This is a genomic window from Anoxybacillus sp. ST4, assembly GCF_019448545.1.
Classification (GTDB): Bacteria; Bacillota; Bacilli; order Bacillales; family Anoxybacillaceae; genus Anoxybacillus; species Anoxybacillus pushchinoensis.
The window spans coordinates 1-57671 of sequence record NZ_JAHZOE010000010.1; the positions used below are offsets into that span (position 1 = coordinate 1).

A 57671-nucleotide genomic window follows, 5' to 3' on the forward strand; every position below is an offset into this window, starting at 1 on the left:
AGAGAAAACGCACATACCTACAGGATGAGAGTAAGTAAAAGCGCTTACATATAACGATTTTATAAAACCATATATAACCAAAAAAATCGGTCGAGAAAAAAATCTCCCACAAAGTCTTGACTCAAACTTTGAATCAAAACATCTGGTAAATCGATGAGTTCTTTGATAAACTGAGAGTACATGCGAATTTCCCTCCATGGTTTGGTTTGGTCACCTTTACCATACAGGAAAATTCGCATTTTTTGTACCCTCTATTTCCTCTATGCACACCTACCTTAAATGATCAAGTACAACTTGTGGTGAAGAGCCATATTGTGTTTATTTTTACAATATTAGGAATATAACCATATCTCTTCGCTGAACTCCGTTTCTTATTTGTGCATCATTTTTTTGAATATACTGTTAAAAAATGTTGTAAAACGCTTTCATTTTTGTGTATAATACTGCTAAACCGGTTTACTTACTAAATCGATTTAGTAAAGGAGAATGAATACGTTGCAGAAAGTGACGATGGCTGATGTAGCGAAGCTAGCAAACGTGTCGAAAAGTACAGTATCGCAATATTTAAACAAGAGGTATGAGTACATGAGCGAGGAAACGAGAAGACGTATCGCGGAGGCAATTGAGCAACTACAATACCGCCCAAACGTCATTGCTCGAAGCTTAAAACAAAAATCAACAGCAACGATTGGTGTAATCGTCTTTAACATTTTGCATATGTTAACGACACAAGTGTTGCGGGCGATTGAGGATATGTGTCAACAACATGATTTTCATGTCATCGTTTGTAATACAGATGACGATCCTGAAAAGGAAAAAAAATATATTGATATGCTATGGGCGAAGCAAGTGGATGGATTTATTATTTTTCCAACAGGAAAAAATGTCGATTTATATAAAAGAATGATTGAAGCAAGATTACCAGTTGTATTCGTTGACCGAACGGTTGAAGGAATCGATGTAGATGCTGTTTTATTAGATAACGAACGTGCTGTCCAATTAGGGGTGCATTATTTAATTGAGCAAGGATATAAACATATTGGACTCGTAGCACCACCATTTGCGCCACACGTCATTCCGCGCACAGAACGGATAAATACATTTCAGTATGCGTTGCGTGAAGCAAATCTTCCAATCAAAGAAGAATGGATCATCACCGAGCAAGTAAAGCACATTTCGGGGCGACTAGATGCGCTTTTGCAACGGAACAAACTGCCTGAAGCGATATTCGCCATTAACGATTTAACATTAATGGAGGTGTTGACGTTTGTCAAAAGGCGTCAACTAACTATTCCACATGACATAGCACTTATCAGTATTGACGACGTTCCGTTTGCGTCCATTTATACTCCTTCACTAACAACAATTGCCCAACCAGCTTTTGAGATGGGGGAAAAAGCTACGGAACGGCTGTTTATGCAAATGGGCGGCGAGATTTCTCCCCAAATGTTTCGGCTTGCTCCAAAGTTAATAGAAAGGGATTCAGCAAAGAAAAGAGGAGATAAAGGTGAATAGTAGCCAAGTCGTCATCGGAATAGATATTGGCACGACAAGTACAAAAGCGGTTATTTTCGAAGAGGATGGACGCATTCGAGCGATGCATGCGGTAGAATATCCGATGTTCCACCCACAACCAGGATGGGCGGAACAAGACCCATATATTCTTTTTTCTGCCGTCGTACAAAGCATACAAGGAGCTATATACAAAGGGAATGTTTCAGCGGAACAAGTGAAAGTGATTGGAATAAGTGCAGCGATGCATTCATTAATTTTAGTCGACGAGCGTCATCGTCCGTTGACAAATTGCATTATTTGGACAGATAATCGCAGCAGTAAGCAGGCAGAGCAATTGCAAAAAACAAAAAGCGGAATAGAGATATATAAAAAAACAGGCACACCGATTCATCCGATGTCGCCGCTTATGAAATTGATGTGGTTCAAAGAACATGAGCCACATGTATTCGAACGAGCCCATAAGTTTATTTCGATTAAAGAATATGTATTACATCAGTGGTTTCATCAGTATGTTGTCGATTATTCAATTGCCTCGGCAACCGGCCTATTTTCTTTACAGACGTTTGATTGGGACGAAGAAATTTTGCGACTGCTTCATATTGACCGCCAGCAACTATCTCAGCTTGTTCCGACGACATATACGTTACAAGGAATGGACAAAAAGTGGGCAGAACAGCTCAGTATTTCTACACATACCCCTGTCGTCATTGGAGCGAGTGATGGGGTGCTCGCAAATGTCGGGGTCGGCGCAGTTTTGCCGCATGAGGCTGCGATAACAATTGGCACAAGTGGAGCGGTACGAACAATTTCACCACTTCCAAAAACCGATGAACATGGGCGAACGTTTTGTTATGTGTTGACAGAAAATGAGTGGGTCATCGGAGGCCCGACAAACAATGGCGGCATTTTATTACGCTGGTTACGTGACGAATTTGGGGCACAAGAAAAAGAGGTGGCTAAACGACTAGGAATCGATCCATACGATTTACTGACACAATACGCTGCACGTGTTCCAGCAGGATCAGAGGGATTGTTATTTTTGCCGTTTTTATCTGGAGAGCGCGCACCGTATTGGGATGCACATGCGCGCGGCACATTTTTTGGGATTAGCTTGCAACATAGGCGCGAGCATTTTATTCGAGCCGTCATGGAAGGTGTTTGTATGAGCGTCTTTTCTGTTGCGCTCGCTGTTCGCGATGTGATCGGACCGTTATCAGAAATTCGAGTGTCTGGTGGATTTGCGAAGTCACCGTTTTGGCGCCAAATGTTGTGCGATATGATGGGGAAAGAATTGCTTGTCCCGGAGACGCATGAGGCCTCCGCGCTAGGGGCTGCAGCATTGGCTCTTTATGCGACGGGAGACATTGTTTCACTACAAGAAGTAAAGTCGTGGCTACGTATTTCATCACGTCACGAGCCAAATGGACAGCATACAGCGATTTATGCGGAACTATTTGATTTGTATATAAGATTGTATAGGCAACTAAAAGATGAATTTCAAATCATTTCTTCGTTTCAAAGTAAATATGTATAACGGAGGGGGTGATTCACTTCATTACTAAATCGGTTTAGTAAATGTAAGCGTTTGTTAAAATAAAAACAAGGGGGAGTGGGGAAGATGGCATCATCTTCGTTAATCGTTATTGTGATTGCTGGAATTAGCTTGTTGTTATTTCTTATTATTCGTTCGAAATTGCATGCGTTCGTTTCGTTATTGCTTGTTAGTTTACTTGTTGGAATTGCGGCAGGTATGCCACTAAAAAGTGTAATTGAGTCCATTCAAAACGGAATGGGAGGAACGCTTGGATTTGTAGCGGTTGTCGTTGGGTTAGGTGCAATGTTTGGTCAGATGCTTGAAGCATCAGGGGGAGCTGAACGTTTAGCACAGACGTTGATGAAGAAATTTGGGGAAAGTAAAGCGCAGTGGGCGCTTGGAATTACAGGATTTTTAGTCGCTATTCCTGTATTTTTTGACGTGGGATTTATTATTCTTGTACCGATTGTTTACGGTCTAGCGAAAAAGACAGGACGTTCTCTTTTATATTATGGTATTCCCCTTCTTGCCGGTCTGGCGGTAACGCATAGCTTTATTCCTCCGACGCCAGGCCCAATTGCAGTTGCCAATTTAATTGGTGCGGATTTAGGTTGGGTCATTTTATTTGGTTTTATTGCGGGTATTCCGGCGATGATTGTCGCTGGTCCGTTATTCGGAAAGTATATTTCAAAGAAAATTCACGCCTCTATTCCGACTTATATGGAATGGAAAGAACATGATAATGAACAAGATTTGCCGAGTTTCGGATTAATCGCAACGATCATTCTCATTCCTTTGTTGCTCATTTTAATGAATACGGTTTCAGGAGTTGTTTTGCCAGAGAAAAATATGCTTCGATCGCTGTTCACCTTTTTAGGTCATCCATTTGTCGCTTTAACGATTGCTACTTTACTCGCTTTTTACTTCTTAGGACGAAAGCGGGGACTTTCTAAACAACAAGTACAGGATATTGCAACGAAGGCACTAGAACCGGCAGGAATTATTATTCTTGTCACAGGTGCTGGCGGAGTATTTAAACAAATTTTAGTGGACTCAGGTGTTGGCAAGGTGCTTGCAGATATGATGTCGACATCATCGTTGCCGCCGATTGTTCTTGCATTTATTATTGCGGCGCTCGTTCGCGTTTCACAAGGTTCAGCTACAGTTGCGATGGTGACATCTGCAGGGTTAATGGCTCCATTTATAGAGACATTGCAGCTGACAGGTCCAATATTGGGGCTAATTACTATTGCGATTGCGGCAGGAGCGACGATTCTTTCACATGTAAACGACTCAGGATTTTGGCTCGTGAATCGCTACTTTGGTTTAGAAGTGAAAGATACGTTGAAATCATGGACAGTAATGGAAACAATGATTGCGCTGGTCGGTTTTTCTGTTGTATTTGTAATTAGTTGGTTTATCTAACTGTACAAGAGATCGTCTGTTATTCAGCAAATATCGGCAGGGGTGAGACGAATAAAGCAGTACAGCCGATGCTTGAAGAGCTGTAAGAAGTATCGGGAGTTACTGAAGAAAAACTTACCTCTGGACTCGGCGAATGCTCTTAGGGAAATGGCTAAACATGTGAAAATAACATATTGCAGCAATAAAGGGGCGCCAAAAAGTCAGTTATTTTGACTTTCTGGACGCCCTGTTTGTTGTTAAAACTGTTTCGCTGCTTCTTTTGCTCGTTCGATCGCTTGTTGCTTAATGCTTTCTGCTTCGTTTGGAAAAGCGTTCATACCTTCGACCGCAATCGTTTGAACGTCTGTTATGCCGATAAAAGCGAGAACAGCTCTTAAATAGCGGTCACCAAACTCCATTTCTTTCGCCGGACCTTCAGAATATATACCTCCTCGCGCTTGAATGTGGAGCGCTTTTTTCCCTTCTAGTAGTCCAACAGACCCTTCTTCTGTATATTTAAACGTTTTTCCGGCGATACAAAACGTATCAATATATGCCTTCAATTTTGGAGGGAAGCTAAAGTTCCACAGCGGTGTGACGAATACATATTTGTTAGCTTCAATAAATTGGTCGCATAGTTCGTTGATACGTGCGATTTTTGCTTGCTCATCTCTGTTTAATTGGTCAAATGCTTGTCCTTGTTGAAGTTTGCCCCAACCGTTAAACACATCTCCATCAATATAAGGGATGTCCATGTCATATACGTTCAATTCAACGATTTCATCTTCGGGATGATGTTGTTTGTAGGCATTGACAAACGCGCGACCGACTGACAAGCTAAACGATTCATGTTCTTGTTTTGGATTTGCGGTAATATACAATACTTTTGCCATAACGGTTCCTCCTTGATACAAGTTGATACTTACTTATATTTTGCTTTGGTATAAAAATCTATAACTATAATATAGTTTGTTACTTACTTTTGTAAAGTAAAAAGATTGCTGATTAGATGACAAACATCAAAAAAAAGAGTAAAATACGGATGTGGGTATAAAAAAAGAAAAGGACGGATGATTCATGACAGGGCATGTATTTCATCACTCGAAAGCAGAGAAGTTGTTAAATCCGAAAAGGAGAGAGCTGATTGCCCCGGAAAAAGTAATTTCATTGTTGAACGTGGGCGAGCATGATATTGTCGCTGATTTAGGGGCGGGGAACGGATACTTTGCTGTGCCGATCGCCAAACGAGCAAAAACGGTGTACGCTGTTGATATGCAACAACAAATGCTCGATTTACTCCAACAACATGCTGAACGAGAAGGAGTAAAAAACATTTCTTACATCCTAAGCGATGTGGCAAAAACAACGATTTCACCGCAATCTGTCGATAAGGGACTGATGGCGTTTGTTTTGCATGAAGTGGACGATCGAGAAGCTGTTTTTGCAGAAATTGCTCGCATCATAAAGCCGAACGGTGCGTTTCTATTCATTGAGTGGGAGGCAGTAGAAAGTGAAATGGGTCCGCCGCTTCACGAACGCATTCCATCGCATCAGCTCATGGACGAGGCGAAAGCACATTTCACACATGTGGAGCTCGTTCATTTCCATCCGAGCGTGTATGGTGTGATTGTTAAACATGGTCATTAATGATGGCCATGTTGTTTGTTTTTAAGGAAGGTGAGTAAGATGGTGGTACGTTTAGGAATAAAGGAAAATACCGTTTCATTTTTATTATTAGTCGTCATTAACGTGTTTGTTGGGGCGATGGTCGGTTTAGAACGAACGATTTTGCCGATGATTGGTGAAAAGCAGTTTGGGCTTACATCGATGGGAGCGGCTATCTCGTTTATCGTTAGCTTCGGCTTGTCCAAAGCGGTTGTAAACTATTTTGCTGGTCAGCTTGCTGATCGGTTTGGTAGAAAAAACATATTGCTAGCAGGATGGGTAATCGGGCTATTCGTTCCAATATGTATGCTTACTGCACACGAATGGTCGGTTGTTGTGTTTGCGAACGTGCTGCTTGGAATTAACCAAGGATTGACGTGGTCGATGACTGTCAATATGAAAATTGACATCGCCAAGCCAACGGAACGAGGTACAGCGGTTGGTTTAAATGAGTTTGCTGGTTATTTTGGTGTCGCGATGATGGCGGCGTTATCGGGTTATCTCGCTTCGACATTTTCACTTGATCTTGAATTGTTTTACATTGGTATTGTGGTTGCACTTACTGGAATAGGCTTATCCATCGTCGTTAAAGATACGAAACATCATGTTCAACTGCATATGGAACGAAGAAAAAAGGAGCGAACAGAAACGTTATCCGCAAAAGATGTATTTCAGCAGACGACATGGAAAAATAAAACGCTATCTAGTTTTAGTTTGGCAGGACTTGTAACAAATTTGAAAGATGGTGTGGCATGGGGATTATTCCCTTTATATTTCACTTCCCTCGGGCTATCCGTCTCACAAACAGGGATGATCGTTGCGATTTACCCTGCTTCATGGGGGATATGTCAGCTTTTCACAGGTGCCATTAGCGATCGAGTCGACAGAAAAAGGATGATTGCATACGGCATGTGGCTACAGGCGTTGGCCATGTGGTTGATGCTTATCGTGGACGATGTCGTGTTATGGATGGTTGGCGCGATATTGTTAGGGCTCGGAACAGCGATGGTATATCCGACGTTGCAAGCGGCAATTATATACATCCAAATTGGCATTTTAACCTCTGATTCACACAGCACACCCCATGCGGCGTAACACCTCATCCGGGTGTTGTAGAACGTACTGTTCAAAGCGAGTAATGGATTGGGCAATGTCATTTTGATCCTTGTGAAAAACGTTGGCAATCACTTCATCTTTCAACCACTTCCACAGCCGTTCAATCGGATTTAACTGTGGAGAATACGGTGGCAAAAAGATGAAATGAAAAGCATCGCCTTCCTCGCCATCAAGAAAGGCTTGCACCATCTTGGCATAATGAATACGCGCGTTGTCCAACACAAGCACGATGAATCGATTCGCATATTTCTCTTTCAACAGATGTAAAAAGTCTAGAAACGTCTCGGCATTGGCAGACGAAGCACGATGAAACACGACGTCCCCTTGTTGCACGTCGACTGCGCCAAAAATGGAAACGTGAGCGTGGTGACCGTAGCTCGGGACTTGTTTTTGGTTGCCTACTTCTGCCCATGTCGTACGTAGCGCTTGATAGGCACGAACATGTGTCTCATCCACATAAAACAGCATGGCATTCTCGGTAATTAGTTTTTTTTTATAAATTCAAGTTCTCTTTGAAAAGCAGCTTGACGCTTAGCGTCTCCTTTGACGAGCTTATACGTCGGGCGTGTCCATGACAAGCGAAGACGATGCAATAACTTTCGGATGCCTTCCCGTGACATCGAAACGCCATAAGTTTGTTGGATGTAAGATTGCAATATACGTGTGTTCCATGACGAAGAAATGCCCCAGCCGACATCCACAGGGGTGGTAGTTAATACCAGTTGTCTGATCTCCTGTTGTTGTTCTTCCGTCAGAAATGGCACGCGACCAGGTGGCAAGCGACGATCGAGTAAATGATCGAGCCCACCTTCATTAAAACGTGCCACATAAAGTGCAACCGATTGACGGCATAGATTAACCATTTTTGCGACATCTTTTCCAAGAAACCCTTCCATGACGAGACGAACGGCAGTCACCCGAACACGAAGGGAAGCATCTTTGATTTTCCGTTCTTGTTTCCGAAGTGTTCGAGGTGTCCAACCGTGATCATTTGTAATTTTAAGACGTTTCATGTCCTTTCCGCTCCTTTTATACGTGGGTATTTAGGAGCAGTATAACCATGGAAAAAGGTGTTCATACAGAAGTCATCATCTTAAAGTGCATGTATATAGCGATGTGACAGCGATATACTGGCGCGCTTCTGCAATGGGGGTATATCGATTTTGGCGCGATAGCGGCTATGCGATCGGGGCGGTGATAGCAGGGATCATTGCTGACTGGCTCGGATTCCGTTGGGCAATTGGGTTGACAGCGATATTGCCGGTACTTGCTGGATGGCGGGTATATACAAAAACGAAAAACTAGGGAACACGTCCCTAGTTTTTCTCATATATATCCCCATTTTGTTTCACCATATTACGTTGATTTAACTCACGCAATGTGCTGCGTACTTTAAATAGCGGCAACGCTGTTTTTTCAGCTAATTGTTCCGCAGTTGCAGGGACATCCAGTGCTTGTAAAATTGCTTGCATAGTAGCTGTTACCGTTTGATTATCGTTGACGCAAGCCATCATCTGTCACTTCCTTATAAGCTTTTTTTGCAGAAATACCAATCGATGCACTCTAACGTTTCATCTTTCATACGCTCTTCTGCCGCTTCTTGTGTTTTCGCTGGTGGAACGATCACTTTATCCCCAGGATTCCAGTTCGCAGGTGTTGCGACACCATGCGCATCTGTTGTCTGTAATGCTTTCACAACACGTAAAATTTCATCCATATTTCTTCCTGTGCTCAATGGATAATAAATGATGGCACGAACAATTTGTTTGTCATCGATAATAAATACAGCACGTGATGTTTCTGTACTATTTCCTTCAGGCATAAGCATACCGTATTTCATAGCTACTTCTTTATTTAAATCAGCGATAATTGGGAATTCGATTTTTACTCCAAATTTTTCTTCAATGTTGCGCACCCATGCGATATGTGAATGAACGCTATCAATGCTTAAGCCAAGCAATTCAACATTCAATTTTTTCAACTCTGGATAAATGTTTTGAAACGCCATAAATTCTGTTGTACAAACTGGCGTGAAATCCGCTGGATGCGAGAAGAGAATAACCCAAGATCCTTTATAGTCGTCTAATGAAATGTTTCCATGTGTAGTCACTGCCTCAAATTTTGGTGCCGGATCACCAATGCGTGGTAAGTAGTTTTGTACTTGTTCCATATTAGTAAATCCTCCTTTTTTATATTAATTTTAATTACATAATAATTATCATTTATACTTCCAATATGGACAATAGGGGAATACCCCCGATTGTAATTGAGATGATCATCAACTTTTCTCTATGTTCAACATACATTAATAAAAGAGCAAATGTGAAGGGGGCTGAGGGGTGAACATTTTAGTCATTTGGCGGTTGTTGACGGTTGGTGGGGTGAATGCCGGATGGCGCAATCGGGCGTTATATTTTAAAAAGCGTGGCATTACGACCGATTTTTTATATACGAAAGATTTGGGCGGCATGCATATGATGGAAGATGTCGCAAACGTGTATGTAGCGAAAAAGAAGCGAGATGTTCATGACATTTTACGAAAAGGGTATGATGCGATCATTGTTGTTGATACGAGCCAAGCGTACGAGTGGTTGAACGACGTTGGCTATGCAGGTCCGATTATTGTCGAGGCGCGCACGCCGGAGTTGTTGAAGTTAAAGCGGAACTTGCAAGGGGTTGAGACGATTTCCCCGCGTCAGTTTATCGTTCCGTCTTATTATCAAAAACGACTTCTTTCCGTCCTCGTTAACGATCAAGCGCCGATTACCGTCATTTATAACGGATTAGATGCGTCTTTTTTCCAGCCATCTGTATGCGATGATGTACCGAACAAAAAAATTATTGCTTATGTCGGACGGTTAGATGGAAGGAAAAATTGGCGGGCGTTTTTGCGCATCGTCTCGCTATTACAAAAAGAGCGGGATGATATCGAATGTTGGATGATCGGTGGGGCGCATAGTGTCGATAAACAAACGTTTGAAACGGAATGGAAAGAAAAAAAGCTCGACCCGTTCGTCAAATGGTTTCCCGTCGTTCCGTACCAACAAATGCCTCACATATACGCCCGCATTCGTCAATCAGGGGGATGCTTACTAGCGACAACGAAAGTCGAATCGTTCGGCAATACGTTTATTGAAGCGATGGCGTGTGGCGTGCCGGTCGTTGCCCCGCGCGTATCTGCCATGCCGGAAGTGATCGCTCACGGAAAAACAGGATACTTATTTCGCGAACATCATACGCGCGGTGCCGTTCGAGCGATTGAAGCGATCATCGACGATCAGGAGCGATATGAAGAGATGAGCGAAGCTGGCAGGGCGCGCGTGCTAGCGCAATTTACGATTGAACGTTGTGCCGAAACGTATGTCGATTTACTACAACATATTGTAGGTGAACAAACATGAACTATGAAATGACGTTCGCAAGCCATAAACATAACTCCCATCTCATCACGTTTCATGATGGGAAACGGTATGTCGTCAAATTTTATGACACGAAAAAGCCGAAAGCGCTCATTAACGAATGGCTCGCATACCAAATTGCGAAATATATGAACCTTCCGATTCCGCACGCCCGACTCGTTTCTTTACCTGACACGCTCGTACCGATTCCAGATGACACAACGATTGTGAAAACGAAAACGCAGTTTGCTAGCGCGTATATTGACGGGAAAAACGCCCATAAAACGACGCTTTATCGCATCGCCAACGCCGATCAGCTTGCGGGGGTGATCGTTTTTGATTATTGGTTGTACAATTGCGACCGAACGAGAAAAAACGTCATCATCGAACAAAATGGTGAGCATCAGACGTTATGGATCATTGATCACGCTGACATATGCGGTTCATTTGCGTGGACGGTTGAACAGTTAAAACAGCTGCCGCGAACGCTTATCGAAAGCGCTACGCATCGCATGATGGCGTCGTTTATGACCGTTCAACAATTGGAGGAAGCGATTGCCGTTATGCAAACGATGCCGACACTTTTACTTGAAGAAATGACGAAACATATGCCTGACGATTGGCCGATGACGGAAGAAGAACGAAAGCAACTCGTTCATACGCTCGTGTATCGACGTGATCATGTCGTTCCGCATCTCATCCGCAAATGTTGTAAACAGCTTTGGCCTGAGCTAGCATAGCTTAGGCTTTTTCCATGTGCGAGCGAAAGAAAAATAGATAAATAGGGAAAGGCCGTATCCTTTGTCCGAGATCATGTATATGTTATTAGCAGAGAGAAAATTTGTTAGAAAGGTGTGAGGATATGATGGTGAAAATTGTTTTAGATGCAGGGCATGGAGGGCGTGATCCGGGGGCGGTCGGAAACGGACTTCGTGAAAAAGATGTAACGTTAACGATTGTGACGAAAATAGGGGAGATGTTGAAAGAGTATGAACATGTCGATGTGCACTATACGCGGACAGACGACCAGTTTATTGAACTATCGGAACGGGCAGCGATGGCGAATCGGATCGGTGCGGACTTCTTTTTATCCGTTCATGTGAACGCAGGCGGTGGAACAGGATTTGAATCATATATATTCAATGGAAATGTGAGCAAAGAAACCGTTTCATATCAAAACATCATTCATGATGAAGTGATGAAAGCGATTGGAGATGTACGCGATCGCGGAAAAAAACGTGCGAGCTATGCGGTGCTTCGTCAAACGAATATGCCAGCTTTATTGACGGAAAACTTATTTATCGACAACGCAGGCGATGCCGCGAAGCTGAAATCAGACGAATTTCTGTCGCAAATTGCCCGCGGTCATGTGGAAGGAATGGCGAAAGCGTTCGGATTGCAAAAGAAACCGCCTGCTCCACCGAAAGACGATGGAAAGTTATACCGCGTGCAAGTCGGAGCATTTCGCGATAAAAAAAATGCAGAACGTCTCGTCGAAGAGTTAAGAAAAAAAGGATACGATGCGATCATTGTTTAACCTCTGCGATTGGCAGGGGATTTTTTATGCATATTTTTCATTTGTTGTTAAAAAATAATAGCGAATGGGGGGGCGTTATGAGACTGTTCACATGTGGCATCATCATCGTTTGTTTACATGCCTTGCCGTATTTTTTACTTGGGGAAGATGCGCACATGCGCGTGCACGATAATTTAGACTCTAATATTGCTTGGTATCGCGTGCTCGTACAAAGTGGCGAGCTGTTCGGTTCCGTTCATGCGACGATTCCGCAAGTCATTAACGGATTGCCACGCAACGCGTACGGAACAGAATTTAGCGGCATCGTCTGGCTTCATGCGCTTTTTCCTTCCGTTTATGCTTACGGGCTTAGCCAGCTGTTGACGCGCGTATTTGCGTTTATCGGCATGTATATGTTGTTGAAAACGCACGTATTAAAGGAGCGAGAAGCGACGGCAGAATGGATTCGCGTTGGTGTGGCTCTTACGTTTGCCTTGACGCCGTTTTGGCCATCAGGGATGCTTAGCACGCTCGGCATGCCGCTTGCGTTATGGGCGCTACTTAACATTCGAGCCGGCGATCGTTCGTGGAAAAATTATGTCGTACTCACGCTTCTTCCTCTCTATTCTAGCTTCGTGCTCGGTTTTTTCTTTTTTTTAAGCGCGATGTTTTTGTTTTGGATCGTTGATGCGTGGCGTCGCCGTCCGAACGTACCCCTTTTGTTGGCGCTCATATATATGACCGTTCTTTATTTAGCGATTGAATATCGGCTCGTTCATTCATTTTTATTTGCGACAGAGCCGACGAGCCGCGATGAATATGTGCATGCTCGCTTACCGTTATGGCGATCGCTTCGCCTGACGCTCAAAAACTATATGTTCGGTCATACGCATGTCATGACGATTCATACGCTCATTATTTTACCGATCACGTTGATCGCTTTATATATCGTATGGCGAAAAACATGGTGGCAACAAGAGCGGCTGTTTTGGCAGCTTCATATTGTAAACGTTGCGCTTTCCGCGTGGTATGCGTTTTGGTTTTACAAAGGATGGTTGCCTGCGACAGAAGCGTTTCCGTTTTTAGATCGGTTTAATTTTGCGCGCTATCATTTTTTGCGACCGATGGTCATTTATGTGCTGTTTGCGCTATCGCTTCGCATTATATGGCGCGCGTGGGATCGAGGAATCGTCTCGTTTGCGATTGCCTCTCAACTCGTTGTGGCGATGTTGTTTCATGAACAAATTGTATATCGCGACAAGCCGACATTTCGCGCGTTTTATGCCGAAAAGCAGTTTGAACAAGTGAAGCGATACATCGGCAAGCCGCTTCATACGTATCGCGTCGTCAGCATCGGCATGCATCCGGCGATTGCGCAATATAACGGCTTTTATACGCTCGATACGTACAACAATTTTTATCCGCTGTCGTATAAGCATCAGTTTCGGAAAATTATTGCGAGTGAGCTTGCGAAAAATAAAAAACTAAAACAATATTTCGATGAATGGGGCGGTCGCTGTTACATATTTGTCGATGAGCTAGGAAAGCACTACATGTTTACGAAGCAATCGAACAAGCGCATACGCCATCTCAAGCTTCATACTGACGTATTGTACGACATGGGCGGACGATACGTGTTTTCCGCCTTGCCGATTGACAACGCAAAGGAAAACAACTTAAAGCTATTGCGCACGTTTGAACACGATGAATCCGCATGGAACATTTACTTATACGAAGTGGAAAGGGAGAAAACGACATGACCGTTTTAGCGATCGTTGTACCTTGTTATAACGAGCAAGATATATTGCCAGAAACGATTAAACAACTGCTTTCGTTAAGGCAACAGCTCGTAGATGAACAACTTATTTCGAAAGAAAGCAAAATTGTATTTGTCGATGACGGAAGCCGCGATCAAACGTGGACGATCATTTATAAAGCATGTTTGCGACATGAAGAAGTGAAAGGGGTGAAGCTCGCCGGCAATGCAGGGCATCAAAACGCCCTTTTAGCAGGCATGTTTGCCGTCAAAGGCGCGGCGCATTGCATCGTAACGATGGATGCCGACTTGCAAGATGATATATATGTCGTGCGCGAGTTTGTACGAAAATTTCATGACGGATACGATATCGTTTATGGAGTGAGAAGAAAGCGCGACGTTGATTCGTACATGAAGCGGTGGACGGCCGAAACATTTTACCGCATGATGAATCGCATCGGGGTGAAGCTTATATACAATCATGCAGACTATCGTCTCATGAGCCGGCGCGCGGTAGAAGCGTTGCAGCAATTTCGCGAAGTAAACATGTTTTTGCGCGGAGTTGTCCCGCTCCTTGGTTTTCCTTCTACAACCGTATATTATGACCGAAAAGAGCGAAAAGCAGGCGTGACGAAATATCCGCTTATGAAAATGATACGCTTTGCCTTCGATGGACTCACGTCATTCAGCATGATGCCCATTCGGTTCGTTTCCCTTCTCGGTTTTTGTTCATTTTTCATTAGCGTCTTGTTTGCGCTATACGTGCTTTTTTTAAAAATAACAGGACATACAGAAACGGGCTGGACGTCGCTCATCATGTCCATTTGGCTCGTCGGTGGGTTGCAGTTGATTGCGATCGGCTTAGTTGGCGAATACATCGGAAAAGTATATAAAGAAACGAAACAACGACCGCGCTACATCGTAGATATCGATTTGTTCAATTGGCCGGTCGTTGCCAAGCGCGATGAGGAACAAGTCATAAGCTAAGGCTCCGAACTAGACGGAGCCTTTTTGCATCATTGCTCGTTGAAACGACTGGAATAGGGCGAACGAAACGAACGTCAGCAATATACCTGTCACATACGGCAAACTCGGTTTTAACGTAAATAGCCAACCTGCGATCGCCGGCCCGCCGATGCGCCCGAGCGAATCGAACGATGATAATACGCCTGTCGCGCTTCCTTGTCCGCCCGTTGTATATTTCGTAAGCAAGGACGATACACATGGGCGAATGACGCCGTTACCGATGCCGAAAATCGTTAAGTAAAGCGCCGCTGTCCAAAAATGATTGATGAACAAAATAAGAAAAAAGCCGAGCGCTGATAAAAATAAGCCGCCGCGAATGACCGTTCTTTCACCGAACGATGCGATCAGTTTTCCGAGCAGTCCTCCTTGAACGATCGCACCAGCAAGTCCCATCATCATGAAAATGTAGCCGAGCTCTTTTGACGTAAGACCTGCGCGTTTTGCGGCAAAATAAGCGAACGTCGCTTCAAGTCCAGCGAGGGAAAATGTGACGATCAGCTGCAACATATATAAGCGCGCCAAAGGTCCTTGAAGGGCAGCGGAAAGAGACGGACGTTTCGCTTGTCCGATCGAACGTTTTTCTTTCGGAAGCGACTCATGTAAGAAAAAGAAGACGAACACGGCAGTCATAAGCGCTAAACAGCCAGCGATCCAAAACGGGACAGTTAAGCTTGTAGCGGAAAAGATGCCGCCGATCGCTGGTCCGAAAATAAATCCGAGTCCGACAGCCGCTCCGATGATACCCATTCCTTTCCCACGGTTTTCTTCTGTCGTTACATCGGCGACGTACGCCATCGCTGTCGGCATCGTCGCGGCAGATAAAAAGCCCCCAATGATGCGAGCCGCAAACAACATCCACAACGTTGTCGCCACGGCGAATAAGAAAAACGACAGCGCCAAGCCGGAAATACCGATAAGTATCATCGGTTTTCGCCCGTATCGGTCAGATAAGTTTCCCCACATGGGCGCGAATAAAAATTGCATAAAAGAATACACAGCCATCAGCCAACCGAGCTCTGTTGGGGTTGCGCCGATGTTTTCAGCGAAAAACGGAAGAACGGGAATAATAATGCCAAACCCGACCATGACGAAAAACATTACAACAAATAAAATCGGCAAGTAACGCCGTTCGTTCATCATCACCATCTCCACTATGTAGTTTGCATTTTTATCATAATGGAAACGATGCAATTTTTCAAAGATGTCGCTGCGTTGACAACAGAAAAAATTTTAGCGAAACTGAACGTGTATGAACGATATGGGAGAGTTGAGAAAAATGACATATATCAATCAGCACGTGTTAAACAATTTATTTTACATTTTAGTGAGCATTTTTTTCTTTTACTTTTTATACGATTACGTTCGATTTTTCCAACGCAAAAAAGTGTATCAACGTTTGTTGTTTGTTGTGTGCTTAAGCGTGCCGCTTATTTTATGCATGAAATATCCGATTTACATCGCCCCTGATTGCGTGCACGATTTGCGGCAAGTTCCGTTTTTAATTGGCACGTTTTACGGTGGATGGACGGTCAGTTTTCCCCTCTTGCTTATTTTGCTGCTCGCGCGCTGGGCGATGTACGGCTATCAATTCATTACCGTCGCTGTTTATGTCATGATGTTCGTTTTCGGCAGTTTGTTTTCTCCTATTTTCCAACGGTTGTCGAGAAAACAACGATTATTCGCTTCGGCGGTGATGACGTTTATATTAGCGATTGTTGCTACGATTTTGGCGATCGTCATTTCTGATTTTCAAGTGACAGAGTCGTACGTCATTCACTTTATCCTTGTTCCTCCCTTTGCCGTATCGTTCGTTGTGCTCATCGTTGAAACGTTGCGTGAAGCGTTGCTCATTCGTTCGAAAGCGATCAAGCTGGAGAAAATGGAAGTCGTTAGCCAGCTTGCCGCAAGCATTTCCCATGAAATTCGCAATCCCCTTACCGTTGTGAAAGGATTTATGCAGCTCATGGGAGGAAAAGACATATCGGAGGAAAAGAAAGAGCAATATATGAATATCGCCCTTGAAGAATTAGACCGCGCGTGTGCCATTATTGACGATTATTTAACGTTTGCGAAGCCGTTTCCAGAAAAAATGGAGCCGCTTGACGTGCATCATGAGTTAACGAAAGTCATTGACATGTTGCGTCCGTTAGCGAACATGTCGGGGGTAGACATCGTGTCAACGCTCATGCCTGCGAAAGTAAGTGGCAACGCCCAATATTTTCGACAATGCTTTTTAAATATAATAAAAAATGGAATTGAAGCGATAGAAGGCGACGGGGCGGTGTACGTCGTTGTATATGTCGCTCAAAAAACGGTCACGATCGTCGTCCGCGATGAGGGAGTCGGCATGACGAAAGAGCAGCTGGCGCGATATGGCGAACCGTATTTCAGCACGAAACAAAAAGGGACAGGGCTCGGGGCGATGGTGTCGATTCGCATCATTGAAATGATGGACGGCACGTGGACGATAGAAAGCGAAAAGGGGCGCGGGACGACGATGAAAGTCACATTCCCTTTGTTGTTGAAAAAATAAAAATATTTCGAAATAGCGAAAAAGTATTGTCTTTAACAATTTTGGGCGTTAAAGTATAAAATGAACATAACAAGTAAGGAGAGTTTACAACAATGAGTTTGTTTAGGAAAAAGTCGATTGACTTGCTTATGAGCGAGTCAGGAAAAAGCGGCGCTGCACTAAAAAAAGAATTAGGTGCACTCGATTTAACGATGCTTGGCATCGGAGCGATTATCGGAACGGGCATTTTCGTCTTGACGGGCGTGGCGGCGGCAGAGCATGCGGGACCAGCGCTTGTTCTTTCGTTTATTTTATCCGGATTAGCGTGTGTGTTTGCGGCGCTTTGTTATGCGGAATTTGCCTCGAGCGTGCCCGTATCGGGAAGCGCGTATACGTACAGCTATGCGACGTTTGGCGAGATGATGGCATGGCTGCTCGGCTGGGATTTAATTTTAGAATACGGTGTGGCTGCATCGGCGGTAGCGGCCGGATGGTCGGGCTATTTCCAAGGGTTGCTTGCCGGTTTTGGCATTGAGCTTCCGCATGCCCTCACAAGCGCATACGATCCATCCAAAGGGACGTTTATTGATGTGCCAGCCATCGTTATTGTTTTACTTATTACGTTTTTATTGACGCAAGGTGTGAGAAAATCAGCGCGCTTTAATGCGGTGATGGTTGTTATTAAAGTGGCAGTCATTTTATTGTTTATCGCCGTTGGTGTATGGTATGTGAAGCCAGAAAACTGGACGCCTTTTATGCCGTTTGGCTTTTCGGGCGTTGCGGCAGGAGCTGCGACGGTGTTTTTCGCATATTTAGGATTTGATGCCGTATCGACAGCGGCAGAGGAAGTGCGCAATCCGCAGCGCAACATGCCGATCGGTATTATCGCTTCGCTTGTTGTTTGTACGTTTTTGTATATTGCGGTGTCGCTCATTTTAACGGGAATTGTACCGTACGATCAATTAGGTGTGAAAAATCCAGTTGCTTTCGCGTTAAATTACATTAACCAAGATTGGGTTGCTGGATTTATTTCGCTTGGGGCGATTACAGGAATTACGACGGTGCTTCTCGTTATGCTTTATGCGCAAACGCGCCTCTTTTATGCGATTAGTCGCGATGGCTTGCTTCCATCGTTATTTGCGAAAGTGAGCGAGCGCAAGCAAGTGCCGCTTGTGAACTCATGGGTAACAGGCATTGCTGTTTCCATTTTTGCCGGTGTCATTCCGTTAAATAAATTGGCGCATTTAACGAATATCGGAACGTTGTTTGCGTTTACGACTGTTGCGATCGGCATTTTAGTGTTGCGCAAAACGGAACCGAATTTAAAACGAAGCTTTATGGTGCCGTTTGTGCCTGTCATTCCGCTTCTTGCGGTGGCGTTTTGCACGTATTTAGCGCTTCAGCTTCCTGCGACGACATGGCTTAGCTTTGGCGGCTGGCTCGCGGTCGGCCTCGTCATTTACTTCTTATATGGCCGCAAGCATAGCAAACTAAACGAAGGGCACGCGGGACAAAAACAAGTAAGTTGACGGGTTGACAAAGTGAGCTTATGTTTTTATAATAAAATTACAGTTCAATCATAGTTTTCCTTCACAAAGGGGAGTAGCGTTCAGGCGTTCGCCTGAAAACAAAGTCGTCAGTTCATGGACATCGTCCATCGGCTTTGTTGGCACAACGTGTGTCTAGCGAGACCTTTGCCGTACGGCAAAGGTCTTTTTTGCGTTCTTATGATTTTTGCCGGCGGACGAGGGAAAACTACATATTACAGGAGGGATTATTGATGGATGTATCATTGTTGTTAGAGTATGGTTGGGTGCTTCTCGTTTTAATTGGATTGGAGGGAATTTTAGCGGCCGATAACGCTGTCGTCATGGCTGTGATGGTCAAACATTTGCCAGAAAAACAACAAAAACGGGCGCTCTTCTACGGGCTTGCTGGAGCGTTTATTTTTCGCTTCGCTGCACTTTTCGTCATTTCGTATTTAGTGAATATTTGGCAAATTCAAGCGCTCGGTGCGTTGTATTTAATGTTTATTGCTTTGCATCATTTTATAAACAAAAATCGAGACGGTTCGCATAAAGAAGGGAAAAAGCAATCTGGCTTTTGGATGACCGTATTGAAAGTAGAGCTTGCCGATTTAGCGTTTGCGATCGATTCGATTTTAGCTGCGGTCGCTTTGGCGATGACGTTGCCAAATACGAATTTACCACCGATCGGAGGAATGGACGGCGGAAAGTTTTTAGTTATCTTTGCCGGTGGATTGATCGGTGTCATTATTATGCGTTTTGCGGCGAATGCGTTCGTCAAGCTTTTGCGAAAACGTCCAAGCCTAGAGTCAGCTGCATTTTTAATCGTCGGCTGGGTTGGGGTGAAATTGGCGGTATATACGCTTGCTCATCCGAGCTTAGCTGTTGTTTCTGAACATTTCGCGCATTCAGCGTTATGGAAAGCGATTTTCTGGATTGTCCTTTTAGCGATTGCCGCAGGCGGTTGGTTTTTCTCAGGAAAAGAGACGAAACAACAAGAAGAAGCGATTCAAACGTTGAAAAAAGCGCAAAACGAATAAGGGGAGGCACGTTCCTCCTCTTTTTGTTATAATAAAGAAAGAGAGGAGTGTTGATGTATGTTAAGTGAAAAATTGTTAAACGGACTGAACGATCAAATGAATTTTGAATTTTATTCTGCGCATGCGTACATGGCGATGGCGGCGTATTGCTCGGCGGAAGGGTTGGACGGCTTTGCGAACTTCTTTTTAGTGCAAGCGGAAGAAGAGCGCTTCCATGCGATGAAGTTTTACAACTTTATTAACGCGCTTGGCGAACGAGCGGTGATGACAGGATTCCCATCGCCAAACAACGAATTTACGTCCGTTCGCGACTGCTTCGAAAAAGCGCTCGCTCATGAAAAAGAAGTGACGCGCCGCATTTATAAACTATCTGACTTAGCGCTAGACGAGCGCGAACATGCGACGATGAACTTTTTAAAATGGTTTATCGACGAACAAGTGGAAGAAGAGTCGCTGTTTGATACGCTTATTCAAAAACTAAAACGCATCGAAGGCGACAGCAATTCGTTGTTTATGCTTGACAACGAACTTGCCCAGCGAACATTCACACCAGAAGCATAAAGGGAATGCGAAGGCATTCTCTTTTTTATTCCCCCTAACCAAATGTCACATATGAGGCGATAAATGGATATAGGGGGGATTGTGATGAAGAAATGGTTAGTCGATGATGAACCGTTGTTCGTTTTGCCGACGGTGGCGGTGAAGCTCGGATTGAATGAAAGCATTTTTTTGCAACAGCTTCATTATTGGCTCGGGAAAAGTACGCATACGCATGATGGGCATGTGTGGGTATATAACACGTACGAAGGGTGGCAAAAGCAGTTTCCATTTTGGTCGGAAAGCACGATTCGGCGCACGATCGTCCGGCTTGAGAAAAAAGGGATTGTCGTGTCAAGGTATCGCTCAAAGCTTGATAAAACGAAATGGTATCGCATTGACTACGATGCGCTAGCGAACGTCATGAATGGCGAAGAAGAACGGCAACATGACGAAACGAGTGGGCAACATGACGTGTCGCACATGTCCACTTGCCAAGACGGACATAGCACGATGAACAGACAAACAAATATAACAACAGATCATACATTACAAAACATTATACAATTTTATGAACAAAACGGTTTTGGGACGATAAGTGGCTATATTGGAGAAAAAATCGCATTATGGGTCAATGAAACGTCAGAGGAGTGGGTGCTTGCAGCGCTGAACGTCGCTTTACAGAACGGAGTGAAAACGTGGACATATACAGAAGGCGTTTTACGAAACTGGAAGAAAAACGGATACGTGCGCTCGAAACGGCAGAAGTGGGCGGTGCGGACGGAAAGTGTGCCGGAGTGGCTGCATATCGATTATTCCCGATATGAGCGAAAAGCGTGCAGTGAAGCGGAGTTGCAGCAAAAGCGTGACGAATTAGAAAAGCGTTTAAAAAAGAGGAGAAGGGCATGAACGTCCATACCCTTACCCTGTTTGTTTCACCGGCTCGTTTGCTTCTTTTGTCGCTTCTACCGCTTCTAAAAGCAGCTCGACAAGGTGAACGGCGCGCACGTTCGTTAGTCCTTCTCGTTCAATGCCGAGCTTCATTTGCAGCAAACAGCCGGGATTGGCGGTTACAATTGTCGTCGCTTTCGTTTGTTTCACTTGTGCCATTTTGTAATCAAGCACTTGCATCGACATGTCTGGTTCGATGATGTTGTAAATGCCTGCTGAACCGCAGCACCGATCGGCATCTTTCATTTCGCGAAACTCGACGCCGGAAATCGATTGAAGCAGCAGGCGCGGCTCGTTTGCTGTTTTCATGACGTTGCGTAAATGGCATGAATCTTGATACGTCACGATTTGCTCAGGCAAGCGCCAACGTTGGTGATGAAAGCCGAGTTCGACTAAAATGACGGAGATGTCTTTCACTTTGGCAACGAAAGATTTGGCGCGCTCTGCCCAAACGGGATCGTCTTTTAACAAATGGTCGTATTCGACTAAAAACGCCCCGCACCCGCCAGCGTTTGTGATAATATAGTCGACGTCGAGCGCTTCAAACGCTTCAATGTTTCGTTTCGCGAGCGTTTTTGCGTCCGCTTTTTCGCCGCTATGCCCGTGAAGTGCACCACAGCACGTTTGGGCCTCAGGAATGACGATATCGCAGCCGACAAGCTGCAATAGTTTCATCGTCGCATCGTTGATATCCATAAACATCGTATCCATTAAACAGCCGCTAAAAAAGGCGACCCGTTTTTTTCGTTTCGTTTCCGCTTCGATGTGCGTTGGCCGTTCGTTCATTTGTTTCCATGTCGGCACGTTCGGCAACACTTTTTCCATCAAGGCTAAATGACTCGGCAACACGCGCAACAAGCCGAGTTTGCGAACGAGCGTCTGCAATCCGGAGCGTTGATACATGCCGATGAAGGCGGTCACCATCCGCATTCGCTTTGGATGGGGGAATAGCTGCTTAAACACGACGTGGCGAACGAGGCGAACAAACCACGGATATCGTTTATGTTGCGCAATAATGTCGCGCGCTTCTTCAAGCAAATGACCGTAGCGCACCCCAGAAGGACAAACAGGCTCGCACGCTCGGCAGCCAAGGCAAAGTTGGAGCGAACGTTCGACATCTTCATCGGGCTCGATAAGCCCGTCGACGACCGCTTTCATGAGCGCGATGCGCCCGCGCGGCGAGTGCGACTCTTGAAAGCCCGACTCAATATACGTCGGACATGTCGGCAAACAAAAGCCGCAGCGCATACAGTTCAATAGCTCGTCTTCATTCATGCGCGTTTGAAATTGTTGTTGGATGAGCTGTTCGTTTTTCATCGCGTTACCACCACCCGTTTGCGCGTGCTTTTTGCGAACACTTTCCCCGGATTCATAATGTTGTTCGGATCGAGCGCTCGTTTAATCGCCTGCATAGCAGCGATTCCTTCTTTACCAAGCTTCCATTCTAAATACGGCGCTTTCATGACACCGACGCCATGCTCGCCGGTAATCGTGCCGCCAAGCTCAATCGCTTTCGCAAAGATGTCTTCGAACGCTTGCTCGACGCGATGTAGTTCGTCTTTGTCGCGCACATCGGTCGGACATGTCGGATGAAGGTTGCCGTCGCCTGCGTGACCGAACGTACAAATCGTAACGTTATATTTTTTTGCAATATCGTTAATCGCTTTTACCATATTTGCAATTTGTGAGCGCGGAACGGTCGCATCTTCTAAAATCGTCGTCGGTTTTAAGCGGGCGAGTGCTGATAAGGCGGAACGTCTCGCTGTGCGCAAATTGTTTGCTTCTTCTTCCGTTTGTGCCACTTGAACAGAAATGGCGCGTTGTTCGCGGCAAATGCGCGCCATCGCTCCCATATCCCGCTCAACGACTTCTTTCGGACCGTCTTGTTCGATGAGCAGCACCGCTTTAACATCGGTCGGCAAGCCGATGTTGACGAACGACTCGACGACTTGCAACGTCGGCTGGTCTAAAAATTCAAGCGTCGTCGGGATGATTTTGTTGGCGATAATAGCTGAAACGGAGCGCGCCGCCGCCTCTAAATCTTCATATAGCGCAAGCATCGTTTTTTTCGTCTCCGGCATCGGAATGAGTTTTAACGTCGCTTCGGTAATGATTCCAAGCGTTCCTTCTGAGCCGACGAATAGGCGCGTTAAATCGTAGCCAGCGACATCTTTGGCGAGCTTGCCGCCCGTGCGAATAATGTCGCCGTTGGCGAGCACGACTTCAAGCGCCATGACGTAATCGCGTGTGACACCGTATTTTAATCCGCGCAAGCCGCCAGAATTTTCGTTAATGTTTCCACCAATCGTTGAAATTTTCATCGAGCTTGGATCAGGTGGATAAAATAATCCTTTCGCTTCGACCGCTTGAATGAGATCGAGCGTAATGACTCCCGGTTGAACGGTCACCGTCAAATTTTCTTCGTCAATTTCTAATATGCGATTCATATGTTTAAAAATGATGACGATGCCGCCTTCTGTCGGACATGTGCCAGTACAAAGATTTGTCCCCGAGCCGCGCGGCACGATCGGAATGCGGTGCTCATTGCAAATCTTTACAATTTCGCTCACTTCTTTTGTGTTGCGCGGGGCGATAACTGCGTCAGGAAGCGATTGGAAGTTTGGGGTTGCATCGTATGAATAAACGAGCCGTCCGGCTTTCGAATCGTCGTAGTTTTGTGCGCCGACAATTTGAATGAACTGTCGTTTCACTTGTTCAGTAATCATATCATCCACCTTCTTTCCTTTGTTTGTACTGTAAGCATATAAAAAAGCGGGAAAACCCGCTATGTATAAACATATAAAAATGAAACGCTTACACACTATTTTTTTGTTGTTTCATCTAAAAAACGAATAGCTAAATATAAGGTGATGATATGTTCGAGATGGCGCACGTTCAGTTTCGTATAATCTTGTATTTTTTTTAGCCGGTAATGAAGTGTATTAATGTGAATGTGAAGCGCCTCTGCCGTTCGTTTGAGCGATAAGTCGTTAGCGAACAACGTCCGCAGCGTATGCAACAATTCTTCATCGTGTATGAGAGGTTCAATCGTTCGTTTAATCAGCTCTTGTTTTGTCGCAGGCGAAAGATCTTCGAAACACATCTCTAGCCGTAAATCTTCATCAAATACGAGGTCGTTCGGTCGTTTGGCGACGCGAAGAGCGCGCTCCGCTTGTTGATAAGAACGATGCATATGTTGAGCATCGGTCATTTTGCCACAGCCGAAGCGAAACGTCATATTGTATTTTTGAGCGAGCATTCGCTGCAAGCGAGCGATTTGTGCAACGGTATGTTCTTTTTCTGTATTCGTTTGCAAAATAAGAAAGCGATCATCACCCCAACGAACGATCACGTCGTTTCGGCTTTCCCAACTTTCCTGAATGTATTTCCATAATTCAATCGTCATCGTCGCATGTTTTCCGGTGCGTTCTGCGATAATGACGCGCCGCGAGCAAGCGAGGTCGATATGAAACAGTTGGGCTCGTTCGTGCAAGGATGGCGACCATTCGCGCGCTTGCAGCCAATCGAAGACGAACGTTTCAAGCGCGCGCGCTTCAAGTTGTAACTGTTCCGTATAGTAGTTTTCTTGAATGAGAAGCTCGGTCATTTTTTTTAATAGCTCGCCGTATGGTGATACGTTCGCTGGGTCTCCTGTAATGCCGATGACACCGATGACGTCACCGTGAAAAAAAACAGGTAAGTTGATGCCAGCTTTTACTCCTTTGAGCTTCCCTTCGTCTTCTTTCGTAATGATTCGTTTTTGTTTTTCTTGGCAAACGAGAAACGCGCCTTCATGAAATTGCCCGATGCGCGTCGGGTCGGTGCTGGCGATAATGATGCCATGCGTGTCGACGATAATGAGATCTTCATGAATGAGGCGGCGGACGTCCGACACAATTTTTTTCGCAAGGTGAGGGGAAAGCATGCGTCCACTTCCTTTCTGAGTGAATATAAACGAAGAAACCGTCCTTTTGATGATGCGAAAGGACGGTTATCTACTTGTTACATTTGAAAGCGTGCGACCGCCTGACGAAGTTGCTCCGCTGTGCTTGCGAGCTCTTGCGACGAGGCGAGCAATTCCTGCATCGTTGCATTTTGTTCTTCTGTCGTTGCGGCGACTTGTTCAATATTATGGGCGGATTGAGATGAAATATCAATAATTTGGTCAGCGAATGCCGTCATCGTTTTCACTTTTTCTTCTACGGAACGAATCGTATCGTGCACCGCATCGCTTTCAGCTTGGACGCGCGCCATATGAGTCGAAATCGAGCGGAAAATGTTTCCGACTTGTTCGACGAGCGAATGTCCAGCTTGGAACGATTCGCTGCTTTCATTCATCACTTTCACCGCATGGGCTGTTTGCGTTTGCGACTGTTCGGCAAGCGCGCGAATATTACCTGCAGCATGGGCCGTTTGTTCCGCGAGTTTGCGCACTTCTTCCGCAACGACGCCGAATCCTTTTCCGTGTTCTCCGGCGCGCGCCGCTTCAATGGCGGCGTTTAACGCAAGCAAATTCGTTTGATCGGAAATGTTTGTAATAAAGCCGACGATTTGATGAATTTCTTTCGATTTATCGTTTAGCGATTCAATAACTGTCGCAAGCCGTTCAATTTGTTCGCGAATGACTTTCATTTGTGCAACCGTTTGCTCTACTAAAGATGTTCCTTCGTTGACGCGCGTCGCCGCTTCTGTCGTTACTTTCGTTGTATTGGTTACTTTTTCTATTACGCTCGTTAATGCATTGGATACATCGTGCACCGCGTCGTTTGTTTTTTGTGAGACGTCAACTTGTTGTTCAGCACCTGAAGCGACTTGCAACATCGCTTGTGTAATTTGCTCGTTCGCTTCCGTCGTCGTTTCTGCATTCAATCGCAACGTTTGCGACATATCGTTTACATACTTCGCTGCCGCTTGAATTTGGGCGATAGATTGCGCTAGTCCGTCCATTAATTCATTCATCGCATGAGCGATTTGTCCGACTTCATCGTTGTTCGTATCCGTTAAACGCTCAACGCGCAAATTGCCGCGCGCAAGCTCATGGCAAATGTGCACGACTCGTTTTAACCGACTGCTTATTTTACGGCTAACGACGGTAAGGGAAACGATCGATAAGGCGATGGCGACAACGACCGTTATAACCATCATCAACACGTTTTTCGCGATCGCATCGTTCATTTGCGCGACGAGGTCATGCCGTTCGCGAATAATGAGCTGCTTTAATACGTCGAGCTTTTCAATGCTCATATCGCGAATCGTCGCCGCTTTATTTTGAAAGCTTATAATTTGAAAAATGTCTATTATTTCCCCGCGGTCGCGGTAGGATAGGACGGTCGGTTGAATCGTTTTATGAAGCAGTTCGTTCAGCTGGTTTTCGATAGAAATCGTCGATCGGTAAATCGTTTTCGCTTCTTCCGTTTGCATATACGGCTCAAGCTGTTTCATTTTATCGTTAAATTGCTTCGTTAAATCTTCATAGTTCCATAATGTTTCAGGGCGAGGATTTGTCATGTAGTCGGTAATGACAATGTATTTTTGTTTAAATAAAGCGTTCAGATCGGTAATTAAAATAGCTTGGTCGCTTTTTTGCTCCACTTGTTTTACGACGTTCGTTAAGTTATGAACAAGCAAGGCGACAAAAATGAAAACGCTAACAAATAAAACGGTCGTAAAGCTAAAAACGATCCCGTACTTTCTTCCGATCGTCGTTTTGTTTTTCGGTTTTTTCTGAAAACTGAACTTTTTTCCGGCTGTTGTCGCGTTTTTCTGCTCATCCGTTTTCGGTTTTTTCTGAAAACGGCTCGTCCATCGACCTTTCATGAAGAAGCCTCCTTTACTTTTTGTATCATTATAGCACGACAGTTCGTGGGAAGGGGAGAACATTTTTGGACAAAATGCCACGAATTTTGTCACAAATTTTTTGTTGCAATCGGTTTCAAGTTCAGTTAAAATTCAAATCAACAAGGAATCCGAAACGTTTTGGAGGAAATGAAAGTGACGACAATTAAAGATATCGCAAAGGCGGCTGGCGTGTCTGTGACGACTGTTTCACGCGCATTAAACGGCTACTCTGATGTAAGCGAAAAGACGCGCAAAAAAATTATGGACATTGCCAAGCAGCTCAATTACAGTCCAAATACGCTTGCGCGAAGCCTTGTCATGAACAAATCGAAAACGATTGGGTTGCTCGTTTCAGGCATGACGCGATCCGCGCTCAAAGACAATTTCACGTTTGAAGTGATGACGGGCGTCAACGACTACATTGCGAAAACGGACTATGACGTCATTTTGTTTAATACAAATTCGACGAAGCAAAGGGAAAAAACGTACTCGCAATTGTGCCGCGAACGGCGCGTTGACGGCGTCATTTTGCAAGGAATTAAAACGGACGATCCGTATTTAACGGAAGTTGTCGAAAGCGACATTCCGTGCGTCTTAATCGACATTCCGATTCAGTCTGATCGCGTCGGGTATGTGACGACCGATAACGTATACGGGGCGAAAAAAGCGGTGCAACATTTGCTTGAGCTCGGTCATCGGCGCATTGCGATGATGAATGGACACGATTACGCTTTCGTCAGCAAACAACGTCTACAAGGGTTTTATGAGGCGATGGAAGAAGCGAACGTGCCGATTGAAAAAGAGTGGATTGTTAACGGCGACTTTTCCGAAGAGATGGCAGAAGCGAGAGCGTATGAATTGTTTGAGAAACATAACAACATTACCGCCATCTTTTGCGCAAGCGACTTAATGGCGCTCGGTGTCATGAAAGCGCTCAAACAGCTCGGTTTGCGCGTGCCTGAAGACGTATCGGTCATCGGATACGACGACATTTTATTAGCATCATACGTGTCTCCTGCGCTAACGACGATTGCGCAAAATAAATTTCAAATGGGATACGAAGCAGCTAGCATGCTCATTGATATGTTGGAAGGAAATGAAGCGAAAGTCGTGACGTTGCGAACGCAACTTGTCGTGCGCGAGTCAACAGCACCGGTGAAAAAAGGGTGACCTTTTTTCATACCTGAAATCCGAAACGTTTTGGAAAACGATATTCACACAAGGAAAGGAAGTTTACGATGCTGCAATACAACTTAGGAACAGGGGAGTATAAAAATTGGATCGTCTCCGAGGTCGCATTCAATCCGCATGCGCTCGGAAAATGCGAAGCGATTATGGCGCTTGGCAACGGATATATGGGGCTTCGTTCAGCGACGGAAGAATCGTACGTCGGGCAAGTGCGCAACTTGTTCGTTGCTGGAACGTTTAACAAGTTTGACGAATATGAAGTGACGGAACTGCCGAACGGACCAGATGTTGTTGAGTTAGACATTTGGTTAAACGGCGAAAAGTTTTCGCTCGAAAAAGGGAAAATCATTCATTACCGCCGCGATTTAAATATAAAAGATGCGGAACTTGTGCGCCACGTCGTATGGGAAAGCGCGCAAGGGGAGAAGTTTGAGCTGACGTTTCGTCGATTTGTATCGCTAAAAAACTTGCATTTGATCGGCATGAAAGTCGAGATCAAGCCGCTCAATGGCGATGCGCACATTCACATCACATCCGGCATTAACGGGCAAATGACAAATAGCGGTGCGCAACATTTTCATGAAGGTGAAAAGCGCATTTTCGATAAAACATATTTGCAGCTCATTCAAACGACAACGGAATCAAAAATTGATTTTGTCGTCAACGCTGTACATCGCTATATGATCGACGGAAAAGAAGTAGAAAAAGAGCCGCGCATGGCGATTGATCGCCGCAAAGTGTTCATTCAAGTGGCGTTTGATGTGAAACGAGGGGAGACGTTGACGTTTGAAAAGCTTGCTAACGTGTACACGAGCCGCGATCGAGCGTACGACCATGACGCATACAGTTTAGATGTCATGCGTGAAGATGCGCTAAACAACTTAAAAGAAGAAGCGAAGAAAGGGTATGATGCGCTCTTTTACGAAAACGTTTCGGAATGGAAAAAACGTTGGGAGCAAATGAACATTACGATCGAAAGCGAAAATGAATTTGACCAGCTCGCCATCCGCTTTGCGCATTATCATTTAATCATTATGACGCCGGCACACGATGCACGTTTTGGTGTCGCGGCGAAAGGATTGACAGGGGAAGGATATAAAGGTCATTCGTTTTGGGATACGGAAATTTTCATTTTGCCGTTTTTCACGTACACGTTTCCGCATATTGCCCGCAGATTGCTTGAATATCGTTACAACACGATTGAAGGCGCCCGCCGAAAAGCGAAGGAAAACGGGTACGAAGGAGCGATGTATCCGTGGGAGTCGGCGTTTACAGGCGATGAAGAGACGCCGGTATGGGGAGCGGTAGATATCGTTACAGGAAAAGCGACGAAAATTTGGTGCGGCTTTATTGAACAACATATTACGAGCGACATCGCATTTGCGGTATGGCAATATTACAAAATAACGGGCGATGAAGATTTTATGGAGCGCTACGGCTATGAAATGTTGTTTGATACGGCGACGTTTTGGGCGAGCCGGCTAGAGTGGAACGAAGAAAAGCAACAATATCATATTAACGACGTCATCGGCCCAGACGAATATAAAGAGCACGTCAACAACAACGCTTTTACGAACTATATGGCGCATTGGAATATCGAAACGGCCATTCGCTATTATGAAAGATTAAAAGAGACGAACCCGGCGCTGCTTGATGCGCTAGCGGAAAAAATAAACGTTCATGAAGCGTATAAAAAATGGAAAGATAAAGTCGATCTCATTTACTTGCCGCAGCCGCGCGAAGAAGATCTCGTCATTCCGCAAGACGATACGTATTTATCGAAACAAATCATCGACTTAACGAAATATAAAAAGCAAACGCGCGTCGGTACGATTTTTGAAGACTACAATCTTGAACAAGTGAACAACATTCAAGTATCTAAACAAGCGGACATTATGGTGTTGTTTTACTTGCTAGAAAATAAGTTTCCGAACGAAGTGAAGCGAGCGAACTGGAATTACTATGAGCCAAAAACGTTGCACGATTCTTCGCTCAGCTTATCGACGCATTGCATTTTAGCGAGCGATATGGACGATCGTGAATTGGCTTATGCATTGTTTGAACAAGCGGCGCGCATCGACTTAGGACCAAATATGAAATCATCGGATCACGGCATGCATACCGCGTCGATCGGCGGCATATGGCAGTCCGTCGTATGCGGATTCGGCGGCGTGCGCATGCTTGACGGAAAACTGCGCATTCATCCAAAACTACCGAAACAATGGAAAAAGTTATCGTTCCCGATATATTGGCGCGGCGATCGGTTAGAAGTAACGGTGACGCATGAGGAGCTTGTCGTGAAAAAAGTGACGAACGTTCACGATGTTGTGACGTTTGACGTGTTCGGGACACGATACGAAGTGAAAGACGAAGTAACGATTCCACTTGTATGAAAGGGTTTGACGAAATGAATAAAGAGTTGAAAGCAATCATTTTTGATTTAGACGGCGTCATTACCGATACGGCAGAGCATCATTTTATCGCGTGGAAGCAGCTCGCAGAAGAGTTAGGCATTGCGATTGACCGCACGTTTAACGAGCAATTAAAAGGGGTGAGCCGCATGGAGTCGCTCGAGCGCATTTTAGCGCTCGGCGGCCAAGCGGATCGCTACACGACCGAAGAAAAAGAAGCGCTTGCCTATAAAAAAAATGAACATTATAAACAGCTCATTGCGCGCATGACGCCAGACGATATACTTCCTGGAATTCTCGATTTGTTGCGTGAACTAAAGCGCAATCATATAAAAATCGGCTTAGCATCAGCAAGTAAAAACGCGTTTACCGTCATCGAACGATTACAAATTGGTGAGTATTTCGATACGATCGTCGATGCGGCGAACGTAAAACATAGCAAGCCGCACCCGGAAATTTTCTTGACGGCGGCCGAGCAGCTAAGTGTGCATCCGTCTATGTGCGTCGGAGTAGAAGATGCGCAAGCAGGGGTGGCGGCGATGAAAGCAGCACATATGTTTGCGATCGGCGTTGGCGATCGTGAAGCACTAAAAGAAGCAGATTATATCGTCGAAACGACAAAAGATTTAACATATGACGCCATCGTACGTGCATTTTATCGGGAATAAGGGAGCGCGTCTCCCTTCCATATATGAATCTAAATAAGAAAGGGGTCTTATGAATGAACAAAACATGGTTAACTGTCGGTATATCGACAATGCTTTTTGGAAGCGTTTTAGCGGGATGTGGCAACGACGAGAAAACAGCGAACAATGAAAACAAAGGAGAAACGAAAGAAGAACAAGTTGAAGTGACGCTCGCCGGCTGGGGCGGCAATCCGATGGAACAAAAATTGTTAAAGCAAACGTTAGATGAGTTTGAGAAAACATATCCGAATATTAAAGTAAAACATGAAGTGATTTCCGACCAATATATGGATGTCATTAAAACGCGGCTTATTGGTGGTGAAGGTCCAGACGTATTTTATTTAGATGCGTTTGAAGCGCCGGCGATGATTGAAACAGGCGTATTAGAGCCGCTCGATGACTATGTGACGGATGATTTTGATATCGATGACTTTGAAAAGCCGCTTCTTGATGCGTTCAAAGGCCCGGACGGCAAAATATACGGCTTCCCAAAAGACTATTCGACGTTAGCGCTTTTCTACAATAAAAAAATGTTTGCTGAAGCTGGATTAGACGTACCGAAAACGTGGGACGAGTTGCGCGAGGCGGCGAAAAAATTAACGAAAGGGACAGAAGTGTACGGCTTCGGAGCTGCGCCTGAATTAGCGCGTTTATACTACATTGCGGAATCAAAAGGCGGCAAAGTCGTGACAGACAACAAGGCGAGCTTTGCTGATCCGAAAGTCGTTGAAGCGTTGCAACCAATTGTTGATATGCGTTTAAAAGATAAATCAGCGGCGCAACCGAGCGAAGTTGGCGCCGGCTGGGGCGGTGAAATGTTCGGTCAACAAAAAGCAGCGATGGTCATTGAAGGAAACTGGGCGATCCCATTCCTACAAGAAACGTTTCCAAATACGGAGTTCGGCACAGCTGAAGTGCCAACAATTGACGGCAAAAAAGGAACGATGGCATACACAGTTGCTTACGTCATGAACAAAGATTCACAAAAGAAAGAAGCAGCTTGGAAACTCATTTCATTTTTAACAGGAAAAGAAGGAATGAAAATTTGGACGAGTAAAGGATTTGCATTGCCAACGCGTAAATCTGTTGCGGCTGAGTTAGGATACGACAAAGATGAATTGCGTGCGGCACTTGTTGCGGGAGCACCGTATGCGACTGTATGGCAAAACGGTACGAACTTACCGATTATTATGAACAACTTTAACAACCAATTTGTGAGCGCCTTTTTAGGTGAACAACCGCTTGACGAAGCGCTCAAAAAAGCGCAAGACATTGCGAATAAGGAAATTGAAGCGAAGTAACGGCTGAGGGGGGATTCCCCCTCGCTGTTCCCTTCTTTCAAGTGAAGTGTTGCACAATCTTCGCTTGAAAGAGGTGAATAGCACTTACGCAAGGGAGATGAAAATATGTTTAGTCGTAAGCGATGGAGAGAAGCAGGAACGGCATATACGCTATTAGCACCGACGTTATTTGTTCTTCTTTTATTTGTCATTGGTCCGATTTTATTTGCGATTTATTTATCGTTTCATAAAGTGCAGCTGTTAGGGACGACAAGTTTTCAATTTGTCGGGTTTGATAACTTTACACGTATATTAGAAGATACACGGGCAAAAATTGCGCTTTGGAATACGGTAAAATACGTGGCGATTGTCGTGCCGACGCAAACGATGTTAGCGCTCGCTTTAGCGGCGACGCTTAATGCCGGTTTAAAAGGGGAAAAGTTTTTCCGCATCGTTTATTTTTTACCGACGTTAACATCGTCCGCCGTTTTGACGCTTATTTTTATGTGGATGTACAACCAAAACGGTCTTGTTAACCACGTGCTCAAGTTTTTCGGTTTGCCAACATACAACTGGCTTGGCGATCCGTCTGTAGCGTTAAATGCGATTATGATAATGAACATTTGGTCGACGGCACCGTTTTTTATGGTCATTTATTTAGCTGCGCTGCAAGATATTCCGGATTCATTGTATGAAGCGGCTGAGCTAGATGGGGCAAACGCTTGGCATAAATTTTGGTACGTCACCGTCCCATATTTAAAGCCTGTCACATCGTTTGTCGTCATTATGGGCTTAATCGGTACGTTCCAACTATTTGACCAGTCATACATTTTCTCTGGCGGTTCAGGCGGTCCGAACAACGCGACGTTAACGGTAGTCCTTCTTATTTATCAATATGCGTTTAAATCGCTTGGCACGATGGGATACGCGGCTGCATTAGCGTTTGCGTTAGCGATCGTCATTTTACTTGCGACGTGGTTGCAGCGGAAGTTTTCAAAAGAAGAGTCGCTTTATTAGGGGGGAAGGACATGCGATTAGGTAAAGCATTATTATATACCATTCTCGTATTATATGCGATCGTGACGATGATTCCATTTTTATGGGCGCTTTCGTCATCGTTTAAAACGCTTGAGGAAATTGTGAGCGGTTCGATTAATTTTATCCCGGAAAATTTTACGCTCGATAATTATAAACAAATTTTCATTGAACAAGAGCTGTTTCCGCGTTGGTTTATGAATAGCGTCATTATCGCGGTGACGGTGACGATTTTGAATTTAATTTTTAACTCAATGGCAGGGTATGCGCTCGCTCGCCTTCATTTCCGAGGAAAACGTACCATTTTTATGATCGTGCTTGCTGTATTAATGATTCCAGCGCAAGTGACGATGATTCCGAACTATTTAATTTTAAAACAGCTCGGTTGGTTGAACTCGTATCAAGGCATGATTGTCCCGGCGATGATTAACGCGACGTTTATTTTTATGATGCGTCAATTTTTCATTAACTTCCCGAAAGAATTAGAAGAAGCGGCAGCGTTAGATGGGTTAAGCCGCATCGGTACGTTTTTCCGCATCGTGCTGCCGCTTGCTCGACCAGCGCTTGCCGCGCAAGCCATTTTCGTCTTTATGGGCTCGTGGAACGACTTTATGCGTCCGCTTATCATTTTATCCGATCCGCAACTGTTCACGTTGCCGTTAGGGTTAAATAGCTTTAAAGGACAATACATTAGCTATTGGAACTACATTATGGCGGCGTCAATGGTGTTTACGATGCCTGTATTAGTCATTTATGCGTTTTTCAATCGCTACTTTATTAAAGGTATTTCGTTTACAGGTGGAAAATAGCTTTAATCTGCCCCATATCCGACGTCTTTGTCTGGATGCATAAACGGAGCGTTTTCGCTTCGTTTTTTTTCTAATTGCGCACGGTTTTCAGGCGTGTTCCAGCCGATGTCGTTCGTCGGATGCACCCATTCGTCCCCAGCCATGATGCTCGGGTCTGTTTCATCGCTCCATTGATGAAGCGGTGAGTTTGGCGAATTGTATTTACTGTCGCCGATGACGACGCCATATTTGTTCACAAACGGCGGCTGCATGCGCATGCCCGTTCCTTTAAACGACGGAGCATGTATTTGATGCGGCTGCGTTTCGTCCAAAATTGGCGATTCGATATCTTTTTCCATCCATCATCACCTCGCTATTAATGTGGCTTAACAACGTATAAAATATGTCGTTTTGCATGACATTACTTGTGAGGGGGGATTCATATGCGTTTTCCAATTGCGCAGTTGCATGAGCGCGACATCGCCCAAGTGCAACAATGGGAACAAACGCTTCGGCAACAAACAGGTGAAGACATTATATTGATTGCATACAAAGGAGTGGAACGTGATGAAAAGAAAAGTGACACATGATGCGGCAAAAACAAATAACCAAACGCCGACGGAAAGCATGCCGAAAGATGAATTTGCTGCGCAATACGCCGGTGGCGAAGATATGAGCCGAGGGGCGAACCGAAACTCGAAAAAAGGACGGCAAGGAAAATGAAAAATAAACAAGCAGGGAAAACGATTCCAATTCCAAGCGATATATTAAAGGAAGAATTCGGGAGCGAACAAGGCGACATCAATGCGCATAAAGTGATCGAGCTGTTAGAAGAAGTGAAGAAGGAAGATGTCTCTCCCTAAATATGACTAAAAGCGCTAGCATGAGGAGCTAGCGCTTTTTTACATCATCTCTAAGCTATCGAATTCCGAACATTCGACAGCTATCTTCTCTAGCAAGGAACATCCCTAAATGATGTCCTTCCCGCACTTTAAATCTTCCTTATAGTTCAAATTGTAAAACCTCAATAAATGATTTGTCAATTCGTGTCCATCTCTAAACTATACGTCTCTGCTTTCATCGTCGATTGGTTAAAGTAAACGATCATCGCCATGTTGCACAGGCGCACTTGTTTCGTTTGTAAATAATGCGGCAAGTCGAAAGGAATCATTTCGACGACGGTATGTTTAAATAATTCTTTTTCGCTTAGGGAAAGAAGATGCGGTTGTTCGGACAGTTTTTCGTATACGCGCGCGCGCGCACTTTTGTCCGTTTTTTCGTCCCACCACGGTTTGCGCGGTTTTTGTTTTTGATTGCGCAAATAGTCGTATTTCATGAGCGCTTCGACGATCGGCAAGTCGTTCGTGTGTAACGTTTGTAAAAACGAATAGAGACGGCGGAATAAATCTTCAAGCTGATGTCCGATGCGCGCCCATCCTTGTTCGTCCCAATACGTGCCGAACGATTGGAAAAAGTCAAACGGTGTGTCAAATAAATGGGTGACGATATATTCAATCGTCTCGTCCATGCGATGATCGTTCCAATATTTTTCAAGCACATCTTCTACTTGTTTTAAGCGAATGACGTCGTCAAATGATAGCACGCGGTTGCGCAACATTTCATACGGTGCCCGATCCATAAAGACGTAGCCGTACTCGTCTGCTTGACGGCGCAGTCCTGTGCCGCGTAACATTTTTAAAAACCCGAGCTGCAATTCTTCAGGGCGAAGGGCAAACACGTCGTTAAACGTTTTGCGAAACGATGTGTAATCTTCTTCAGGAAGTCCGGCAATTAAATCGAGATGTTGCGCAATTTTTCCACCTTGTTTTACCATCGTAACCGTTCGGGTAAGCTTATCAAAATTTTGTTTCCGCATGACGAGTTTATTGACTTCATCGTTCGTCGATTGCACGCCAATTTCAAAGCGAAACAGTCCCGGCGGCGCTTCACGGTTTAAAAACTCGATCACTTCTGGACGCATAATATCCGCTGTAATTTCAAATTGAAAGACGACGCCCGGCACGTGTTCGTCAATTAAAAATTGAAACATATCCATCGCATAGCTGCGGCTAATGTTAAACGTGCGATCGACAAATTTAATGACTTTCGCGCCATGTTTCATTAAGTAGCGTAAATCTTCTTTTATTTTTTCACGGTCAAAATAGCGCACACCAACTTCAATGGACGACAAACAAAATTGACAGCTAAACGGACAGCCGCGGCTCGTTTCCACGTATGTGACGCGCTTGGACAAATGCGGAATATCTTCTGGAAAGCGAAACGGCGACGGCATATTCGCTAAATTGATTTTATTTCGTTGCGGATTGATGACCGGTTTGCCGTCTTTGTGAAAGGCAAGTCCAGCGATCGTTGCGACATCTTCACCGCGATGAAGCGCCGTTAGAAGCTGTTTAAACGTTTCTTCTCCTTCGCCGATGACGATATAATCAAACTGTGGTACGCGTTCAAGCCAATAAGCAACGTCGTATGACACTTCCGGTCCACCGACGACGATCGTAACGTTCGGATGCACTTTTTTTAATAGCTGAACGACTTCAATCGTCTGTTCAATGTTCCAAATGTAACAGCTAAATCCAACGACATCCGGCTTGCGTCGGTATAAATCGGTGACGATATTTAACACAGGGTCTTTAATCGTATATTCGACGAGCTGCACATGAAACTCCGGTGCGGCGTACGCTTTCAAATACCGAATCGCTAAGTTTGTATGAATATATTTCGCATTTAACGTTGTACAGATAATGTTCACTGCAAACGACTCCTTCATATGTAGGTTGCAACAAGCTATTATATCATATCGGAAGGGAAGGAAAAAAGGGTGCCCTACAAGAAGGACACCCTCTTTTATGTTACGCAGAAATTTGTTTTTCTGCTTTTTTCGTTTTGCCGCGGTTTGACATCATAAAGAAGATGAAAGCGATGACGACGACGGCGTATAAAATGAACCATATGTTGAAGCCGCCGACGATGAAGCCCATGCCAAGCATACCTGCGGCTAAAATGTAATACGTCATCGGAATGAGCGCTTTACGAATTAAACTTCCTTCTTGACCGACGAGGCCGACTGTTGCAGAAGCAGCGACGACGTTATGGACGCAAATCATATTTCCTGCTGCTCCGCCAACAGCTTGCAGCGCGACGACAACCGCAGCGCCTGAAGCTGACAAGCCGATGCTTTCTGCCGTACCGAACTGGAAGAGGGAGAACATCATATTGCTAAATGTGTTACTTCCAGCGATAAACGCGCCGAGCGCACCGATGAGCGGCGCAACGACCGGCCATGCTGAACCAGCGATGTGCGATACCCCTTCAGCTAAAACGAGCGGCATGCTTGCAAGCTCTTCTGTTTTTGAGTTAATGAAAATGTTGATCATTGGCACGGCGAAAATGAGCGCCGAACCTGCGCTTAATGCCGTTTTAAATGAATCGCTAAACGCTTTTTTGTAGCTTTTTGCATCCATGCGATGTAACACGTATGTGATGAGCGAAACGACTAAGAAAATTGTACCCGGCAAGTAAAGTGGCGTCGATTTAATCGCGATGCCGGAGTTAAATACGTTGTCGATTAAAATGGTGACGCTTTCTCCTGTTAAAAATGTTTTTACTTCCGTTACTGTGCGCGTAATGACGAGCAAAATCGCAACTAATACGTACGGGAACCATGCGTTTAAAAGCGAAATGCGCTTTTTCTCTTGCCCGATGGTCGTTTGTTCGTTGTTTAAACGGCCGATCCATTCTTGTTCCCACTCGCTGCGATGTTCAAAATCAAACGTATCTTTCGGCATAAATAACCCTGCTTTGGCGGCTGGTACGACGATCATAAGGCCGATTAACGCCCCGATTAACGATGGAAACTCTGGTCCGAGCACGTTCGCGATGATCGCGTACGGGACTGTGAAAGCCAATCCGGCAAGCAACGCAAATTTCCATACGCGCAATCCTTCACGGAACGAACGGTTTTTACCGAAAAAGCGCGTCATCATGCCGACCATAATAAGCGGAATAAACGTTCCGACTAACGCATGAATGATGCCGACGTTTGCGGCAATTTGCAATAAGTAATCTGTGAACTCCATATCGCCAATTGCTTTCATCACCGCTTCTTGGTTTGCAAGCCCTGTGTTGACTCCAACGAGAATCGGTGTTCCGATTGCGCCGAAAGAAACAGGTGTACTTTGAATAATAAGCGCAACTAATACGGCAGCCATGGCAGGAAAACCGATGGCGACAAGAAGCGGAGCGGCGATGGCAGCTGGCGTACCGAATCCTGCTGCCCCTTCAATAAACGAACCGAACAACCAAGCGATAATGATTGCTTGAATGCGACGGTCAGGTGAAATGTGAATAAACCCTTGGCGAATCGTTTCAATCGCGCCGCTTTCTTTTACCGTATTTAAAAGCAATACCGCGCCAAAGACGATAAACATAATTTCAATCGCTGTTTTTATACCGTTGACGCTTGCGGCGGCAACAACGTTCATTTTTGTTCCCCAAACAAATAGCGCAATAGCTGCGGTAACGACGAGCGCGACAGGCATTGCGCGGCTCGCTGGCCATTTGAGCACAACGAGAAATAAGAAAACTGTTAAAATTGGCAATAGTGCGATAAATGACAACATACCGATGCTCATATAAATCCCCCTTTGCTTATGTGAATGATTCAACAATATGTGACGACGTAATCCCTTACCCCCTCGTCATAAGGTCATACAATCATCTGATGAGTATATCATAATGTAAGCGCAATCATTTTTCAATACAAAAATTTAAAAATTTTTCACACTTCTTTTGTACAAAAATATGATATGATATTCTATTTGTGTGGGGGAGTAAACAAGAGATGATGGGGTGGACAGTGTGTACAAACAAATTAAACCAAAAAAAATATATGAAGAAGTAGCCGAAGCCATTTTACATATGATTCAAACGGGACAGTTAAAGCCCGGAGATAAACTCGACTCCGTTCAGCAGCTTGCCGAAAACTTTCAAGTTGGTCGCGCGGCGATTCGCGAGGCGTTAACGGCGCTGCGGGCAATGGGGCTCATTGAAATGAAGCAAGGGGAAGGGACGTATGTGCGCGAATTTGATCCGGCGATGCTGTCGTTTCCGATTTCTGCTGCTGTGCTGATGAATAAAGAAGACGTTGCTCATTTATTAGAAGTGCGTAAATTGCTTGAAGTCGGCGCAGCTGGAGTGGCGGCGCGAAAACGGACGGAAGAAGATTTGCGCGCGATGCAAAGCGCCCTTACGCAAATGCGCGAAGCGATTGGCGACGAAGAGCTTGGGGAAAAGGCCGACTTTTTATTTCATATGGCGATTGCGGCGGCGACGAAAAATCCGCTATTGGTCAGCTTAATGAACAACGTGTCAGGCATGATGATGGAAACGATGCGTGAAACGCGCCGCATTTGGCTGTTTGCGAAACAAGCGACGACCGAACAGCTGCTTGAGGACCATATCGCTATTTTTGAGGCGATCCGCGAACAAGACGCCGAACTTGCCCAAGAGCGAATGAAAGACCATTTAGGACATGTGGAAAAAGTGCTTTCTGGCTACATACGTTCATAACGGAGGGGCTTCCTCCGAATGTACTCATCAGATGACCGGTTGACTAATTTGGCAATTAGATGTAGAGTGAAAAAAAGAAAACGTTTTCTTGGAGAGGGGATCGGGAATGAACGTCACATTATTTGTTACATGTTTAGTCGATTTGTTTCACGTCAATGTCGGAAAAGCGACAGTCGAGCTATTAGAGCGGCTTGGCTGTACGATTCATTTTCCCGAAGCGCAAACGTGCTGTGGACAGCCGGCGTACAATAGCGGCTATGTAAAAGAAGCGAAAGAAGCGATGAAACATATGATTCGCACGTTTGAACATGCCGAATATATCGTCACGCCATCTGGTTCGTGTGCGACGATGTTTAAAGAATATCCGCACATTTTTAAAGGCGACGGTGAATGGGAAGAGCGGGCGAAACGCGTTGCCGATAAAACGTATGAACTGACGCAATTTATCGTCGATGTGCTACAAGTGGAAGATGTCGGGGCACGGTTAGAAGGGAAGGCGACGTATCACACATCATGTCATATGACGCGCCTGCTCGGTGTGAAAGACGCACCGCTTACATTATTGCAACACGTGAAAGGGCTAGAAGTTGTCCCGTTGCCAAACGCCCATAATTGCTGTGGATTTGGCGGCACGTTTTCCGTCAAAATGGGACCGATTTCGGAACAAATGGTCGATGAAAAAATTCAATGCATCGAACAAGTCGAAGCGGACTACTTAATCGGAGCGGATTGCGGCTGTTTAATGAACATCGGCGGGCGCATCGAGCGAAAAGGCAAGCCGATTCGCGTCATGCACATTGCCGAAGTGCTTAACTGTCGATAGGGGGGACTTATATGGCATTGAAAATTAACATGGGAGAGTTTCACGAACGCGTCGAGAAAGGGATTCATAATACGTTTATGCGCGGAGCGGTTGCTGGAGCGCAAGAGCGGCTGCGCACGCGGCGGTTGGAAGCAGCTGCTGAACTTGGCAATTGGGAAGAATGGCGGGCGCTCGGAGAAGAAATTCGCCAACATACGCTCGAAAACTTAGATTACTATTTAATGCAGCTGAGCGAAAATGTAAAAAAGCGCGGCGGCCATGTGTTTTTTGCGCAAACGGCAGAAGAAGCGAACGACTACATTTGCCGCGTCGTCGCAAGCAAACAAGCGAAAAAAATTGTGAAATCGAAGTCGATGGTGACGGAAGAAATTCATATGAACGCTGCGCTTGAAAAGCTCGGCTGTGAGGTGATTGAAACGGATCTTGGCGAATACATTTTGCAAGTCGACGACCACGATCCACCATCGCACATCGTCGCGCCGGCGCTTCATAAAAATAAAGAACAAATTCGCGACGTATTTAAGGAAAAGTTAGCGTACACAAAGACAGAAAAGCCGGAAGAGCTCGCCCTTCATGCGCGCCATATGCTTCGCCATGAATATATGACAGCTGATGTGGGCATTACCGGATGCAATTTTGCGATTGCCGAGTCCGGTTCGATTACGCTCGTGACGAACGAAGGAAACGCTGACTTAGTGACTGCTTTACCAAAAACGCAAATTACGGTCATGGGAATGGAGCGCATCGTCCCGACGTTCGAAGAAATGGAAGTGCTCGTTAGCTTGCTGACAAGAAGCGCGGTCGGGCAAAAACTGACGAGCTACATTACGGTATTAACAGGTCCGCGCGATGAAGGAGAAGTGGACGGACCAGAAGAATTTCACCTCGTCATTGTCGATAATGGGCGTTCCGATATTTTAGGAACGGAATTTCAGCCGGTGCTACAATGCATTCGCTGCGCCGCTTGCGTCAACGTCTGTCCGGTATATCGCCATATCGGCGGACATTCGTACGGTTCGATTTATTCCGGACCGATCGGGGCGGTGTTGTCGCCATTGCTCGGTGGATATGACGACTATAAAGAGCTGCCTTATGCATCGACGTTATGTGCGGCATGTACCGAGGCATGTCCGGTGAAAATTCCGCTTCATGAACTGTTGCTCAAGCATCGCCAAACGATCGTCGAGCGCGAAGGAAAAGCGCCGATTTCCGAAAAGCTAGCGATGAAAGCGTTCGGATTAGGTGCAGCATCGTCGCTTTTATATAAAATCGGTTCAAAAGTGGCGCCGAGCGCGATGAATCCGTTTACCGTCAACGACCGCATTTCGAAAGGACCAGGACCGTTAAAAGCGTGGACGGACATTCGCGAGTTTCCAGCGCCAGAAAAAGAGCGATTCCGCGATTGGTTGAAGCAAAGGGGGAATGAGTGATGGAAGCTTTTTTGCAACGCATTGCGTCGCGGCTCGGACGCGATGTGCGCACGTCTGTAGAGCGCCCGAAATGGAAACATGCCCCGCAACATACCGTATTTCAAGGGTATAGCCAAGACGAGTTGCTTGATGAATTAAAAAAGCAATGTACGCGCATTCATACGACGCTTGTCGAAACGACAGCGGATCGTCTCGTTGACGCGATAGACGACGTTATAGCGGCACATGGCGGCGGCCCGATTGTCGTCGCCAACGATGAGCGTTACGAGCAGTTTGGATTAAGCTCGCTTTTCACGCGCGAAGATGTACACGTATGGGATCATACGCTCGGACGGGCGAATATCGAAGCGGCTGAGCGAGCCAATATTGGCATGACATTTAGCGATATCACATTGGCTGAATCAGGAACGGTTGTGCTATTAAACAATCGCGATCAAGGGCGAACGATTAGCTTTTTACCGAAAACGTACGTGGCGATTATTCCGAAAAGCACGATCGTTCCGCGCATGACGCAAGCGGCGCGCCTCATTCGCGAGAAGCGCGTGCCATCATGCATCAACTTCATTACAGGTCCGAGCAACTCCGCAGATATTGAAATGAACTTAGTCGTCGGCGTGCACGGACCGGTGAAAGCGACATATATCGTCATCACCGACCGATGAGCAGCGAACAAGCTGCTCTTTTTTATTCCGATCAGATTAGTAAAATTTTCAGAAAGTTAAGAAGGAATAACAAAAAATGTAGCGAATATAATCAAAACAATATAGTAGAGAGGGAGTTAGTTGAGGAGGGAAAGCGTTTGAGTGCGAAAGGAAATATGATTGAACAATCTCAATCCATCAAGCTGATTAAACAAGAAAAAGAAGCGATGGAAGAGAAAATACGTCAATATCGTTTTATTTTTGAACAAGCGACAGATGCGATTGTGTTAGTGAATAAAGACGGGGCGTTCATTGACATGAATGAAGCGGCGTGCCGCCTGTTTCGTGCGTCAAAAGAAAAACTGCGACAAAAACATTTTCAAGACTATTTGCATCTTGTGCCTGAACATATTTTCCAATTTCAAAAACAAATGCTCCACAAGTTCGGGTCATATGACGACGAGCTAGTCATCCGTTTAGCTGATGGCGAAACGAAGCATGTGCAATTGTTTATGCGCCGCCACCCATCATTTGATTTATACATCATCCGCGACATTTCCTCAAAAAAAGTGCTTGAGCGTGAACGTTCGATTAACGAAACGTTATTTAAAGATTTGTTTAACCGCGCAGGCGACGGCATCGTCATTTTTGATGTACAAGGGCGATTCATTGATGCGAATCCTTCCTTTTGCGCGAGCGTCAACGTAAACAAAGAGGAGCTGTGCAAGCTTTCCATTCAAACATTTATCCCGATCGAATATCATCATTTGTTCGAACAACTGTTGCTGACGTTAAAGCGCACAGGGACAGTATCGAGCGAACTGCCGTTTATTTTAGCGGACGGCATGCAAAAGCTGTTTGAAATTACCCTTACGGCGAACGTACATAGCGGCTTTTTTATGGCGATTATGCGCAACGTCACCGAAAAGCGAAATATGGAAATGAACTTACAGCGAAGTGAAGAGCGATTTCGTGCCATTTTTGAACAAGCTCATGAAGCGATTATTATTTGCGATGACTTCGGCAACATTTTGCGCGCCAACCCTGCAGCAAGCCGAACGTTTGAATTGCCGCTTCATGATCTCGTCCATGCGAATGTATTGCAATTTATCGATGCAAAAAGCAAAAAAGCGCGCCGCGTGCTACGCCAATTTTTCCGCGACGGACAAATTCGCGACGAATTAACATTTCATATGCCAAATGGAGAGCGAAAACAGCTTGAATTTACATCGAAAAAAGGGGCAATTAACGGCTACCATTTAACGATTTTTCGCAACGTTAGCGAACGTAAAAAAATGGAGAAAGAGTTGCGCGAACAAGAACAAAAGTTTCGCAGCATATTTAATCATGCGATGGACGGGATGATGTTAATTGACGATGAGCAGCGCATTTTTGATGCGAATCCGGTAGCGTGCCGCATTTTCGCTTTAAAAAAAGAACAGTTGATCGGAAAACGTGTGCACGCTTTTATCGGAACGAATCATTTAAAACATTTTCAAACGTGGCTGAGCGAAGCAGGGGAAGAAGAAGAAGAATTCGTCATGGTGGACGGAGAAGGGAATCGAAAAATTGTTGAACTGTCGTTTAAACGAAACGTCATTGAACATGTTGGACTTATGATGGTGCGCGACATTACGGAGAAAAAAGAAATGGAAGAACGTCTGCGCAAGTCGGATACGTTAAACGTCGTCGGGCAGCTTGCGGCAGGAATCGCCCATGAAATTCGCAACCCGATGACAGCGTTAAAAGGGTTTATTCAACTGTTACAAGGAAGCATGAGTCATGAGAGCGAAACGTATCATATGTACTTCGATGTCATTACGTCGGAATTGAAACGAATTGAATCGATTATTACCGAGTTTCTCGTGCTCGCTAAGCCGCAAGCCACTCATTATGAAAAAAACGATGTCGCGAAAGTGATGCAAGAGACGGTTGACTTATTAAGCGTGCAAGCGACGATGCATAACATTCAAATTGAAGCGGTGTACGAACACGTTCCGCTCATTTATTGCGACCCGAAACAATTAAAACAAGTGTTTATTAACATATTAAAAAATGCGATCGAAGTGATGCCAAAAGGCGGGACGATTGCCGTGTCCGTTCAGCGTGTTGACGAAGGGGTGCGCATTGCTGTTCGCGATCAAGGTTGCGGCATTCCGAAAGAAAAAATAAAAAAACTAGGCGAGCCGTTTTATACGACGAAAGAGCGAGGCACAGGGCTCGGATTAATGGTAAGCTATAAAATTATTGAAGAACATCGCGGACGTATCGATATTGAAAGCGAAGTAGGTGTCGGCACGACGTTTTATATTACTCTACCAGCGACGAACGATATGTAGTACAATAGACTTATATGTCAAGACAGCTAAAGAGGTGGATATGATGTTATTTAAACGTCTTCGTCCGGCAGTAAGCGAACTGCTTGAAAAAGGAACGGACTATTCGTTTCACGGACGGTTTGTCGATACGTTATCGTATAACCATTTTACAACGGAAGATTTCGCAAAGTTAAAACAAATTGATGAACTAATTGCCCCGCACAAGCAAGAAATGGTTCGCCTTTTTTATGAAGGGTTGCAACATGTGCAGCCGGAAGCGGCGAAAACGGTGACAGAAGCGCGCATTGAGGCGTATGTAAACGCGTTTTTTACAATGGAGCGCAATCGGGCGTACGTCGATGAATCGCTTCGCTTTTTCCATTTGTTGCGAAAAGAAAAAGTGAACGTCGGCAAGCTGATCGTCGCCTTTAACCAGTTCAATTTCTTCGTTTTAACGACGCTTTTAGCGAAAGTGGCGCTAGCGCCAAAACGTTGTTTAGCGCTAATGGAAGCGTTACAACGGGCGATGAATATTGAGCAACAGCTGCTCGTGGAAGTATATACGGAAACGATGATGGAGCAAATCGCAAGCGGCACAGCTGAACTGATGGAACAAAACGCAGAAATTATGTTTATTAAAGATTTGCTTCAAGCGCTCGATCAACAAAATAGCGACGTGCAAATGGTGACGGCGGCGACGGAAGAAATGACGACAGCCGTATCGGAAGTCGCACATGCGGCGACCGTCATCGCAGAAAAAACGACAACGTCGGTGGAACGAGCGGAAAAAGGACAACATATGATGAACGAAGCGTTTGAAGAAATTATGGAAACGTCTGAGCAATTTACCCGTATGGTTGATCGCTTTGAACATTTACAACAACATTTAAGCGCGATTGAAAAAGTGATGCAGCTCGTGAACGGCATTGCGGATCAAACGAACTTGCTAGCGTTAAACGCTTCGATTGAAGCGGCACGTGCTGGGGAATACGGAAAAGGGTTTTCCGTTGTGGCAGAAGAAATTCGCAAGCTTGCTGATCATACGGTACAATCGCTCGGAGAAGTGCAACGAAACGTCGGAGAGTTGCGGACGATTTCATCAGAAGTGTCATCGGCCATTTATTCGACGTCAGCGACGATTCGCCAAGCGGTCAACCAAGCGCAAGAAGCGATGCCGCTCTTGCAAGACATCGTCCATGCGATGGGAGACATTCAAGATAGCACAAATACGAACGCAGCTGTTGCGGAAGAACAAGCGGCAGCGGTAGATGAAATTTCTAGCCGAATGTCGTCGATCGCTTCATTAACGGAATACGTGCGCGAACTCGGCGAAAAAACAGGAAAGACGGTGCATGCGCTAAGCAAAGCGATTGACCGTTTCCGTTTAAGTATGGTGAATGAAAATAGCGTGAAACTATCTGCTAAAGCGCTTCTTCATTTAGCAAAGACGGATCATTTATTATGGAAATGGCGCATTTATAATATGATTGTTGGGTATGAGACGATTCGCCCAGAAGATGTCGCTTCCCACTATCAATGCCGACTAGGGAAATGGTATTTTGATGAACAGACGAAAAAGCAGCTAGCTGGCACGCCAGCGTACGAACGGCTGAACGCGCCGCACGAACGAGTACACGTCGCGGCAAAAAAAGCGGCGGAAGCGTATGCAAAAGGCGATAGAAAAGGAGCCGAAGCGCAACTTATTGAACTTGAACAAGCATCTGCCGAAGTCATTCGTCTCATTGACGAACTGATGGAAAAAGTCGAAAAAGAACGAACGTTTGAAACCCACCTCGCGTAAGGTGGGTTATTTTTTCGCTATATGGGACAACGCAAGTGCAAAAATTAAAATGGCGCCTTTGACAATATCTTGAGCGTAATATGGCACGTTCATCATCGTTAACCCGTTTAATAATACGCCGATGAACATCGCGCCAAGCAGCGTGCCGATGACGTTCGGCTTGCCAGCGCCGAATACAGAAAAGCCGATGAACGCCGCTGCGACCGCATCCATTAATAACGGCGCACCTGCCGACACTTGTCCGGTGCCGATGCGCGAAGCGAGCACAATGCCGCCTAAAGCTGCAAACGCTCCGCTAATCATATAAGCATACGCGCGATAGCGATTGACCGGAATGCCGGTTAGTCTTGCGGCTTCGCGGTTTTCTCCCGTCATATAAAACATTCGCCCTGCTTTCGTGTACGTTAAAAAAAGATGGGCGCAAACGACGATGATGAGCATAAGCAAGACGGAAAAAGGGATGCCAAACAGCTCTCCTTGCCCGATAAATAAAAAAGAAGGGATAAACTTGCCCGGCGCTACACCACCTTCTGGAAGCGGCATGTCATTATAAATTGAAAATCCTTTCGTATATGTGAGCTGAACGCCGTTGACGATATACATGACCGCTAACGTCGCCAACAAATCAGGCAGCCGCAGTTGAATCGTTAAAAACGCATTGCACAACCCGACGAGCACTCCGAGAAGAAGCGGAATGATGAGCGCGACAAATAGTTCTTGCCGATGTAAAACGAGCGCGGATGCGCTAGCGATCGTCGCTAAGCTAGCGGTTGAGCCGACCGATAAATCGAACCCATCGACGATGAGCGAAAATGTGATTCCGATTGCGACGAGCGTGACGATAGAAATGGATCGTAAAATGTCGCTAAAATTTGCATACGTGAAAAAAGAGTCGAGCGTAGCGCTAAAAAAAGCGATGACGACAACAATCGCAACGATCGTTCCGTATTTATATAAAAATTTCACCTTTATTCACCTCCGCTCATGTCATGAACGAGCTGTTCGTATGTCGTTTCATATGCTTTCACTCGCTTAATGAAGCGACCGTCCACCATGACGTAAATGGTATCGGCGATATGAAGAAGCTCTTGGCATTCGCTCGTGAAATAAATAATCCCCTTTCCTTCGTCCGCAAGCGAGCGAATAATCGCAAACACTTCTTCTTTTGCATGCACGTCAATGCCTTTTGTCGGCTCATCAAAAATAAAGACGTCGCTATTCGTTTGCAGCCATTTGCCGATGACGACTTTTTGTTGATTGCCGCCGCTTAAGTTTTTCGCAAGCGCAGTCGGCGAAGACGGGCGAATATGTAACGAAGAAATGAGCGATGTAGCGAGCGCCCGCTCGTCTCGTTTTCGAATCCATTGCCACGTTGACACGCTAGACAATAGCCGCACCGTCAAATTTTTTTCGACCGTTTCGTTCATAAATAGCCCTTGTTTGCGCCGTTCTTCTGGAATGAAACAAACGCCAGCTTCAATGGCGTCTTTTGGCGACGACCATGCTTGTTTTTTGCCGCGGACGATGCGTTCACCTGTCGTTTCGACCGCAGCGATCATGCTTTCTGCCAATTCCGTTTTTCCCGCTCCAACGATGCCGGCAATGCCGACAATTTCCCCGCGGCGTACAGTAAGGTCGACCGTCGTTTTCGTTTTCGGAATGTATAGTTGCTTCACTTGAAAAAGCGGCTCTCCGCTTATTTCACGACGATGTTTTTGGCGCACGTCCGCTCGTCGTCCGACCATATGGCGCACGATATCTTCTGTCGCTAGCGACACATCGCCTTCGTAAACGACTGTCCCATCGCGCAAAATCGTCATGCGGTCGCAAATGCGTTTTATTTCGTGCAGCTTGTGCGAAATGTAAATAAACGCCACGCCTTGCGCTTTTAACTGTTCAATCATCGCAAACAACCGGTTCGTTTCTTCATCGCTAAGCGAGGCGGTCGGCTCGTCCAAAATGATGTAGCGCGCGGAAGAGGAAAGGACGCGCGCCAGTAAAATGAGCTGTTTTTCATGAAGCGTGCACGTTTGTACGGGCGCATCGAGCGACAAATGTTCCAAGCCGACGCGCGCAAGAAGCTGTGTGACAAATGAACGTTGCTTCGTTTTTGAAAACAACGGTTGTTTTTGCGCGACGATATGTTCGGCGAGCACGTTTTCGTATACGGACAAAGCAGGGAACAACGCGGCATCGACTTCTTGTACGACATGTCCGATGCCCGCTCGTTTCGCATCTTTTGGTGAAAAAAAGGTGTGCGTCTTTCCGTCGATGGCAATCGTTCCGCGCGTCGGCTGCAACACGCCGGCTAAAATGTTCATTAACGTGCTTTTTCCTGCGCCGTTCATTCCTAAAAGGGCGTGAACTTCGCCCGGTTGGACATGGAAGTTCACGCCGTTTAATACGGTGACGTCACCAAATGAATGGACGATCTCATTCATGCGTAAGCCGCTCATTGCTTATTCACCTTTGCCTCTAACGTTTTCATCCATGGTGAAACCGCAACGTTCGATTGTCCCCAGCTTTGGATGTAGTTGTGCAAATCGTTCATCGTAATCGCTGTGTTTGGCAAATCGGAACGTTTCACTAAATGCGGCTCAAGCGAGTAAATGTTTGGTGTCGGCTCGCCAGCAATTTTTTGATAAGCAAAGCGCACTTGTACGCGCCCAACTTCCGCTGGATCGGTAGCGGTCGTTGCGACCCAAGGGCTGTTTGGCTGTTGAATCATTTGTAAATCTTCATCGCTTAAGTCGATGCCGTACACTTTAATTTCTGTTCGGCCTGCTTGTTGAATGGCGCGCGTCGCTCCTTTGGCGAACTCATCCCACGTCGCAAACACCGCATCGATGTCGCCTTTGTTCGGATATTTTTTCAAAATAGCTTCCATTTGCGTTTGCGTATCTAGCGCTGTATTGGCGCTTGCGGTGCCGAATTTCGCCACTTCTTTTATGTTCGGATATCGTTTTTGAAACGCTTCATAAATGACGTGGCGCCGCTCCATCGGCGTAAAACCGCCGACCCAAATGGTGACAATTTCCCCTTCGCCGTTTAAATCTTCCGCTAACGTTTTTAACGTTTTCCACGCTAAGCTGTAATCGTCTTGGTCAATAACCGTGACGCCCGGAATGTTTAAGTCGTTGTCGAATGCGACGACGTGAATGCCTTTAGCGAGCGCTTTTTCAACAGGCGCTTTGAGCGCGTCGGCGCGTCCGTGGTCTAGTAAAATGGCATCGACGTTTTGGTTGATTGCTGTTTCAACGTATGAGGCCATCTTCGTTAAATCGTTGTCGGCGTTATAAATTTGCACGTCGCCGCCAAATTTCGCGACTTGTTCTTTTACGCCGGCGATATATTGCGATGAAAACGTGCCGATCGACATTTGCATAATGGCAGCAATTTTAATCGGCTTTTGTAACGCTTCTGGAATGTCGGCTTGTTCTGTTTCTCCTTTTGCTTCTTCTTTCGCTTCTTGTTTCGGCTGTTCGGCCGGTTTAGATACGGCGTCTTGTTCATTCGTGCACCCTGTTAAAAGGGCAAATATAAGCACGATGAGTATTGATAGTTTTTTCATGCGAAAACCTCCTCAAATAATGTCGGTAGCTTCGTTTTGTAGTCGCCAGACACGATGCCTTTTTCGGTAATGATGCCGGTAATGAGTTCATGCGGCGTAACGTCAAATGCAGGATTGTACACGTTCACATCCGGCGCGATGTTTACGCCAGCGATATGCGTCACTTCTTCTTTCGCCCGTTCTTCAATCGGAATGTCGTCCCCTGTTTCCGTCTGTAAGTCGATCGTCGATAGCGGAGCGGCGACGTAAAACGGAATGTGGAACGCGTTCGCTAAAATCGCTAAGCCGAGCGTGCCGATTTTGTTCGCTGTATCGCCGTTGGCGGCAATGCGGTCTGCCCCGACGATGACGGCAGAAATGCGCTTTGCTTTCATCGTTTGCGCCGCCATATTGTCTGTAATGAGCGTCACATCGACGCCAGCTTGCGAAAGTTCCCAAGCGGTAAGCCGCGCACCTTGCAGCACAGGGCGCGTTTCGCAAGCGTACGCATGAAGCGTCATTCCTTTTTCTTTCGCTAAATGAAACGGTGCGAGCGCCGTGCCGTATCGGGCGGTAGCAATCGCCCCCGCATTGCAAATCGTCATGATGCGATCGCCGTCTTGGAACAAAGAAAGGGCATGTTCGCCGATGCGTCGGCATACGTCTTCATCTTCAACTTGAATGCAAATCGCTTCATGAATGAGCGTCGTTTTCGCTTCATTGACCGAGGTGGCGTTGGCGACGCTTTTCATGAGCCGGTCAAGCGCCCAAAATAAATTGACGGCGGTCGGGCGCGAGCTCGCTAAATAGTCGCGGTCGCGCTTTAAGTTGGCGTGAAACTGTGCTAAGTCGTTCGTTTCATACGATTTCGCCGCGAGCGCTAACCCGAAGGCGGCCGTCATGCCGATCGCCGGCGCTCCGCGTACGTTGAGCGCGACGATCGCGTCCCATACGTCTTTTATGTTTTTTAATTCTAAATATTCAGTCTTATGAGGCAATGCTTGTTGGTTTAAAATCGTAATATGTGTATCGTGCCATTGTACAGATTTCATCGTCTTCCTCCTAGCTGTTGACATGTACCGTTTGTTGTACGAGACGTTTGATAGCATGAATCGGCAAATGTTCACGTTGCACGATGAGCTCGCGTCCGAGGCGAAGAGCGTGCCGTTTTGCTTCTAGCCGCCGTTCAAGCGGCAATTCGTCCAAATCAGCTACGTGCGCTAAGCCGATCGTGCGGCGAATGACTTCGCAACCAGCAAATCCGATCGCTTCGACGAGCGCATCGTTCATGATGTCGTCGAGCACGAAAGAAACGCGCGCATACGGTTCGTTGCTTTCTTGCCAACATGTTGTAAATGTGCGAACAAACACGTCCCACGTTTTTTCAATATGTGTAAAGAGCGGCTCGCGTTCGCTTTCATGGCGAGAGAGGGCGTTTAATAGTAAATTGGCAAAAAATTGCCCTAAATCAAAGCCGATCGGACCGTAAAATGCAAATTCTGGATCAATTACTTTCGTGTCATCGTCGCTTGCGAATATGCTTCCGGTATGTAAGTCGCCATGAAGCAACACGTCTGCTTTTGTTAAAAAGAGCCGTTTTAATTTCGCTGCTTCGCGCTTGAGTTCATCATCTTGCCAAAGCTGCTCGACATCAGCACGAAGCTCCGTTTCAAAGCTGTTCGTGTCGTGGTCAAAAAACGGGTCGGTAAAGACGAGATCTTCCGTAATTTTACATAGTTCAGGGTTTGTAAATTGTTGGGCGAGCTTCTTTTTTTGTTGTTGATTCATGCCAAAATCCGATGTATAAAACGCTGTTTTGGCGATAAATTCCCCAATATGTTGTGACAAGTGCGGGAACGTTTTTCCTTCGATCAGCCCGCGGCGCGCGATTTGTAAATGTGATAAATCTTCCATCACTGTAATCGCTAAAGTCTCATCGGAATAATACACTTTTGGTACATACTGAGGGACGTAGCTTGCGAACGTGCGCAACGCTTGGCTTTCGATTGTTGCGCGCTTTAATGTGAGCGGCCAGCTTTCACCGACGACTTTCGCGTACGGCAACGCTTGTTTTATGATGATGCTGTCGTTTGTGCGCTCGTTGACGATGCGAAAGACGAGGTTTAAGTTGCCATCGCCAATTTCTTGGCATGAAAGAAGCGCATCTTCTTGGAATAGCCCTAAACGAATCGCGAGCGCGACCGCCTTTTGCTCTGTTAACGGTTCGTACATAGTAATTCCTCCCTTAGCATAAATAAAAAACCTCTTTCGCTGAACGAAAGAGGTTTGAAGTTTGCTTCGCACCTCTTATCTCTCAGCCTACTGCTGCAAGAATTAGCACCGTGCGTCATCGCCGGTTGCCGGGTTTCATCGGGCTCGTCCCTCCACCTGCTCTTGATAAGAGTGTTTGTATTATTCGAATGTTTGTAACAATGAAAAAGTTTCGTGAATTCGCTTGATTCGAATCATACATCGCTTCATGCTCGTTTGTCAATCATTTTTTAAAAATTTTTTATACACATCTGGACGGCGATCGGAAAAAATCGGGATGCGTGCGCGCACATGTTGCACGTCATTCATATCGATCGTCGCCATCACGATCGCCTCTCGTTCATCCCCTTCAGCGATGATGTGTCCCCATGGGTCAACGATCATCGAGTGGCCGGCAAATTCGTTGTTCGGATCTTTTCCTGCTCGGTTGCAAGCGACGACGTAACATTGATTTTCAATCGCGCGCGCCATTAACAACGTGCGCCAATGATGCAGGCGAGCGAGCGGCCATTCGGCGACGACAAATAGCACTTCGGCGCCGTGAAGCGCATGCGTGCGAATCCATTCCGGAAAGCGAATGTCATAACAAATGACGCCTGCGCCCGTCACGCCGTCAAGCGAAAATATGCCCGTCGTTTCCCCAGCTTGCAAATGTTTATGTTCATCCATCAATTTGAACAAATGAAGTTTACTATATTCGCTAACGACATGACCGTTTCGATCGACGACGTACATCGTGTTCGTTATTTGTCTTTCCGTCTTTTTCGCTACCGATCCGCCGACAATATGCACATTGTACGCGCGTGCAAGCGAAGAAAGAAACGTTTTTGTATGTTCGCCGTTTTCATCGGCGATATCGCCAAGTCTCGCTAAATCGTATCCTGTCGTCCATAGCTCTGGCAAGACGACGACGTCGACGTTACGGGCAATTTGTTCCATGTAGCGCATGACGGTTTGTTTATTTTTTTCCGGCTCCCCAAAGGCAATGTCCATTTGTATACAAGCAATATTCATTCGTTTCACCTCGAAAAAATTTTCTTTACATTTTGATTTTTACAATATATGATGTTTGACTAGAATTTCAACCTTTTTGTGAAGTAGGTGGGCAAAATGACGACATTTCCGCAATCGAACTTGTTACAGCAACTACCGAAGCAATTTTTCGCTTCGCTCGTCCAAAAAGTACATGCGGTCATTGCTGAAGGGCGAGATGTTATTAATTTAGGACAAGGAAACCCGGATCAGCCGACGCCTCCGCATATTGTTGCCGCGCTTCAGCAAGCGGCTGCCAACCCGACATATCATAAATATTCGCCATTTCGCGGCTATTCGTTTTTAAAAGAGGCGGTGGCGACGTTTTATAAGCGCGAATATGGGGTAACGATTGATCCAGAAAAAGAAGTCGCCATTTTATTTGGCGGAAAAGCTGGGCTCGTTGAAATGCCGCTTTGTTTAGTAAACGAAGGCGATGTCGTGCTCGTTCCCGATCCCGGTTATCCGGACTATTGGTCGGGCGTTGTGCTGGCGCGGGCGCGCATGGAAATGATGCCGCTGCGAGCGGAAAACAATTTTTTGCCTAATTATGAGGAGTTAGATGAACGTGTCGTAAAACAAGCGAAACTTATGTTTTTAAACTATCCGAACAACCCGACAGGCGCGACAGCGACGGAATCGTTTTTTAAAGAAACGGTTTCGTTTGCACAAAAATACGGCATTGCCGTCGTACACGATTTTGCGTACGGGGCGATCGGTTTTGACGGGAAAAAGCCGGTCAGCTTTTTGCAAACAGAAGGAGCGAAAGACGTCGGCATTGAAATTTACACGTTTTCAAAAACGTACAATATGGCAGGATGGCGCATCGGCTTTGCGGTCGGCAACGAAAGTATGATTGAAGCGATCAACGTTTTGCAAGATCATTTGTATGTGAGCATGTTCGGCGCCATTCAAGAAGCAGCAGCGGTCGCGCTTTTACAGTCGCAACAATGCGTCGCTGAGCTTGTTGCCACGTATGAAGCAAGACGGAATACGTTTATTCGCGCGCTAAAAGACGTCGGTTGGAACGTGCAAGCACCAGCAGGATCTTTTTTTGCGTGGCTTCCGGTGCCAAAAGGATATACGTCTGAGACGTTTGCTGACCTTTTGCTTAATCAAGCGCATGTGGCGGTCGCACCGGGCATCGGTTTTGGGGAACATGGGGAAGGCTACGTGCGCGTAGGGCTATTGACGAGTGAAGAACGGCTAAAAGAAGCAGCGGAACGAATCGGACGGTTGCAACTTTTTTAAAAAATGATTGACAAATGGAGAAAGTGCTGGCATAATTCGAATTACATTTACGAAAAACGAACTGTTCAAAAAATTATATACATTGCGAATTCTTATCAAGAGTAGGCGGAGGGACGAGCCCGATGAAGCCCGGCAACCGACTTAACAGCTGTTAAGCACGGTGCTAATTCTCGCAGCAATCGCTGAGAGATAAGAAGAGACGACTGATCGAACCTCTTCTTATGAAGAGGTTTTTTATTTGTAAAGGAGTGGGAGTATGATTACCGCAACGTATTTCATTCATGATGACAAAGATGTAGCGAAAAAAGCAGAAGGGATCGCGCTTGGGCTCACTGTCGGTTCGTGGACTGATTTGCCGCAGCTTGAACAAGAGCAGTTGAAAAAACATAAAGGGGTTGTAGAGTCGATTGAACAGCTTGAGGAAGATGAGCGCGTCAATACGTATTTCGGGAAGCGACTTAAACGGGCGCTCGTGCGCATTTCGTATCCGAGCATCAATTTTAGCGCCGATTTTCCAGCGATTTTGACGACGACGTTCGGGAAGTTGTCGCTTGATGGAACGATTAAACTCGTTGATCTTACGTTTTCTGATGAATTAAAACGGGCATTTCCCGGTCCACGCTTTGGCATGGACGGCATTCGCGAAAAGCTTGGCGTCTTTGACCGTCCGCTCGTCATGAGCATTTTTAAAGCGGTCATCGGCCGCGATTTGCGATACGTGACCGAACAATTAAAGCTGCAAGCGCTTGGCGGCGTCGATCTCGTTAAAGATGATGAAATTTTGTTTGACAACGACCTTACCCCTTTTGAAAAACGGATCGTCGCAGGAAAACAAGCGTTACAAGACGTGTACGAACAAACAGGGCATCGGACGTTATATGCGGTAAATTTGACAGGAAAAACGTTTCAGCTAAAAGAAAAGGCAAAGCGCGCGGCAGAACTTGGCGCGGACGTATTATTGTTTAACGTCTTTACATACGGGTTAGATGTATTGCAAGCGCTTCGTGAAGATGACGACATTCGCTTGCCGATTATGGCGCATCCGTCGTTTAGCGGAGCGATCGCTTCGTCGCACGTGTATGGCGTCAGTTATGCGCTTTTACTTGGGAAATTGTTGCGCATGGCAGGGGCGGATTTTTCGCTCTTTCCATCGCCGTACGGAAGCGTTGCGCTTGAAAAAGAACAGACGCTTGCAATCGCTCATGAATTAACGAAAGAAGATTTGTTTTTACGCGCATTCCCTGTTCCATCTGCCGGCATTCATCCGGGACTTGTGCCGCTTCTTATGCGCGACTTTGGTATCGATTGTGTCATTAACGCAGGCGGTGGAGTGCACGGACATCCGCAAGGCGCTGTCGGTGGCGGGCAAGCGTTTCGCGCCGCGGTGGAAGCGGTGCTTTCTGGGCGTTCGCTTCATGAGGCTGCGACGGAAAACGAAGCGTTAAAACAAGCGCTTGATTTATGGGGGAGCGCATGATGAAGCCGGTCATTTTTTGCGATTTTGATGGGACGATTACGTTAAACGATAACATTATTGCGCTCATGAAACAGTTTGCCCCGCCGGAGTGGGAAGCGATCAAAGACGATATATTGGCGCAAGCATGTACGGTGCAGGAAGGCGTCGGGCGCATGTTCTCGCTTTTACCGACAACGTTGAAAGAAGATATCGTGCAGTTTTTACTGCGCACCGCGCGCATTCGCGACGGATTTTCTGAGTTTGTCGCGTTTACGAACGAGCGGCAAATTCCGCTTTATATCGTCAGCGGCGGCATCGACTTTTTCGTCTATCCGCTGCTTGACGGGCTCATTGAAAAAGAACGTATTTATTGTAATGGCGCCGATTTTAGCGGCGATACGATTCGCATTACGTGGCCGCATGCGTGCGATGAACATTGCCAAAATGGATGCGGCTGCTGCAAGCCGTCACTTCTTCGTAAACTTGCGCCAGAAGGGGCGAAAACGATCGTCATCGGCGATTCCATTACTGATTTAGCGGCAGCAAAACGAGCCGATCACGTCATCGCGCGCGACTTTTTACTTGAAAAATGCCGTGAGCTACACTTACCGCATACGCCGTTTACGACGTTTTATGACGTCATTCATGTGTTAAAAGAGAGCGAGGTGATTGTATGAAAGAGAAATGGGAAGAGCTAGCGGAAGTAAAACGAGAGCTAGCGGCGCGCGACTGGTTTATGGCGACAAGCGGCAATTTATCGCTGAAAGTGAGCGATGAGCCGCTCACG

General features: G+C 45.8%; 53 protein-coding genes, 1 pseudogene and 3 riboswitches (1 of these 57 running past the window's edge). Of the genes and pseudogenes, 35 read left to right on the forward strand and 19 right to left on the reverse strand.

Annotated elements, in window-relative coordinates; translation table 11 throughout:
- Nucleotides 1-495: 495 nt before the first annotated feature.
- The 3 genes from K1I44_RS08150 to K1I44_RS08160 all read left to right on the forward strand — a co-directional run bounded on the left by K1I44_RS08150 (nt 496) and on the right by K1I44_RS08160 (nt 4474).
- Entirely contained in the window at nt 496-1515 is a 1020-nt protein-coding gene (locus tag K1I44_RS08150) for a LacI family DNA-binding transcriptional regulator (RefSeq protein WP_219985899.1), read from the forward strand.
- The gene (locus K1I44_RS08155; protein WP_219985845.1) at nt 1508-3049 is read left to right on the forward strand and encodes a gluconokinase; all 1542 of its coding nucleotides are present in this window, start codon (nt 1508-1510) and stop codon (nt 3047-3049) included. Before K1I44_RS08150 ends, K1I44_RS08155 begins: the two co-directional genes overlap by 8 nt.
- An 84-nt stretch (nt 3050-3133) precedes the next feature.
- Nucleotides 3134-4474, forward strand: a complete 1341-nt coding sequence (locus K1I44_RS08160) for a GntT/GntP/DsdX family permease (protein ID WP_219985846.1) — start codon at nt 3134-3136, stop codon at nt 4472-4474.
- A gap of 236 nt (nt 4475-4710) precedes the next feature.
- Here K1I44_RS08160 and K1I44_RS08165 read toward each other — a convergent pair whose 3' ends face one another.
- Nucleotides 4711-5346, reverse strand: a complete 636-nt coding sequence (locus tag K1I44_RS08165) for an FMN-dependent NADH-azoreductase (RefSeq protein WP_219985847.1) — start codon at nt 5344-5346, stop codon at nt 4711-4713.
- Between the two features lie 184 nt (nt 5347-5530).
- Here K1I44_RS08165 and K1I44_RS08170 point away from each other — a divergent pair, with 184 nt between their 5' ends.
- Together K1I44_RS08170 and K1I44_RS08175 are read left to right on the forward strand one after the other, a co-directional pair.
- The gene (locus K1I44_RS08170) at nt 5531-6100 is read left to right on the forward strand and encodes a class I SAM-dependent methyltransferase (RefSeq protein WP_219985848.1); all 570 of its coding nucleotides are present in this window, start codon (nt 5531-5533) and stop codon (nt 6098-6100) included.
- Nucleotides 6101-6139: 39 nt separating this feature from the next.
- On the forward strand, nt 6140-7213 hold the full coding sequence (locus tag K1I44_RS08175) for an MFS transporter (protein WP_255573328.1): 1074 nt from the start codon (nt 6140-6142) through the stop codon (nt 7211-7213).
- On the opposite strand, the gene K1I44_RS08180 is transcribed toward K1I44_RS08175, so the two are convergent.
- Nucleotides 7187-7690: an IS630 family transposase gene (locus K1I44_RS08180; RefSeq protein WP_370627972.1), complete on the reverse strand. Its 504-nt coding sequence runs from the start codon at nt 7688-7690 to the stop codon at nt 7187-7189. The two genes, K1I44_RS08175 and K1I44_RS08180, sit on opposite strands and share 27 nt — an antisense overlap.
- Nucleotides 7691-7716: 26 nt before the next feature.
- Entirely contained in the window at nt 7717-8247 is a 531-nt protein-coding gene (locus K1I44_RS08185; protein WP_219985850.1) for a helix-turn-helix domain-containing protein, read from the reverse strand.
- Nucleotides 8248-8347: 100 nt separating this feature from the next.
- Here K1I44_RS08185 and K1I44_RS08190 point away from each other — a divergent pair.
- A pseudogene (locus K1I44_RS08190) lies at nt 8348-8539 on the forward strand (MFS transporter); the annotation flags it as partial.
- Nucleotides 8540-8550: 11 nt separating this feature from the next.
- Here K1I44_RS08190 and K1I44_RS08195 read toward each other — a convergent pair.
- A complete protein-coding gene (locus K1I44_RS08195; RefSeq protein WP_219985851.1) occupies nt 8551-8748 on the reverse strand; it encodes a hypothetical protein in 198 nt (65 codons plus the stop codon).
- Nucleotides 8749-8759: 11 nt separating this feature from the next.
- Complete coding sequence (locus K1I44_RS08200; protein WP_219985852.1) at nt 8760-9404, reverse strand: peroxiredoxin; 645 nt, start codon at nt 9402-9404, stop codon at nt 8760-8762.
- A 169-nt stretch (nt 9405-9573) separates the two neighbouring features.
- Here K1I44_RS08200 and K1I44_RS08205 point away from each other — a divergent pair, with 169 nt between their 5' ends.
- The 5 genes from K1I44_RS08205 (at nt 9574) to K1I44_RS08225 (ending at nt 14891) form a co-directional block, all read left to right on the forward strand.
- On the forward strand, nt 9574-10635 hold the full coding sequence (locus K1I44_RS08205) for a glycosyltransferase family 4 protein (RefSeq protein ID WP_163151072.1): 1062 nt from the start codon (nt 9574-9576) through the stop codon (nt 10633-10635).
- Complete coding sequence (locus K1I44_RS08210; protein ID WP_219985853.1) at nt 10632-11372, forward strand: HipA domain-containing protein; 741 nt, start codon at nt 10632-10634, stop codon at nt 11370-11372. Before K1I44_RS08205 ends, K1I44_RS08210 begins: the two co-directional genes overlap by 4 nt.
- Nucleotides 11373-11497: 125 nt before the next feature.
- On the forward strand, nt 11498-12169 hold the full coding sequence (locus K1I44_RS08215) for an N-acetylmuramoyl-L-alanine amidase (RefSeq protein WP_003396870.1): 672 nt from the start codon (nt 11498-11500) through the stop codon (nt 12167-12169).
- Nucleotides 12170-12195: 26 nt separating this feature from the next.
- Entirely contained in the window at nt 12196-13908 is a 1713-nt protein-coding gene (locus tag K1I44_RS08220) for a DUF6044 family protein (RefSeq protein WP_219985854.1), read from the forward strand.
- Entirely contained in the window at nt 13905-14891 is a 987-nt protein-coding gene (locus K1I44_RS08225; protein WP_219985900.1) for a glycosyltransferase family 2 protein, read from the forward strand. The genes K1I44_RS08220 and K1I44_RS08225 overlap by 4 nt, the downstream gene beginning before the upstream one ends.
- Before the next feature lie 9 nt (nt 14892-14900).
- Here K1I44_RS08225 and K1I44_RS08230 read toward each other — a convergent pair whose 3' ends face one another.
- The gene (locus K1I44_RS08230) at nt 14901-16067 is read right to left on the reverse strand and encodes an MFS transporter (protein WP_255573338.1); all 1167 of its coding nucleotides are present in this window, start codon (nt 16065-16067) and stop codon (nt 14901-14903) included.
- A gap of 121 nt (nt 16068-16188) precedes the next feature.
- Between K1I44_RS08230 and K1I44_RS08235 the strand changes: the two genes are divergently transcribed.
- The 5 genes from K1I44_RS08235 (at nt 16189) to K1I44_RS08255 (ending at nt 21454) form a co-directional block, all read left to right on the forward strand.
- On the forward strand, nt 16189-17463 hold the full coding sequence (locus tag K1I44_RS08235) for a sensor histidine kinase (RefSeq protein WP_219985856.1): 1275 nt from the start codon (nt 16189-16191) through the stop codon (nt 17461-17463).
- A gap of 92 nt (nt 17464-17555) precedes the next feature.
- Complete coding sequence (gene bcaP / locus K1I44_RS08240) at nt 17556-18971, forward strand: branched-chain amino acid transporter BcaP (protein WP_219985857.1); 1416 nt, start codon at nt 17556-17558, stop codon at nt 18969-18971.
- Nucleotides 18972-19027: 56 nt separating this feature from the next.
- A riboswitch (yybP-ykoY riboswitch) is annotated at nt 19028-19181 on the forward strand.
- Nucleotides 19182-19222: 41 nt separating this feature from the next.
- On the forward strand, nt 19223-20008 hold the full coding sequence (locus K1I44_RS08245; protein ID WP_219985858.1) for a TerC family protein: 786 nt from the start codon (nt 19223-19225) through the stop codon (nt 20006-20008).
- 57 nt (nt 20009-20065) lie between these two features.
- On the forward strand, nt 20066-20569 hold the full coding sequence (locus tag K1I44_RS08250; RefSeq protein ID WP_219985859.1) for a ferritin: 504 nt from the start codon (nt 20066-20068) through the stop codon (nt 20567-20569).
- Nucleotides 20570-20653: 84 nt separating this feature from the next.
- Nucleotides 20654-21454: a DnaD domain-containing protein gene (locus tag K1I44_RS08255; RefSeq protein WP_255573331.1), complete on the forward strand. Its 801-nt coding sequence runs from the start codon at nt 20654-20656 to the stop codon at nt 21452-21454.
- Between the two features lie 12 nt (nt 21455-21466).
- Here the strand turns inward: K1I44_RS08255 and K1I44_RS08260 are convergent, their stop codons facing one another.
- The 4 genes from K1I44_RS08260 to K1I44_RS08275 all read right to left on the reverse strand — a co-directional run bounded on the left by K1I44_RS08260 (nt 21467) and on the right by K1I44_RS08275 (nt 27313).
- On the reverse strand, nt 21467-22813 hold the full coding sequence (locus K1I44_RS08260) for a (Fe-S)-binding protein (protein ID WP_219985861.1): 1347 nt from the start codon (nt 22811-22813) through the stop codon (nt 21467-21469).
- The gene (gene glcD / locus K1I44_RS08265; RefSeq protein ID WP_219985862.1) at nt 22810-24222 is read right to left on the reverse strand and encodes a glycolate oxidase subunit GlcD; all 1413 of its coding nucleotides are present in this window, start codon (nt 24220-24222) and stop codon (nt 22810-22812) included. The genes K1I44_RS08260 and glcD overlap by 4 nt, the downstream gene beginning before the upstream one ends.
- Before the next feature lie 95 nt (nt 24223-24317).
- Complete coding sequence (locus tag K1I44_RS08270; protein WP_219985863.1) at nt 24318-25421, reverse strand: CdaR family transcriptional regulator; 1104 nt, start codon at nt 25419-25421, stop codon at nt 24318-24320.
- A gap of 77 nt (nt 25422-25498) precedes the next feature.
- Nucleotides 25499-27313, reverse strand: a complete 1815-nt coding sequence (locus tag K1I44_RS08275) for a methyl-accepting chemotaxis protein (RefSeq protein WP_219985864.1) — start codon at nt 27311-27313, stop codon at nt 25499-25501.
- Nucleotides 27314-27487: 174 nt separating this feature from the next.
- Between K1I44_RS08275 and K1I44_RS08280 the strand changes: the two genes are divergently transcribed.
- The 6 genes from K1I44_RS08280 to K1I44_RS08305 all read left to right on the forward strand — a co-directional run bounded on the left by K1I44_RS08280 (nt 27488) and on the right by K1I44_RS08305 (nt 34743).
- Entirely contained in the window at nt 27488-28504 is a 1017-nt protein-coding gene (locus tag K1I44_RS08280) for a LacI family DNA-binding transcriptional regulator (protein ID WP_003396839.1), read from the forward strand.
- Between the two features lie 68 nt (nt 28505-28572).
- Nucleotides 28573-30915 (forward strand): glycoside hydrolase family 65 protein, encoded by a 2343-nt coding sequence (locus tag K1I44_RS08285; protein WP_219985865.1) that lies wholly within the window; start codon nt 28573-28575, stop codon nt 30913-30915.
- A complete protein-coding gene (pgmB, locus tag K1I44_RS08290; RefSeq protein WP_219985866.1) occupies nt 30912-31601 on the forward strand; it encodes a beta-phosphoglucomutase in 690 nt (229 codons plus the stop codon). Before K1I44_RS08285 ends, pgmB begins: the two co-directional genes overlap by 4 nt.
- A 53-nt stretch (nt 31602-31654) precedes the next feature.
- Nucleotides 31655-32920, forward strand: coding sequence for an ABC transporter substrate-binding protein (locus tag K1I44_RS08295; protein ID WP_003396836.1), 1266 nt, complete (start codon nt 31655-31657; stop codon nt 32918-32920).
- A gap of 105 nt (nt 32921-33025) precedes the next feature.
- On the forward strand, nt 33026-33916 hold the full coding sequence (locus K1I44_RS08300; RefSeq protein ID WP_219985867.1) for a carbohydrate ABC transporter permease: 891 nt from the start codon (nt 33026-33028) through the stop codon (nt 33914-33916).
- Nucleotides 33917-33927: 11 nt separating this feature from the next.
- Entirely contained in the window at nt 33928-34743 is an 816-nt protein-coding gene (locus K1I44_RS08305; protein WP_003396834.1) for a carbohydrate ABC transporter permease, read from the forward strand.
- A 2-nt stretch (nt 34744-34745) separates the two neighbouring features.
- On the opposite strand, the gene K1I44_RS08310 is transcribed toward K1I44_RS08305, so the two are convergent.
- Nucleotides 34746-35081, reverse strand: coding sequence for a DUF3905 domain-containing protein (locus tag K1I44_RS08310; protein ID WP_003396833.1), 336 nt, complete (start codon nt 35079-35081; stop codon nt 34746-34748).
- 84 nt (nt 35082-35165) lie between these two features.
- Between K1I44_RS08310 and K1I44_RS08315 the strand changes: the two genes are divergently transcribed.
- From K1I44_RS08315 to K1I44_RS08325, 3 genes are read left to right on the forward strand one after another with little or no spacing between them, the layout of a single operon-like run.
- Entirely contained in the window at nt 35166-35312 is a 147-nt protein-coding gene (locus tag K1I44_RS08315; RefSeq protein WP_003396832.1) for a hypothetical protein, read from the forward strand.
- Nucleotides 35290-35445, forward strand: coding sequence for a hypothetical protein (locus K1I44_RS08320; RefSeq protein WP_035018793.1), 156 nt, complete (start codon nt 35290-35292; stop codon nt 35443-35445). The genes K1I44_RS08315 and K1I44_RS08320 overlap by 23 nt, the downstream gene beginning before the upstream one ends.
- Nucleotides 35442-35585, forward strand: a complete 144-nt coding sequence (locus K1I44_RS08325; protein ID WP_219985868.1) for a hypothetical protein — start codon at nt 35442-35444, stop codon at nt 35583-35585. Before K1I44_RS08320 ends, K1I44_RS08325 begins: the two co-directional genes overlap by 4 nt.
- A gap of 176 nt (nt 35586-35761) precedes the next feature.
- Here K1I44_RS08325 and K1I44_RS08330 read toward each other — a convergent pair whose 3' ends face one another.
- Both K1I44_RS08330 and K1I44_RS08335 read right to left on the reverse strand, forming a co-directional pair.
- Nucleotides 35762-37492: a B12-binding domain-containing radical SAM protein gene (locus K1I44_RS08330; protein ID WP_219985869.1), complete on the reverse strand. Its 1731-nt coding sequence runs from the start codon at nt 37490-37492 to the stop codon at nt 35762-35764.
- Between the two features lie 100 nt (nt 37493-37592).
- Nucleotides 37593-39374, reverse strand: coding sequence for an L-lactate permease (locus K1I44_RS08335; RefSeq protein ID WP_219985870.1), 1782 nt, complete (start codon nt 39372-39374; stop codon nt 37593-37595).
- Between the two features lie 217 nt (nt 39375-39591).
- Between K1I44_RS08335 and K1I44_RS08340 the strand changes: the two genes are divergently transcribed.
- The 6 genes from K1I44_RS08340 (at nt 39592) to K1I44_RS08365 (ending at nt 47324) form a co-directional block, all read left to right on the forward strand.
- On the forward strand, nt 39592-40311 hold the full coding sequence (locus K1I44_RS08340; RefSeq protein WP_219985871.1) for a FadR/GntR family transcriptional regulator: 720 nt from the start codon (nt 39592-39594) through the stop codon (nt 40309-40311).
- Nucleotides 40312-40417: 106 nt separating this feature from the next.
- Nucleotides 40418-41134 (forward strand): (Fe-S)-binding protein, encoded by a 717-nt coding sequence (locus tag K1I44_RS08345; protein WP_219985872.1) that lies wholly within the window; start codon nt 40418-40420, stop codon nt 41132-41134.
- A gap of 11 nt (nt 41135-41145) precedes the next feature.
- A complete protein-coding gene (locus K1I44_RS08350) occupies nt 41146-42564 on the forward strand; it encodes a LutB/LldF family L-lactate oxidation iron-sulfur protein (protein WP_219985873.1) in 1419 nt (472 codons plus the stop codon).
- Nucleotides 42564-43226 carry a LutC/YkgG family protein gene (locus K1I44_RS08355; RefSeq protein WP_219985874.1) on the forward strand — a complete coding sequence of 221 codons (663 nt, stop codon included), beginning with the start codon at nt 42564-42566 and terminating at the stop codon, nt 43224-43226. The genes K1I44_RS08350 and K1I44_RS08355 overlap by 1 nt, the downstream gene beginning before the upstream one ends.
- A gap of 155 nt (nt 43227-43381) precedes the next feature.
- Nucleotides 43382-45544: a PAS domain-containing sensor histidine kinase gene (locus tag K1I44_RS08360; protein WP_219985901.1), complete on the forward strand. Its 2163-nt coding sequence runs from the start codon at nt 43382-43384 to the stop codon at nt 45542-45544.
- A 43-nt stretch (nt 45545-45587) separates the two neighbouring features.
- The gene (locus K1I44_RS08365; RefSeq protein WP_219985902.1) at nt 45588-47324 is read left to right on the forward strand and encodes a methyl-accepting chemotaxis protein; all 1737 of its coding nucleotides are present in this window, start codon (nt 45588-45590) and stop codon (nt 47322-47324) included.
- A 6-nt stretch (nt 47325-47330) separates the two neighbouring features.
- Here the strand turns inward: K1I44_RS08365 and K1I44_RS08370 are convergent, their stop codons facing one another.
- The 6 genes from K1I44_RS08370 to K1I44_RS08395 all read right to left on the reverse strand — a co-directional run bounded on the left by K1I44_RS08370 (nt 47331) and on the right by K1I44_RS08395 (nt 54159).
- Nucleotides 47331-48290, reverse strand: a complete 960-nt coding sequence (locus K1I44_RS08370) for an ABC transporter permease (protein WP_003396804.1) — start codon at nt 48288-48290, stop codon at nt 47331-47333.
- 2 nt (nt 48291-48292) lie between these two features.
- The gene (locus K1I44_RS08375; RefSeq protein ID WP_219985875.1) at nt 48293-49780 is read right to left on the reverse strand and encodes a sugar ABC transporter ATP-binding protein; all 1488 of its coding nucleotides are present in this window, start codon (nt 49778-49780) and stop codon (nt 48293-48295) included.
- On the reverse strand, nt 49777-50895 hold the full coding sequence (locus K1I44_RS08380) for a sugar ABC transporter substrate-binding protein (RefSeq protein WP_003396799.1): 1119 nt from the start codon (nt 50893-50895) through the stop codon (nt 49777-49779). Before K1I44_RS08380 ends, K1I44_RS08375 begins: the two co-directional genes overlap by 4 nt.
- Entirely contained in the window at nt 50892-51926 is a 1035-nt protein-coding gene (gene mtnA / locus K1I44_RS08385; protein ID WP_219985876.1) for an S-methyl-5-thioribose-1-phosphate isomerase, read from the reverse strand. Before mtnA ends, K1I44_RS08380 begins: the two co-directional genes overlap by 4 nt.
- Before the next feature lie 10 nt (nt 51927-51936).
- On the reverse strand, nt 51937-53106 hold the full coding sequence (gene mtnK / locus K1I44_RS08390) for an S-methyl-5-thioribose kinase (RefSeq protein WP_003396796.1): 1170 nt from the start codon (nt 53104-53106) through the stop codon (nt 51937-51939).
- Between the two features lie 72 nt (nt 53107-53178).
- Nucleotides 53179-53278: riboswitch (SAM riboswitch) on the reverse strand.
- A gap of 86 nt (nt 53279-53364) precedes the next feature.
- On the reverse strand, nt 53365-54159 hold the full coding sequence (locus tag K1I44_RS08395) for a carbon-nitrogen family hydrolase (protein ID WP_219985877.1): 795 nt from the start codon (nt 54157-54159) through the stop codon (nt 53365-53367).
- 96 nt (nt 54160-54255) lie between these two features.
- Between K1I44_RS08395 and K1I44_RS08400 the strand changes: the two genes are divergently transcribed.
- From K1I44_RS08400 to K1I44_RS08415, 4 genes are all read left to right on the forward strand, one after another.
- Nucleotides 54256-55428 carry a pyridoxal phosphate-dependent aminotransferase gene (locus tag K1I44_RS08400; protein WP_219985878.1) on the forward strand — a complete coding sequence of 391 codons (1173 nt, stop codon included), beginning with the start codon at nt 54256-54258 and terminating at the stop codon, nt 55426-55428.
- Between the two features lie 89 nt (nt 55429-55517).
- A riboswitch (SAM riboswitch) is annotated at nt 55518-55624 on the forward strand.
- Nucleotides 55625-55684: 60 nt separating this feature from the next.
- Nucleotides 55685-56905 (forward strand): 2,3-diketo-5-methylthiopentyl-1-phosphate enolase, encoded by a 1221-nt coding sequence (mtnW, locus tag K1I44_RS08405; RefSeq protein ID WP_219985879.1) that lies wholly within the window; start codon nt 55685-55687, stop codon nt 56903-56905.
- Nucleotides 56902-57561, forward strand: a complete 660-nt coding sequence (locus K1I44_RS08410; RefSeq protein WP_304511214.1) for a 2-hydroxy-3-keto-5-methylthiopentenyl-1-phosphate phosphatase — start codon at nt 56902-56904, stop codon at nt 57559-57561. The genes mtnW and K1I44_RS08410 overlap by 4 nt, the downstream gene beginning before the upstream one ends.
- Nucleotides 57558-57671 carry the start of a methylthioribulose 1-phosphate dehydratase gene (locus tag K1I44_RS08415; protein WP_219985880.1) on the forward strand. 492 nt of this gene lie beyond the right edge of the window, so the window shows 114 of its 606 coding nt (coding positions 1-114); its start codon is at nt 57558-57560; its stop codon lies off the right edge, out of view. The genes K1I44_RS08410 and K1I44_RS08415 overlap by 4 nt, the downstream gene beginning before the upstream one ends.

Excerpts from the sequence above, each read along its gene's own strand:
- K1I44_RS08160 (WP_219985846.1), top strand. The coding sequence starts at position 3,134 with ATGGCATCATCTTCGTTAATCGTTATTGTGATTGCTGGAATTAGCTTG.
- K1I44_RS08165 (WP_219985847.1), bottom strand. The coding sequence starts at position 5,346 with ATGGCAAAAGTATTGTATATTACCGCAAATCCAAAACAAGAACATGAA.
- K1I44_RS08170 (WP_219985848.1), top strand. The coding sequence starts at position 5,531 with ATGACAGGGCATGTATTTCATCACTCGAAAGCAGAGAAGTTGTTAAAT.
- K1I44_RS08175 (WP_255573328.1), top strand. The coding sequence starts at position 6,140 with ATGGTGGTACGTTTAGGAATAAAGGAAAATACCGTTTCATTTTTATTA.
- K1I44_RS08185 (WP_219985850.1), bottom strand. The coding sequence starts at position 8,247 with ATGAAACGTCTTAAAATTACAAATGATCACGGTTGGACACCTCGAACA.
- K1I44_RS08195 (WP_219985851.1), bottom strand. The coding sequence starts at position 8,748 with ATGATGGCTTGCGTCAACGATAATCAAACGGTAACAGCTACTATGCAA.
- K1I44_RS08200 (WP_219985852.1), bottom strand. The coding sequence starts at position 9,404 with ATGGAACAAGTACAAAACTACTTACCACGCATTGGTGATCCGGCACCA.
- K1I44_RS08210 (WP_219985853.1), top strand. The coding sequence starts at position 10,632 with ATGAACTATGAAATGACGTTCGCAAGCCATAAACATAACTCCCATCTC.
- K1I44_RS08215 (WP_003396870.1), top strand. The coding sequence starts at position 11,498 with ATGGTGAAAATTGTTTTAGATGCAGGGCATGGAGGGCGTGATCCGGGG.
- K1I44_RS08220 (WP_219985854.1), top strand. The coding sequence starts at position 12,196 with ATGCATATTTTTCATTTGTTGTTAAAAAATAATAGCGAATGGGGGGGC.
- K1I44_RS08225 (WP_219985900.1), top strand. The coding sequence starts at position 13,905 with ATGACCGTTTTAGCGATCGTTGTACCTTGTTATAACGAGCAAGATATA.
- K1I44_RS08230 (WP_255573338.1), bottom strand. The coding sequence starts at position 16,067 with ATGAACGAACGGCGTTACTTGCCGATTTTATTTGTTGTAATGTTTTTC.
- K1I44_RS08235 (WP_219985856.1), top strand. The coding sequence starts at position 16,189 with ATGGGAGAGTTGAGAAAAATGACATATATCAATCAGCACGTGTTAAAC.
- bcaP (WP_219985857.1), top strand. The coding sequence starts at position 17,556 with ATGAGTTTGTTTAGGAAAAAGTCGATTGACTTGCTTATGAGCGAGTCA.
- K1I44_RS08245 (WP_219985858.1), top strand. The coding sequence starts at position 19,223 with ATGGATGTATCATTGTTGTTAGAGTATGGTTGGGTGCTTCTCGTTTTA.
- K1I44_RS08250 (WP_219985859.1), top strand. The coding sequence starts at position 20,066 with ATGTTAAGTGAAAAATTGTTAAACGGACTGAACGATCAAATGAATTTT.
- K1I44_RS08255 (WP_255573331.1), top strand. The coding sequence starts at position 20,654 with ATGAAGAAATGGTTAGTCGATGATGAACCGTTGTTCGTTTTGCCGACG.
- K1I44_RS08260 (WP_219985861.1), bottom strand. The coding sequence starts at position 22,813 with ATGAAAAACGAACAGCTCATCCAACAACAATTTCAAACGCGCATGAAT.
- glcD (WP_219985862.1), bottom strand. The coding sequence starts at position 24,222 with ATGATTACTGAACAAGTGAAACGACAGTTCATTCAAATTGTCGGCGCA.
- K1I44_RS08270 (WP_219985863.1), bottom strand. The coding sequence starts at position 25,421 with ATGCTTTCCCCTCACCTTGCGAAAAAAATTGTGTCGGACGTCCGCCGC.
- K1I44_RS08275 (WP_219985864.1), bottom strand. The coding sequence starts at position 27,313 with ATGAAAGGTCGATGGACGAGCCGTTTTCAGAAAAAACCGAAAACGGAT.
- K1I44_RS08285 (WP_219985865.1), top strand. The coding sequence starts at position 28,573 with ATGCTGCAATACAACTTAGGAACAGGGGAGTATAAAAATTGGATCGTC.
- pgmB (WP_219985866.1), top strand. The coding sequence starts at position 30,912 with ATGAAAGGGTTTGACGAAATGAATAAAGAGTTGAAAGCAATCATTTTT.
- K1I44_RS08295 (WP_003396836.1), top strand. The coding sequence starts at position 31,655 with ATGAACAAAACATGGTTAACTGTCGGTATATCGACAATGCTTTTTGGA.
- K1I44_RS08300 (WP_219985867.1), top strand. The coding sequence starts at position 33,026 with ATGTTTAGTCGTAAGCGATGGAGAGAAGCAGGAACGGCATATACGCTA.
- K1I44_RS08305 (WP_003396834.1), top strand. The coding sequence starts at position 33,928 with ATGCGATTAGGTAAAGCATTATTATATACCATTCTCGTATTATATGCG.
- K1I44_RS08310 (WP_003396833.1), bottom strand. The coding sequence starts at position 35,081 with ATGGAAAAAGATATCGAATCGCCAATTTTGGACGAAACGCAGCCGCAT.
- K1I44_RS08315 (WP_003396832.1), top strand. The coding sequence starts at position 35,166 with ATGCGTTTTCCAATTGCGCAGTTGCATGAGCGCGACATCGCCCAAGTG.
- K1I44_RS08320 (WP_035018793.1), top strand. The coding sequence starts at position 35,290 with ATGAAAAGAAAAGTGACACATGATGCGGCAAAAACAAATAACCAAACG.
- K1I44_RS08325 (WP_219985868.1), top strand. The coding sequence starts at position 35,442 with ATGAAAAATAAACAAGCAGGGAAAACGATTCCAATTCCAAGCGATATA.
- K1I44_RS08335 (WP_219985870.1), bottom strand. The coding sequence starts at position 39,374 with ATGAGCATCGGTATGTTGTCATTTATCGCACTATTGCCAATTTTAACA.
- K1I44_RS08345 (WP_219985872.1), top strand. The coding sequence starts at position 40,418 with ATGAACGTCACATTATTTGTTACATGTTTAGTCGATTTGTTTCACGTC.
- K1I44_RS08350 (WP_219985873.1), top strand. The coding sequence starts at position 41,146 with ATGGCATTGAAAATTAACATGGGAGAGTTTCACGAACGCGTCGAGAAA.
- K1I44_RS08355 (WP_219985874.1), top strand. The coding sequence starts at position 42,564 with ATGGAAGCTTTTTTGCAACGCATTGCGTCGCGGCTCGGACGCGATGTG.
- K1I44_RS08360 (WP_219985901.1), top strand. The coding sequence starts at position 43,382 with ATGATTGAACAATCTCAATCCATCAAGCTGATTAAACAAGAAAAAGAA.
- K1I44_RS08365 (WP_219985902.1), top strand. The coding sequence starts at position 45,588 with ATGTTATTTAAACGTCTTCGTCCGGCAGTAAGCGAACTGCTTGAAAAA.
- K1I44_RS08375 (WP_219985875.1), bottom strand. The coding sequence starts at position 49,780 with ATGAGCGGCTTACGCATGAATGAGATCGTCCATTCATTTGGTGACGTC.
- K1I44_RS08380 (WP_003396799.1), bottom strand. The coding sequence starts at position 50,895 with ATGAAAAAACTATCAATACTCATCGTGCTTATATTTGCCCTTTTAACA.
- mtnA (WP_219985876.1), bottom strand. The coding sequence starts at position 51,926 with ATGAAATCTGTACAATGGCACGATACACATATTACGATTTTAAACCAA.
- mtnK (WP_003396796.1), bottom strand. The coding sequence starts at position 53,106 with ATGTACGAACCGTTAACAGAGCAAAAGGCGGTCGCGCTCGCGATTCGT.
- K1I44_RS08395 (WP_219985877.1), bottom strand. The coding sequence starts at position 54,159 with ATGAATATTGCTTGTATACAAATGGACATTGCCTTTGGGGAGCCGGAA.
- K1I44_RS08400 (WP_219985878.1), top strand. The coding sequence starts at position 54,256 with ATGACGACATTTCCGCAATCGAACTTGTTACAGCAACTACCGAAGCAA.
- mtnW (WP_219985879.1), top strand. The coding sequence starts at position 55,685 with ATGATTACCGCAACGTATTTCATTCATGATGACAAAGATGTAGCGAAA.
- K1I44_RS08410 (WP_304511214.1), top strand. The coding sequence starts at position 56,902 with ATGATGAAGCCGGTCATTTTTTGCGATTTTGATGGGACGATTACGTTA.